The organism is Streptomyces sp. NPDC107517, assembly GCF_055582645.1.
Genome location: NZ_JBVJPM010000001.1, coordinates 741,454 through 799,124, shown reverse-complemented (window position 1 = coordinate 799,124; position 57,671 = coordinate 741,454). Strand labels below are relative to the sequence as shown.

47 protein-coding genes (2 of these 47 only partly in view) are annotated in these 57,671 nt (G+C 71.5%); 22 read left to right on the top strand and 25 right to left on the bottom strand.

The genetic code is table 11. The features are described 5' to 3' along the window. Window positions 1-1,967: the 3' portion of a Tex family protein gene (locus ACZ67T_RS03360; RefSeq protein ID WP_469981273.1), read on the top strand. 517 nt of this gene lie to the left of the window's left edge; 1,967 of the gene's 2,484 nt are visible here — the last part of the coding sequence; its start codon lies beyond the left edge, outside the window; its stop codon occupies window positions 1,965-1,967. Window positions 1,968-2,101: 134 nt separating this feature from the next. Here the strand turns inward: ACZ67T_RS03360 and ACZ67T_RS03355 are convergent, their stop codons facing one another. Beyond that, complete coding sequence (locus tag ACZ67T_RS03355; RefSeq protein ID WP_376533922.1) at window positions 2,102-3,745, bottom strand: ABC-F family ATP-binding cassette domain-containing protein; 1,644 nt, start codon at window positions 3,743-3,745, stop codon at window positions 2,102-2,104. 68 nt (window positions 3,746-3,813) lie between these two features. Continuing rightward, window positions 3,814-4,839, bottom strand: coding sequence for an oxidoreductase (locus ACZ67T_RS03350; RefSeq protein WP_469981272.1), 1,026 nt, complete (start codon window positions 4,837-4,839; stop codon window positions 3,814-3,816). A gap of 66 nt (window positions 4,840-4,905) precedes the next feature. Here ACZ67T_RS03350 and ACZ67T_RS03345 point away from each other — a divergent pair, with 66 nt between their 5' ends. Further along, window positions 4,906-5,865: an FAD-dependent oxidoreductase gene (locus ACZ67T_RS03345; RefSeq protein ID WP_469981271.1), complete on the top strand. Its 960-nt coding sequence runs from the start codon at window positions 4,906-4,908 to the stop codon at window positions 5,863-5,865. Window positions 5,866-5,889: 24 nt separating this feature from the next. Here ACZ67T_RS03345 and ACZ67T_RS03340 read toward each other — a convergent pair whose 3' ends face one another. The 3 genes from ACZ67T_RS03340 to ACZ67T_RS03330 all read right to left on the bottom strand — a co-directional run bounded on the left by ACZ67T_RS03340 (window position 5,890) and on the right by ACZ67T_RS03330 (window position 10,862). Next, on the bottom strand, window positions 5,890-7,503 hold the full coding sequence (locus ACZ67T_RS03340; RefSeq protein ID WP_469981383.1) for a BCCT family transporter: 1,614 nt from the start codon (window positions 7,501-7,503) through the stop codon (window positions 5,890-5,892). Between the two features lie 108 nt (window positions 7,504-7,611). Further along, window positions 7,612-8,898: a M14 family metallopeptidase gene (locus ACZ67T_RS03335; protein ID WP_469981270.1), complete on the bottom strand. Its 1,287-nt coding sequence runs from the start codon at window positions 8,896-8,898 to the stop codon at window positions 7,612-7,614. After that, complete coding sequence (locus tag ACZ67T_RS03330; RefSeq protein WP_469981269.1) at window positions 8,895-10,862, bottom strand: Xaa-Pro dipeptidyl-peptidase; 1,968 nt, start codon at window positions 10,860-10,862, stop codon at window positions 8,895-8,897. Before ACZ67T_RS03330 ends, ACZ67T_RS03335 begins: the two co-directional genes overlap by 4 nt. Window positions 10,863-11,054: 192 nt before the next feature. On the opposite strand from ACZ67T_RS03330, the gene ACZ67T_RS03325 reads away from it, so the two are divergent. Further along, entirely contained in the window at window positions 11,055-12,545 is a 1,491-nt protein-coding gene (locus ACZ67T_RS03325; RefSeq protein ID WP_469981268.1) for a M1 family metallopeptidase, read from the top strand. A 153-nt stretch (window positions 12,546-12,698) separates the two neighbouring features. On the opposite strand, the gene ACZ67T_RS03320 is transcribed toward ACZ67T_RS03325, so the two are convergent. From ACZ67T_RS03320 to ACZ67T_RS03310, 3 genes are all read right to left on the bottom strand, one after another. Next, the gene (locus ACZ67T_RS03320) at window positions 12,699-13,562 is read right to left on the bottom strand and encodes an oxygenase MpaB family protein (protein WP_469981267.1); all 864 of its coding nucleotides are present in this window, start codon (window positions 13,560-13,562) and stop codon (window positions 12,699-12,701) included. Window positions 13,563-13,629: 67 nt separating this feature from the next. Continuing rightward, window positions 13,630-13,950, bottom strand: coding sequence for a hypothetical protein (locus tag ACZ67T_RS03315; protein WP_469981266.1), 321 nt, complete (start codon window positions 13,948-13,950; stop codon window positions 13,630-13,632). A gap of 165 nt (window positions 13,951-14,115) precedes the next feature. After that, entirely contained in the window at window positions 14,116-15,588 is a 1,473-nt protein-coding gene (locus tag ACZ67T_RS03310) for an amino acid permease (RefSeq protein WP_469981265.1), read from the bottom strand. Between the two features lie 344 nt (window positions 15,589-15,932). Here ACZ67T_RS03310 and ACZ67T_RS03305 point away from each other — a divergent pair, with 344 nt between their 5' ends. Beyond that, window positions 15,933-16,673, top strand: coding sequence for a MerR family transcriptional regulator (locus ACZ67T_RS03305; RefSeq protein ID WP_469981264.1), 741 nt, complete (start codon window positions 15,933-15,935; stop codon window positions 16,671-16,673). A gap of 25 nt (window positions 16,674-16,698) precedes the next feature. Here ACZ67T_RS03305 and ACZ67T_RS03300 read toward each other — a convergent pair whose 3' ends face one another. The 6 genes from ACZ67T_RS03300 to ACZ67T_RS03275 all read right to left on the bottom strand — a co-directional run bounded on the left by ACZ67T_RS03300 (window position 16,699) and on the right by ACZ67T_RS03275 (window position 24,035). Then, window positions 16,699-18,879: a 3-hydroxyacyl-CoA dehydrogenase NAD-binding domain-containing protein gene (locus ACZ67T_RS03300; protein WP_469981263.1), complete on the bottom strand. Its 2,181-nt coding sequence runs from the start codon at window positions 18,877-18,879 to the stop codon at window positions 16,699-16,701. 38 nt (window positions 18,880-18,917) lie between these two features. Further along, on the bottom strand, window positions 18,918-20,132 hold the full coding sequence (locus ACZ67T_RS03295) for an acetyl-CoA C-acetyltransferase (protein ID WP_469981262.1): 1,215 nt from the start codon (window positions 20,130-20,132) through the stop codon (window positions 18,918-18,920). 66 nt (window positions 20,133-20,198) lie between these two features. Further along, on the bottom strand, window positions 20,199-21,341 hold the full coding sequence (locus tag ACZ67T_RS03290; protein ID WP_469981382.1) for an acyl-CoA dehydrogenase family protein: 1,143 nt from the start codon (window positions 21,339-21,341) through the stop codon (window positions 20,199-20,201). A gap of 20 nt (window positions 21,342-21,361) precedes the next feature. Beyond that, window positions 21,362-22,387 carry an LLM class F420-dependent oxidoreductase gene (locus tag ACZ67T_RS03285; protein ID WP_469981261.1) on the bottom strand — a complete coding sequence of 342 codons (1,026 nt, stop codon included), beginning with the start codon at window positions 22,385-22,387 and terminating at the stop codon, window positions 21,362-21,364. After that, window positions 22,387-23,523, bottom strand: coding sequence for a CaiB/BaiF CoA transferase family protein (locus ACZ67T_RS03280; RefSeq protein WP_469981260.1), 1,137 nt, complete (start codon window positions 23,521-23,523; stop codon window positions 22,387-22,389). Before ACZ67T_RS03280 ends, ACZ67T_RS03285 begins: the two co-directional genes overlap by 1 nt. Window positions 23,524-23,714: 191 nt before the next feature. Continuing rightward, entirely contained in the window at window positions 23,715-24,035 is a 321-nt protein-coding gene (locus ACZ67T_RS03275) for an MmcQ/YjbR family DNA-binding protein (RefSeq protein WP_469981381.1), read from the bottom strand. Between the two features lie 211 nt (window positions 24,036-24,246). On the opposite strand from ACZ67T_RS03275, the gene ACZ67T_RS03270 reads away from it, so the two are divergent. Beyond that, window positions 24,247-25,449, top strand: a complete 1,203-nt coding sequence (locus ACZ67T_RS03270; protein ID WP_469981259.1) for a saccharopine dehydrogenase family protein — start codon at window positions 24,247-24,249, stop codon at window positions 25,447-25,449. 32 nt (window positions 25,450-25,481) lie between these two features. On the opposite strand, the gene ACZ67T_RS03265 is transcribed toward ACZ67T_RS03270, so the two are convergent. Continuing rightward, complete coding sequence (locus ACZ67T_RS03265; protein ID WP_469981258.1) at window positions 25,482-26,186, bottom strand: endonuclease V; 705 nt, start codon at window positions 26,184-26,186, stop codon at window positions 25,482-25,484. A 55-nt stretch (window positions 26,187-26,241) separates the two neighbouring features. Between ACZ67T_RS03265 and ACZ67T_RS03260 the strand changes: the two genes are divergently transcribed. Next, the gene (locus tag ACZ67T_RS03260; RefSeq protein WP_469981257.1) at window positions 26,242-26,541 is read left to right on the top strand and encodes a YciI family protein; all 300 of its coding nucleotides are present in this window, start codon (window positions 26,242-26,244) and stop codon (window positions 26,539-26,541) included. 22 nt (window positions 26,542-26,563) lie between these two features. Here ACZ67T_RS03260 and ACZ67T_RS03255 read toward each other — a convergent pair whose 3' ends face one another. Continuing rightward, window positions 26,564-27,667: a WD40/YVTN/BNR-like repeat-containing protein gene (locus ACZ67T_RS03255; RefSeq protein WP_469981256.1), complete on the bottom strand. Its 1,104-nt coding sequence runs from the start codon at window positions 27,665-27,667 to the stop codon at window positions 26,564-26,566. Window positions 27,668-27,916: 249 nt separating this feature from the next. Between ACZ67T_RS03255 and ssgD the strand changes: the two genes are divergently transcribed. Continuing rightward, window positions 27,917-28,333, top strand: a complete 417-nt coding sequence (gene ssgD, locus ACZ67T_RS03250) for a spore wall synthesis regulator SsgD (RefSeq protein ID WP_469981255.1) — start codon at window positions 27,917-27,919, stop codon at window positions 28,331-28,333. Window positions 28,334-28,351: 18 nt separating this feature from the next. On the opposite strand, the gene ACZ67T_RS03245 is transcribed toward ssgD, so the two are convergent. Beyond that, on the bottom strand, window positions 28,352-29,197 hold the full coding sequence (locus ACZ67T_RS03245) for an isocitrate lyase/PEP mutase family protein (RefSeq protein ID WP_469981254.1): 846 nt from the start codon (window positions 29,195-29,197) through the stop codon (window positions 28,352-28,354). Window positions 29,198-29,286: 89 nt separating this feature from the next. Further along, a complete protein-coding gene (locus ACZ67T_RS03240; RefSeq protein ID WP_469981253.1) occupies window positions 29,287-30,033 on the bottom strand; it encodes a GOLPH3/VPS74 family protein in 747 nt (248 codons plus the stop codon). Window positions 30,034-30,338: 305 nt separating this feature from the next. Between ACZ67T_RS03240 and ACZ67T_RS03235 the strand changes: the two genes are divergently transcribed. From ACZ67T_RS03235 to ACZ67T_RS03225, 3 genes are all read left to right on the top strand, one after another. Next, window positions 30,339-31,973 carry an ABC-F family ATP-binding cassette domain-containing protein gene (locus ACZ67T_RS03235; protein WP_469981252.1) on the top strand — a complete coding sequence of 545 codons (1,635 nt, stop codon included), beginning with the start codon at window positions 30,339-30,341 and terminating at the stop codon, window positions 31,971-31,973. Between the two features lie 150 nt (window positions 31,974-32,123). Then, complete coding sequence (gene ddaH / locus ACZ67T_RS03230; RefSeq protein WP_469981251.1) at window positions 32,124-32,900, top strand: dimethylargininase; 777 nt, start codon at window positions 32,124-32,126, stop codon at window positions 32,898-32,900. Window positions 32,901-33,065: 165 nt separating this feature from the next. Continuing rightward, window positions 33,066-34,043, top strand: coding sequence for an acyl-ACP desaturase (locus tag ACZ67T_RS03225; RefSeq protein ID WP_469981250.1), 978 nt, complete (start codon window positions 33,066-33,068; stop codon window positions 34,041-34,043). Window positions 34,044-34,114: 71 nt separating this feature from the next. On the opposite strand, the gene ACZ67T_RS03220 is transcribed toward ACZ67T_RS03225, so the two are convergent. Together ACZ67T_RS03220 and ACZ67T_RS03215 are read right to left on the bottom strand one after the other, a co-directional pair. Beyond that, window positions 34,115-34,354 (bottom strand): WhiB family transcriptional regulator, encoded by a 240-nt coding sequence (locus ACZ67T_RS03220; protein WP_469981380.1) that lies wholly within the window; start codon window positions 34,352-34,354, stop codon window positions 34,115-34,117. Between the two features lie 184 nt (window positions 34,355-34,538). Further along, complete coding sequence (locus ACZ67T_RS03215; protein WP_469981249.1) at window positions 34,539-35,330, bottom strand: VOC family protein; 792 nt, start codon at window positions 35,328-35,330, stop codon at window positions 34,539-34,541. 348 nt (window positions 35,331-35,678) lie between these two features. Between ACZ67T_RS03215 and ACZ67T_RS03210 the strand changes: the two genes are divergently transcribed. After that, the gene (locus ACZ67T_RS03210; RefSeq protein WP_469981248.1) at window positions 35,679-36,905 is read left to right on the top strand and encodes a glycoside hydrolase family 64 protein; all 1,227 of its coding nucleotides are present in this window, start codon (window positions 35,679-35,681) and stop codon (window positions 36,903-36,905) included. 12 nt (window positions 36,906-36,917) lie between these two features. On the opposite strand, the gene ACZ67T_RS03205 is transcribed toward ACZ67T_RS03210, so the two are convergent. Further along, window positions 36,918-38,507 (bottom strand): GMC family oxidoreductase, encoded by a 1,590-nt coding sequence (locus ACZ67T_RS03205; protein ID WP_469981247.1) that lies wholly within the window; start codon window positions 38,505-38,507, stop codon window positions 36,918-36,920. A 185-nt stretch (window positions 38,508-38,692) separates the two neighbouring features. Next, window positions 38,693-39,667: a multicopper oxidase domain-containing protein gene (locus ACZ67T_RS03200; RefSeq protein WP_469981246.1), complete on the bottom strand. Its 975-nt coding sequence runs from the start codon at window positions 39,665-39,667 to the stop codon at window positions 38,693-38,695. Between the two features lie 293 nt (window positions 39,668-39,960). On the opposite strand from ACZ67T_RS03200, the gene ACZ67T_RS03195 reads away from it, so the two are divergent. Beyond that, window positions 39,961-42,390: a ThuA domain-containing protein gene (locus tag ACZ67T_RS03195; protein ID WP_469981379.1), complete on the top strand. Its 2,430-nt coding sequence runs from the start codon at window positions 39,961-39,963 to the stop codon at window positions 42,388-42,390. A gap of 5 nt (window positions 42,391-42,395) precedes the next feature. Continuing rightward, the gene (locus ACZ67T_RS03190) at window positions 42,396-44,597 is read left to right on the top strand and encodes an OmpL47-type beta-barrel domain-containing protein (protein WP_469981378.1); all 2,202 of its coding nucleotides are present in this window, start codon (window positions 42,396-42,398) and stop codon (window positions 44,595-44,597) included. A gap of 76 nt (window positions 44,598-44,673) precedes the next feature. Here the strand turns inward: ACZ67T_RS03190 and ligD are convergent, their stop codons facing one another. After that, entirely contained in the window at window positions 44,674-45,699 is a 1,026-nt protein-coding gene (gene ligD, locus ACZ67T_RS03185) for a non-homologous end-joining DNA ligase (RefSeq protein ID WP_469981245.1), read from the bottom strand. Window positions 45,700-45,779: 80 nt separating this feature from the next. Between ligD and ACZ67T_RS03180 the strand changes: the two genes are divergently transcribed. Both ACZ67T_RS03180 and ACZ67T_RS03175 read left to right on the top strand, forming a co-directional pair. Beyond that, window positions 45,780-46,841, top strand: a complete 1,062-nt coding sequence (locus ACZ67T_RS03180; RefSeq protein ID WP_469981377.1) for an ATP-dependent DNA ligase — start codon at window positions 45,780-45,782, stop codon at window positions 46,839-46,841. A 267-nt stretch (window positions 46,842-47,108) separates the two neighbouring features. Continuing rightward, on the top strand, window positions 47,109-48,071 hold the full coding sequence (locus ACZ67T_RS03175) for a DUF3048 domain-containing protein (RefSeq protein WP_469981244.1): 963 nt from the start codon (window positions 47,109-47,111) through the stop codon (window positions 48,069-48,071). A 29-nt stretch (window positions 48,072-48,100) separates the two neighbouring features. Here the strand turns inward: ACZ67T_RS03175 and ACZ67T_RS03170 are convergent, their stop codons facing one another. Further along, window positions 48,101-48,562: a MarR family winged helix-turn-helix transcriptional regulator gene (locus ACZ67T_RS03170; protein WP_469981243.1), complete on the bottom strand. Its 462-nt coding sequence runs from the start codon at window positions 48,560-48,562 to the stop codon at window positions 48,101-48,103. 198 nt (window positions 48,563-48,760) lie between these two features. On the opposite strand from ACZ67T_RS03170, the gene ACZ67T_RS03165 reads away from it, so the two are divergent. From ACZ67T_RS03165 to pcaDC, 7 genes are read left to right on the top strand one after another with little or no spacing between them, the layout of a single operon-like run. After that, window positions 48,761-49,543, top strand: a complete 783-nt coding sequence (locus ACZ67T_RS03165) for a CoA transferase subunit A (protein ID WP_469981242.1) — start codon at window positions 48,761-48,763, stop codon at window positions 49,541-49,543. Next, the gene (locus tag ACZ67T_RS03160; protein ID WP_469981241.1) at window positions 49,543-50,187 is read left to right on the top strand and encodes a CoA transferase subunit B; all 645 of its coding nucleotides are present in this window, start codon (window positions 49,543-49,545) and stop codon (window positions 50,185-50,187) included. Before ACZ67T_RS03165 ends, ACZ67T_RS03160 begins: the two co-directional genes overlap by 1 nt. Continuing rightward, entirely contained in the window at window positions 50,184-51,386 is a 1,203-nt protein-coding gene (locus tag ACZ67T_RS03155; protein WP_469981240.1) for a thiolase family protein, read from the top strand. The genes ACZ67T_RS03160 and ACZ67T_RS03155 overlap by 4 nt, the downstream gene beginning before the upstream one ends. An 18-nt stretch (window positions 51,387-51,404) precedes the next feature. Then, window positions 51,405-52,175 carry a protocatechuate 3,4-dioxygenase subunit beta gene (gene pcaH, locus ACZ67T_RS03150; RefSeq protein WP_469981239.1) on the top strand — a complete coding sequence of 257 codons (771 nt, stop codon included), beginning with the start codon at window positions 51,405-51,407 and terminating at the stop codon, window positions 52,173-52,175. Further along, the gene (gene pcaG / locus ACZ67T_RS03145) at window positions 52,172-52,750 is read left to right on the top strand and encodes a protocatechuate 3,4-dioxygenase subunit alpha (RefSeq protein ID WP_469981238.1); all 579 of its coding nucleotides are present in this window, start codon (window positions 52,172-52,174) and stop codon (window positions 52,748-52,750) included. Before pcaH ends, pcaG begins: the two co-directional genes overlap by 4 nt. Then, a complete protein-coding gene (gene pcaB, locus ACZ67T_RS03140) occupies window positions 52,747-54,093 on the top strand; it encodes a 3-carboxy-cis,cis-muconate cycloisomerase (protein ID WP_469981237.1) in 1,347 nt (448 codons plus the stop codon). Before pcaG ends, pcaB begins: the two co-directional genes overlap by 4 nt. Then, a complete protein-coding gene (gene pcaDC / locus ACZ67T_RS03135; protein WP_469981236.1) occupies window positions 54,090-55,244 on the top strand; it encodes a bifunctional 3-oxoadipate enol-lactonase/4-carboxymuconolactone decarboxylase PcaDC in 1,155 nt (384 codons plus the stop codon). The genes pcaB and pcaDC overlap by 4 nt, the downstream gene beginning before the upstream one ends. Window positions 55,245-55,347: 103 nt before the next feature. Here the strand turns inward: pcaDC and ACZ67T_RS03130 are convergent, their stop codons facing one another. Beyond that, window positions 55,348-57,671: the 3' portion of an ATP-binding protein gene (locus ACZ67T_RS03130; protein WP_469981235.1), read on the bottom strand. 349 nt of this gene lie beyond the right edge of the window; only the last 2,324 of its 2,673 coding nucleotides appear in the window; its start codon lies beyond the right edge, outside the window; its stop codon occupies window positions 55,348-55,350.

Sequence of the window (57,671 nt, the reverse complement as noted above, 5' to 3'; positions counted from 1 at the left end):
TCACCGAGCGTTTCTCCGAGGACGCCGACCTGATCGGCGAGCTGCGTGAGCGCATGTGGGGCCGGGGCCGGCTGGCCGCCAAGGTCCGCGAGGGCAAGGAGGAGGCGGGCGCCAAGTTCGCCGACTACTTCGACTTCTCGGAGCCGTTCACCGCGCTGCCCTCCCACCGGATCCTCGCGATGCTCCGCGGCGAGAAGGAGGACATCCTCGACCTGGTCCTGGAGCCGGAGGAGCCGGGCGACGTCGCCGGTGGCCCGTCCTCGTACGAGCCGATCGTCGCGGACCGGTTCGGAATCAGGAACCAGGGGCGGCCCGGGGACAAGTGGCTGGCCGACACGGTGCGCTGGGCCTGGCGGACCCGCATCCTGGTGCACCTCGGCCTCGATCTGCGGCTGCGGCTGCGCACGGCCGCGGAGGACGAGGCCGTGCAGGTCTTCGCGGCGAACCTGCGGGACCTGCTGCTGGCCGCCCCGGCGGGCACGCGCGCGACGCTGGGCCTCGACCCCGGCTTCCGTACGGGCGTGAAGGTCGCGGTCGTCGACGCGACGGGCAAGGTCGTGGCGACGGACGTCATCCACCCCCACGTGCCCGCGAACCGGTGGGACGAGGCGCTGGCCAAGCTGGCCCGCCTCGCGGCCCAGCACTCGGTCGACCTGATCGCGATCGGGAACGGCACGGCGTCGCGCGAGACCGACAAGCTCGCCGGTGATCTCATCACCAAGCACCCGGAGTTGAACGTCACCAAGGTGATGGTGTCGGAGGCGGGCGCGTCGGTGTACTCGGCGTCGGCCTTCGCCTCGCAGGAGCTGCCCGACATGGACGTGTCGCTGCGCGGCGCCGTGTCGATCGCCCGCCGCCTCCAGGACCCGCTGGCCGAGCTGGTGAAGATCGACCCGAAGTCGATCGGTGTCGGCCAGTACCAGCACGACCTGTCCGAGGTGAAGCTGTCGCGCTCCCTGGACGCGGTCGTCGAGGACTGTGTGAACGGCGTGGGCGTGGACGTGAACACGGCGTCCGCTCCCCTCCTCGCCCGCGTCTCCGGCATCAGCTCGGGCCTCGCGGAGAACATCGTGGCGCACCGCGACGCGAACGGCCCGTTCACGTCCCGCAAGGGCCTCAAGGACGTGGCCAGGCTGGGCCCCAAGGCGTACGAGCAGTGCGCGGGCTTCCTGCGGATCCGCGGGGGCGACGACCCGCTCGACGCGTCGTCCGTGCACCCGGAGGCGTACCCCGTGGTGCGGCGCATGGTGAAGACGACGGGTGGCGAGGTCGCGTCCCTGATCGGGAACGCGGCGGCGCTGCGCGCGCTGCGGCCGGCCGAGTTCGTGGACGACAAGTTCGGTCTGCCGACGGTCTCGGACATCCTGAAGGAGCTGGAGAAGCCGGGGCGTGACCCGCGTCCCGCCTTCAAGACGGCGACCTTCAAGGACGGTGTCGAGAAGATCTCCGACCTGGCCTCCGGGATGGTGCTCGAGGGCGTCGTGACGAATGTGGCGGCCTTCGGCGCGTTCGTGGACGTCGGTGTGCACCAGGACGGCCTCGTGCATGTGTCCGCGATGTCGAAGACGTTCGTGAAGGACCCGCGGGACGTCGTGAAGCCCGGCGACATCGTCAAGGTGAAGGTCCTCGACGTGGACATCCCGCGCAAGCGGATCTCGCTGACGCTGCGTCTCGACGCCGAGGCGGCGACGGGCACGCCGGGCGCCGGTGGCGGGGCGGGTGCCGGCGGCGGCCGCCGGGAGCGCGGCGCGCGCCCGCCGCAGCAGCGAGGGCAGCAGCGCCAGGGTCAGGGCGGCCAGGCACAGGGCGACCAGGGTCAGGGCGGCCAGGGCCGACGCCAGGGCCAGGGCCAGCGGCAGCAGTCCCAGGGGCAGCGGCGCGGTGGCATGTCCGCACCGGCGCCCGCGAACAGTGAGATGGCCGAGGCCCTGCGCCGCGCGGGCCTGCTCGACCCGAAGGGGCGCTGACACACCCGGGGCCGGTCACCACGCAGGTGACCGGCCCCGGGCGACACGCGGGCGGCCCAGGTGAACACGGCCCGCACACCTCGGCCCGGCGCCACGCGTCTGCCCACGCGGCACCCGTCAGCCCGCGGCGCACCTCAGACGGACAGCTCCGTCACCTTGCCGTCGGCGACCTCGAGACGCCGCTGCGTCCTGACGGCGTCCAGCATGCGGCGGTCATGGGTGACGAGCAGGAGCGTGCCCTCGTACGAGTCGAGCGCCGACTCCAGCTGCTCGATGGCGGGCAGGTCGAGGTGGTTGGTCGGCTCGTCCAGGACGAGCAGGTTGACGCCCCGTCCCTGGAGCAGCGCCAGCGCGGCCCTGGTGCGTTCGCCCGGCGACAGCGTGGCCGCCGACCGCAGGACGTGATCGGCCTTGAGGCCGAACTTCGCGAGCAGCGTGCGCACGTCGGCCGGCTCGGTGTCCGGCACGGCCGCGCAGAACGCGTCGAGCAGCGACTCCGAGCCGTGGAACAGGGCCCGCGCCTGGTCGACCTCGCCGACGACGACACCGGAGCCGAGCGTCGCGTGCCCCGCGTCCAGCGGCACCCGGCCGAGGAGCGCGCCGAGCAGCGTCGACTTCCCGGCGCCGTTCGCCCCCGTGATCGCGATGCGGTCGGCCCAGTCGATCTGCAGCGAGACCGGACCGAGCGTGAAGTCGCCGCGCCGCACCTCGGCGTCGCGCAGCGTGGCGACGACGGCGCCGGAGCGCGGCGCCGCCGCGATCTCCATGCGCAGCTCCCACTCCTTGCGCGGCTCGTCCACGACGTCGAGGCGCTCGATCATGCGCTGCGTCTGCCGGGCCTTGGCCGCCTGCTTCTCGCTGGCCTCGCTGCGGAACTTGCGGCCGATCTTGTCGTTGTCCGTGGCCTTGCGGCGGGCGTTCTTGACGCCCTTGTCCATCCAGCCGCGCTGCATCTGGGCGCGGCCTTCGAGCGCGGCCTTCTTGTCGGCGTACTCGTCGAACTCGTCGCGCGCGTGCCGGCGGGCGACCTCGCGCTCCTCCAGGTAGGCCTCGTATCCGCCGCCGTAGAGGTTGATCTCCTGCTGGGCGAGGTCGAGCTCAAGGACCTTGGTGACGGTGCGGGTCAGGAACTCCCGGTCGTGGCTGACGACGACCGTGCCCGCGCGCAGCCCGCGCACGAAGGACTCCAGGCGCTCCAGGCCGTCCAGGTCGAGGTCGTTGGTCGGCTCGTCGAGCAGGAACACGTCGTAGCGCGACAGCAGCAGCGAGGCGAGGCCCGCGCGGGCGGCCTGGCCGCCGGAGAGCGACGTCATCTCCTGGTCGAGCCCGACGCCGAGGCCGAGGGAGCCGGTGATCTCCTCGGCGCGCTCGTCGAGGTCGGCGCCGCCGAGGTCGAGCCAGCGCTCCAGGCTCACGGAGTACGCGTCGTCGGCCCCCGGGGCACCGTCGACGAGGGCCTGGGTGGCCTCGTCCATGGCGCGCTGCGCGGCGTCGACGCCGGTGCGCCGGGCGAGGAACTCGCGCACGGTCTCGCCGGGACGGCGCTCCGGCTCCTGGGGCAGGTGCCCCACGGTCGCGCCGGGCGGCGAGAGCCGCAGCTCGCCCTGCTCGGGGGTGTCGAGGCCGGCGAGGAGCTTGAGGAGCGTGGACTTCCCGGCGCCGTTGGCGCCGACGAGCCCGATCACGTCCCCGGGCGCGACCACGAGGTCGAGCCCGGAGAACAGGGACCGGTCGCCGTGCCCGGCGGCGAGGTTCTTGGCTACGAGAGTGGCAGTCATCAGACCGCCGATTTTAGCGATCGGACGGACCGCCCACGCCCGCCGCTCCCCGGCTGCGGAAGACCCCCTCACCGCGTCATCGGCGCCACCAGCACGCTGCCCGTGGTGCGGGCCACGACGAACGACTCGCCCCTGGTCGCCTTCGGGTCGAGGGCGATGCGGTGGCGGCCCGGTTCCAGTACGGCGTCGAAGACGTCCTGGGCGTGGCTGCGGTAGAGCCGGTCGAGGCGGTACGCGGTGAGGCGGACCCGGCAGGCGGAGGTGACCTCCAGGCCCGCCTCCCCGTCGACGGCGACGAGGCGGGTGAGGCGGCGCTGCGGGACCGCGCGGCGGTCCAGGGCGCTCTCCACCTGGGCGACGAGAAGCGGGACGATCGGGGCGAGCCCGTCCACGAACGCCGCCTCGGCGCCCGCCCGCTCGAACTGTTCGCGCACCGCGGCCCGGTCGGACTCGCTGACGGCACGGCCGAAGGCGACCGCGCCGTAGGTGCGCAGTTCGTCGGGCGGCACACCGGCCGCGTCCTGGGTGATCTCGGCCCCGATGCCGATGGTGCGCAGCGCGGCGGCGAGCTTGGCGAGGACGGCGACGCGGGCGCCGATGAGCAGGACGCGGCGGGCCGGGGCGGGCTCCGCGCCGCCGTCGAGCAGCGGCCGCAGAGCCTCGCGGTACGCGGCGCCGTGGAAGCGGAAGGGGCCAATGCCGCGGTAGCCGTTGAGCTCCAGGTCGGCTCGTTCCTCGGTCTGCCAGGCGAAGTCCCGCCAGATGACGTCGGGGCCGTCCGCCTCGATGACCGCGGTGACGGCCCCGCATTCGAGGCCCTCGCACTCGGGGCACCCGTAGATGACGTAGCGGCCGCCTGGGAGCGGCGCGTCCGCTTCGAGGAGCAGGCTGCGGACGTGGGCCGTGAAGATCGCCGGCGGGATGTCCGAGGCGAGCGGGGAGACGGCGTCGAGGTCGGAGAGCTGGAACAGCAGCGGCGAGCCGTTCACGATGAAGTCCAGGAACTCCCGGTGGACTTGGTAGTCCCCGTTCGTGAGAACCCCACCGGCGCGCATGGCCGGTGCCAGGCCGAAAGTCGCGTACTCGGCAGACATGCCCTGAGTATTCCCACCCGCGACCTGATGTGCGCACGGCACGACCCATTCCGCTACGGTCCGCTCGTGCACAGTGACGCGAGCAGGCATGTGATCGTGGTCGGCGGCGGGGTCATCGGCCTGACGACGGCCCTTGAACTCGTACGAACGGGGCGCCGCGTGCGGGTCTGGACGCGGGATCCCACCGCTCTGACGACGTCTGCGGTCGCGGGCGCGCTGTGGTGGCCGTACAGGATCGACCCGGTGGAACGGGTGAGTGACTGGTCGCTGCGGTCCCTGCGCGTGTACGAGGAACTGGCGGCGCGACCCGGTCCGACGGGCGTGCGCATGGCGGAGGGCGTGCAGGCCGACACCCTCCTCGAGGGCCTTGGACCCTGGGCGGACGGGGTGGCGGGGCTGCGTCCGGCGACCCCGGCGGAGTACGGGGGCGGCACGGGCCTGTGGGCACGGCTTCCACTGGTGGACATGCCGGTGCACCTGGAGTGGCTGAAGGAGCGCTTCCTGGCGGCGGGCGGGCGCGTGGAGACGCGGGAGGTCACGGACCTCGCGGAGGCGGGCGCGCGGGCGCCGGTCGTCGTGAACTGCACGGGCATCGGGGCCCGGGCGCTCGTACCGGACGATGCCGTACGCCCCCTGCGCGGCCAGCTCGTCCTCGTGGAGAACCCGGGTGTGGACACGTGGTTCACCGGCGGCGGCGACTCCCCCGACACCTCGACGTACTTCTTTCCGCAGCCCGGCCGGCTGATCCTGGGCGGCACGGCGCAGGAGGACGACTGGTCGCTCGAACCCGACCCCGCCGTGGCGGAGGCGATCGTGGAGCGGTGTGCGCGGGTGCGGCCCGAGATCGCGGGGGCACGGGTCATCGGGCACCGGGTGGGGCTGCGGCCCACGCGGCCCGAGGCGCGGGTCGAGCGTGAACGGGCGCCGTGGGGCGGAGTGTTGGTGCACAACTACGGGCACGGCGGGGCCGGCGTGACGGTCGCGTGGGGCTGCGCCCAGGAGGCGGCAGGGCTCGCCGTCTCCTGAACGGTTCGACCGGGCGACAACGGGTCAGCCGATCGGGTCGCCCGCACGCTCCGTGCCCTGGCCCGGCCCGATCCGGATCTCGAAGTCGCCGTCGTACTGTTCGTGGCCGGCGATGACCGCCGCCTCGACGGCCTCGTCGCCCCGGTCGCTGCGGACGATCAGCGGGTCGTGGCGCAGGTCCCGCATGAGGGCCACACACATCCCGATCATGACGATCGTGAACGGCGCGGCGACGAGGATCGTCAGGTTCTGCAGTCCCGTCAGCGCGTTGCCCGAGCCGTTGCCGATGAGGAGCATCACGGCGGCGACGGCTCCGGTGACGACGCCCCAGAAGATGACCACGAAGCGGCCGGGTTCGAGGGCGCCCTTCTGCGAGAGCGTGCCCATCACGATGGAGGCCGCGTCGGCGCCGGACACGAAGAAGATCCCGACGAGGATCATCACGAGCAGGCTCGTCGCGGTGGCGATGGGGAACTCGTCGAGCACGCCGAAGAGTTGGGCCTCGGGAGTGGTCGCGCCGCGGAGGGCCCCGTGCTCCTTCAGGTTCATCGCCGTGCCGCCGAAGACCGCGAACCAGATGAGGCTGACGGTGCTGGGGACGAGGATGACGCCGCCGACGAACTGGCGGATCGTGCGGCCCTTGCTGATACGGGCGATGAACATGCCGACGAACGGCGTCCAGGAGATCCACCACGCCCAGTAGAAGACCGTCCAGCTGCCCAGCCAGGCCGCGACGCCCTTGCCGCTGGACGCCTCGGTCCTGCCGACGAGCTGCGGCAGCTCACCGAGGTACGCGCCCAGCGAGGTGGGCAGCAGGTCGAGGACCAGGATCGTGGGCCCGGCGATGAACACGAACACGACCAGGATCAGCGCGAGGACCATGTTGATGTTGGACAGCCACTGGATGCCCTTCTCGACCCCGGACACGGCCGAGGCGACGAAGGCGACGGTGAGGACCGCGATGATGGTGACGAGGAGGCCCGTGCTCGCCTTGTCCATCCAGTTGAGCACCTCGAATCCGCTGCCGATCTGCAGGGCGCCGAGGCCGAGGGACGCGGCGGAGCCGAAGAGGGTGGCGAAGATCGCGATGATGTCGATGACGCGGCCCCAGGCGCCGTACGCGTGCCGCTCGCCGATCAGCGGTACGAAGACGGAGCTGATGGTCTGCCGGCGGTGGCGCCTGAACGTGCTGTAGGCGATGGCCAGTCCGACGACGGCGTAGATCGCCCAGGGATGCAGCGTCCAGTGGAACAGGGTCGTGGCCATGGAGGTCTCCATGGCCTGGGCCGAGTCGACGGGCAGGGTGCCCGGCGGGTGCGTGGTGTAGTGGGCGAGTGGTTCGCTGACTCCGTAGAACATCAGGCCGATACCCATGCCGGCGCTGAACATCATGGCGACCCAGGAGACGGTCCTGAACTCGGGAGTCTCGCCCTCGTCGCCCAGCGTGATCTTCCCGTACCGGCTGATCGCCAGCCAGAGCGCGAAGACGACGAAGCCGGACGCGGCCAGCATGAACGCCCAACCGCCGTTGTGGATCAGCCCTTTGAGGAGTCGTGTCGAGACGTCCTCGAGGGAGTCGGTGGCGACGGAGCCCCAGATGACGAACGCCACGGTGAGTGCGGCTGTCACGCCGAACACCACCCGGTCGGTCGCCGGACTCCGTCGCCCCGTCGCCTCCGCGGCAGGTTTGATTTCGGGATTATTCACCCCTCAGGACCTACCACAACCGGCGCGAACGCCCCGGTTTCAGCACGTGGTGTCGGGGTCCCCCTCGATGAGGTGGTACGGAGCACGCGCGTCGAGGAGCAGAGTCACGAGCGCCCGCTCGGACTGGCGCAGCGGCACGAACACCCCTCCCCCTGTCCGGTCCTTGCGCACGGTGATCCCGTGCAGCGCCAGCTTGTCCTCGACGGACGCGTACCGTGCCGCGTCGAGACGGTAGCCGCACGGCGGGTTCTGGATGATCTCCGCGGGCTCGGCCGGGTCGTTGTCCGCGCCGCCGACGTAGACGGGGCCGCGGTCGCGGTATCCGGCCACGCGGGCGGCGCCGGTGGCCGCCTCGATCCTGTCGCGATGCAGGTCGGTGAACGTGAACAGGCCGCCGAGCGCGGAGAGTTGGCTCTGCACCCGGCGCCGGTTGTTGAGCGCCGGATCGGCCTTCTCCGCGTCGGTCTGGGGGTCGACGCGGCTCTCGATCAGCAGTCCGACCGCGTGCTTCACGCCGGAGACATTGCGCAGGATGCGCTCCTGCCCGTCCCCCGCGGTCTGCTTCATGGGCTCCCCGGTCACCGGGTCGGTCCAGATGCCGTACGTGCCGGTGGAGTATCCGCCCGCGTTGGCGGCAGGACGGACGTACGCCGTGGAGAGGGTCTCGGCCTCGTCGTGGACCTGGCTGTCGGTGTTGAGGTTGCGCGGCCAGAGGTCGAAGAGGTCCTTGTCGTAGTACTTGGGTGTGGCCCCGTACTCGTGGAGGTCGTAGATCACGTCGGGCTTGCGGTCGCGGATGACGGCGGCCATGGCGCGCGCCTCGGCGGTGTCCAGGGCGATGTGGTCGCGGTTGATGTCGATGCCGTCGGAGTTGCCGCGGGTGTTCGCGGCGCGGCCGTCGGGGTTGGCGGTGGGGACGACGAGCAGGGTGGTGCGGGACAGGAAGGCCTTCGTCTTCTTGTCCTTGGCGTAGGCGAGGTCGCGGATCGTGGTGAGACACGCCTCGCGGCCGGACGGTTCGTTGCCGTGCTGGCTGCAGATGAGCAGCACGGTGTTCGCGGTCCGGTGCTCGCCGATGCGGACGAGCTGGACGGGCCTGCCCTGCTTGGTGGTGCCGACCGTGTCGACAAGGACGCGGTCACTGCCCTTGTCGACCGCCGCGAGGAAGTCCTGCTCTTCGGGCTGACTGGTCCAGCGGGCCCCGTCGCTCTGCTCGAATCCGGTCCGCGGCGGCGCGGAGGTGGCCTGGGCCGGGGCCGTGAGCAGGGGCGCGGCGAGGGCGGCGGCCGTCGCGGCCAGGGCGAGGGTACGGATACGGGGTGTCATCGAGTGCTGCCTCCCGGGACGGGGCGGAACGGGCGGGGGTCGGACAGGCGCTCGGGTGCCGACGTGCGCGGTGCGGCGGCGTGGGTGCCGGCCGTGGCGGACGCGAACGTGTGGGCTCCGCCGACGAGTGGGACGCGCGCGGACGTCCTGGCCAGGTCGAGGGTGAGCGTGGGCTTGGTCGACGGCGGATCGATGAGGTCCTTGTCGGTGCCCGCGACGATCAGCGCGAGGCGGTGGCCCGCCGGGACGACGTGGTCACTGGGGGCCAGGTCGAGGGTGATCGTGTAGGGCCTGCCCGGGGTGAGCGGCCTGCCCGTGCGGTCGGAGGCGTAGTTGCCGAGGTCGGCCCAGCCGCGGCTGAACACGGTCCGGTCGACGTCGGCGGTCTTGGCCTCGGTCCGCAGGAAGCAGGAGCTGTCGCCGGCCGTGCTCGCGCCCCAGCAGGTGCGGTCGGTGAGCGTGGTGATGCCCTCGCCGCCGTCGGCGTAGTCACGGATCGTGGCCGGGCCGAGGTCGACGAGTACGGCCGAGAGGTGGGCGGTCGTGGTCGACGGGGTGGCGGTGACGGTGACCTTCGACGAGCCGGACAGGCGCAGGTCCTTGCCGAGCGGCTCGGTGACGAACCCGGCCTTGTCGGGCGTCGACTTGTCGATCTGCGCTGCCCAGTCGGTCTCGCTGAGCTTCGGGTCGTCGGTGAACACCTCGGTGCCCGAGCCGTGCTTGAGGCCGAGCGTGCCGACGCCGGCCGCGCTGCCCTCGGCGGGGCTCAGGCGCACAGCGTCGGTGGTGCGGGGCGGCCAGACGCGGTCGGTGGTCCAGTGGTCGGGGGTGCGCTCGATGTCGGCCATCGGCTCGCGGTCCACGCCGTTGTCGTAGCCGAGGAGTTCATGGTCGAACCAGCGGTGGAGGGTGTCGACCCAGGCGCTGCGGCGGGAGTCGAAGGGGTCGACGTGGCCGGTCTGCGCGAGCCAGATCTTGCGGTCTACGCCCGCCTTCGCGAGGGCGTCCCACCACTGACCGAAGTGCTTGGCGCGGACGTTGAGGTCCTGCATGCCGTGCACGACGAAGACGCTGGCCTTGACCTTGCCGGCGTCGGGCACGTAGTTCCGCTCGTCCCACAGACCGGTCCAGTCGCCGGTCCTGGGCGCTTCGTCGACAAGTCGCTTCTGCACGGCGGCGCAGCGCGCGCGGGCCTCGGGGCTCTCGACGTAGTCGGACAGCCACTCGGGTCCGCTGTCGTACAGGGGCGCGCCCTGCTGGAAGTAGTAGTCGTACCAGGAGGAGATGCCGCCGATCGGGACGATCGTCTTCAGGCCCTCGACTCCGGTCGCCGCGACGCCGTTCGCGATGGTGGCGTCGTAGCTCTTGCCGATCATGCCGGTACTGCCGTTGGTCCAGCCGGCCTTGGCGCGTTCGGTGCCGGTGCGGCTGGTGTAGCCCTTGCCGCGGCCGTTCAGCCAGTCGACGACGGCCTTGCCGGACTGGATGTCGGAGCGGCCGCCGACGTCGACACAGCCGTCGGAGCGGTTGGTTCCCGCGAGGTCGACGGCGACGAAGGCGTAGCCGCGCGGCACGAAGTAGTTGTCGTAGTACAGCGGGAACTGGACGACGTTCCCGTGCTCGTCGTACGTCTTCAGCTGGCTCTCGTTGCCACGGCCGCAGCAGGAGTAGTACGGGCTCGCGTCCATGATCACGGGGACTTTGCGGCCCTGCTGTGCGGGTTCGCGCGGCCGGATGATGTCGACGGCGACGCGGTCGGTCTTTCCGTCTCCGTCCCCGTCGAGCCGGGTGTCGACCCAGACGGATTCGCGGATGGCCTTGTCGTACGAGTAGACGGGCTTCGACTCACGGGGCGCGGCGCTCTGGGCGGCCCCGGGAGAGACGAGGACGGCTAGGAGTGCGGCGGTGGCCGCTGTCGCGAGCGTCCTCCACAGGGGGCGCGTGCGTCTCTCAGGTATCGGCATGGGGCGGAAGCTACCCCGGTGAACTCCCTTGCAACAGAGGGCAGTAGGCGACGATGAAAGGCGCATGGGACGGATTGGCACATGTCGGCCGAATGGCGATCGTGTGACACGTGGGGCCATGGACATGACCGGGGCGGGAGGGGCTGAATAGGGTCGGCAACAACGTTCACGGCCCTACGACTTGGAGCTTTCGTGTACCGCAGACTCATCGCCCCGGGCGCACTGGCGGCCGCTCTCATGCTGGCGATCCCGGCATCGGCGGCGGACTTCACGCCTGGGGCACCGGGCATCGGCGACCCCTACTACCCGGACTACGGGAACGGCGGCTACGACGTCTCCCACTACGACCTGCGCCTCAAGTACCAGCCGAAGACGGACCTCCTGGAGGGCACGGCGACGATCCTCGCCACCTCCACGCAGGATCTCTCGCGCTTCGACCTCGACTTCGGCCTCAAGGTCAGCGAGGTGCTGGTCAACGGCAAGAAGGCCAAGTTCGCCACGTCGGGCGTGGAGGAGCTCGAGGTCACTCCGCCGGCCGGTCTGCCCAAGGGGTCGTCGTTCAGCGTCGTCGTCCGCTACGCCGGCAAGCCGTCCGAGGTGAAGCTGTACGGCTTCACGTCCTGGCAGCGCACCCCGGACGGCGGCATCGGCGCGAACGAGCCGGAGTCCGCGGCCTGGTGGTTCCCGTCGAACGACCACCCGCGCGACAAGGCGACGTACGACGTGTCGGTGGCCGTGCCGGACGGGACCCAGGCGATCTCCAACGGCGTGCTCCAGTCGCAGTCGTCGAAGCTCGGCTGGACGCGCTTCAACTGGCGCTCCAACAAGCCGCAGGCGACGTATCTGACCACCCTCGCGGTCGGCAAGTTCGACATCACGACCGACAGGACGGCGGACGGCCTGCCGGTCGTGAACGCGTACAGCAAGGACCTGGGCGACAACTACGGCGCGGCGCGCGCGAGCGTCGAGCGGACCACCGAGGTCGCCGAGTGGCTGGAGACGAAGTTCGGCAAGTACCCGTTCAACGCGCTCGGCGGGTACGTCCCGAACGTGCCGTCCAGCTTCGCCCTGGAGACGCAGACGCGGCCGTTCTACAGCCCGAAGCAGTTCGCGAACGGGTCGAACGTGTCGGTGATCGTGCACGAGCTGGCGCACCAGTGGTACGGCGACAGCGTCTCCGTCGACGGCTGGAAGGACATCTGGATCAACGAGGGCTTCGCCCGCTACAGCCAGTGGCTGTGGTCGGAGAAGGAGGGCGAGGGCACGGCGCAGGAGCTCGCGGACTACACGTATGCGCAGCACCCGGCGGACGACGCCTTCTGGCAGGTCGAGCCCGGTGACCCGGGCGCGGAGAACCAGTTCGACATCGCCGTGTACGACCGGGGGGCGCTGGCCATCCAGGCGCTGCGCAACGAGGTCGGCGAGAAGAAGTTCGCCGCGATCCTCAAGGGCTGGCCGCAGGAGCACGCGTACGGCAACGCGAAGGTCTCCGACTTCGTGAAGTTCGCCGAGAAGATCTCGGGCAAGCCGCTCGCGGCGCTCTTCGACACGTGGCTCTACCAGCCGTCGAAGCCTGGCACGGCCGCGGCGCAGCGGGACCGGGTCGCGCGGGCCGGGGTGGCACCGGCGAAGCCGAAGTCGTGGAAGCAGATCGCGGCGACGAACTCGGTGCACGACCACTGACGCCTGATCGCGCCGTGGCGCAGTGGCCCTTTCTCCGGCCGGTGGCCTTTCGGGGGCAGTGGCCTGTCGAGGTCACCACCCTTGAGGTCTGTGGCCGTCGGGGTCGGTGGCCTTTCGAGGTCGCAGCCCTCCGGGGTCAGCGGCCCGTCGAGGTCAGCGGGCGCGGGCCGCTTCGGCGGCTCGTGCCCGTCGCGCCATCGGCAGGTAGCGCAGGCGCTCCGGCAGGAGCGGCACCACCCGCCGGACGACCGCGCCGAACCGTCGCAGTCTGCGCTCCTGGACCGGGGTCCACGGCAGGCCGATAACCTCCCGCGCGTCGGGCGGCATCAGTCCGATCGTGAGGAAGCGGCGGAAGCGGGCGAGCGGGGGCAGGAGCAGCGGCCACAGTGCGCGCAGCGCGAGCCGGACCGGCAGCGGCCCGCGGTCGGGCGGCGGGACCGGTGCGTCGACGGCGACGAGTTCGCGTACGACGGCCGTCAGCTCGATCTCTTCGGCCAGAACCTTGCGGTAGTAGGGCCAGAACGCCTCGACGGTCTGCGGCATGTCGCGGTCGTGCAGGCCGAGGATCCGGCCGACCTGGAGCCACTCCGCGTAGAGCCGGCGTTCCTGCGCCTCGGTGAAGGGGCGGCGGCCGAGGTAGCGCTGGGCCTGCCGGTACACGGGGAAGCCGGTGGCGTGGACCCAGGCGTAGTACGCGGGAGTGAGCGCGTGGTAGCTGCGGCCCCGGGTGTCGGTGCCGCGGATGGTGCGGTGGAGCTGTCGCAGGCGGCGGCCCTCCTGTGCGGCGTCCTCACCGCCGTAGACCCACAGCATCACCGAGCGCAGGGAGCGCTCGCCGCGGCCCCAGGGGTCCGTGCGGAACACGGAGTGCTCGTCGACGCCCGCGCCGACGGCCGGGTGGGCGACCTGAAGGGTGAGCGCCGCGGGGAGGGCGAGCAGGGAGCGCACCTCACCGGCGACGTTCCACAGGATGCCGCCGGGCGGAGGCGGCTCGGGATCGAGGTCGTGCTGCTTCATACGGCTCCCCAGCGGTTACCGGGTGATACGTGATCCAGTATGCGGCCCCGGGTTCCGGTGGTGCGGCTCAGGGGTGTGCCATGCCGCCGCCCTGCGACTCACCGCCCAAGCGGGACGCCAGGTCGGACGCGAGCTCCGAGACACAGGTGCGCAGATCCGTCTCGGCGGCGGCGACCGGGCCGCGCGGCACGCCGGCGAGGTCCGCGCGGGGCCGCACGGGAGCGCACTGGCAGGGCTGAGGCAGTTGCTCGCTCCCCGGGGCGGCCGCCTCCCGGTCCCCGGCCCACCGCCGCGCCCGGCCGAGGACCCCCGCCGCGAACAGGGCAACGGATGTGCCGAGTTGACCCACCTTGAGGTGGAATTCCAGGGGCAGGGATACGAGGGCCATGCCATGGGCCTACCCGACCACCCGCCACTCGCAACGTGCGGCTCACTCCCCGTGGTCGTACACCGTCACCGCGATGCCCAACGGGCAGGTGGCGCCACCCCGGAGATACGTGATCTCCGGCATGACGCCACCGTGGGTGCTGCCGCTGACAGTGGGGGGCCGGCGTTATTCGCCGTCGGTCAGTTCGGCCAGTTCCCGGGTCGACTCACGCTGGATGCGGCGGCGGGCGGCGAACCAGCCGGCGACGAGCAGGACCGCGATGACCGGGATCAGCATCAGGGTCTTGCGGCCCGTGTCCGGGTCGTTCCACATGAGGCCGAGCACGAGCAGCAGGAAGACGATCGTGACGATCTCGGTGACCGGGGACCAGGGCAGGCGGAACGACGGCCTCTTGATCAGGCCCTGCTTGGCCCGCCGGACGAACGCCAGGTGGGCGACCATGATCATGACCCAGGTGCCGATGATGCCGATCGAGGAGACCTCGATGACGATCTCGAAGGCGTCGTGCGGGAGGAGGTAGTTGAGGCCGACGCCCAGGACGCCGACACCCGCGGTGAGCAGGATGCCGCCGTACGGCACCTGGCTGCGGTTCATACGGGCGGTGAACTTGGGCGCGGAGCCCGACATCGCCATCGAGCGCAGGATGCGGCCCGTGGAGTAGAGGCCCGAGTTCAGGCTGGACATGGCCGCGGTGAGCACGACCAGGTTCATGATGTCGCCGATGCCGCCGACGCCCAGCTTGCTGAACAGGGTGACGAACGGGCTCTCGTTCGACGAGTACACCGAGGACGGCAGCAGCAGCGCGAGCAGCACCACCGAGCCGCAGTAGAACAGGCCGACGCGCCACATGATCGAGTTCACCGCGCGCGGGACGACCTTCTGCGGGTCGGCGGTCTCGCCCGCCGCGACACCCACCAGTTCCAGGGCGGCGTACGCGAAGACGACACCCTGCATGACGAGGACGACCGACATCGTGCCGCCCGGCATGAATCCGCCGTGGTCCGTGATCATGCTCAGGCCCGGGGTCTGGCCGTCGATCGGGTGCTGGGTGGCGACCAGGAAGACGCCCACGAACAGGAAGGCGACGAGCGTGGCCACCTTGATGATCGCGAACCAGAACTCCATCTCGCCGAAGTACTTCACCGAGATCAGGTTCACGCCGAGCACGACCGCCAGCGCGATCAGCGCGAGCACCCACTGCGGAATCGTCGTGAAGGCACTCCAGTACTGGGTGTACAGGGCGATCGCGGTGATGTCCGCGATACCCGTCATCGACCAATTGAGGAAGTACATCCAGCCCGCGACGTAGGCGCCCTTCTCACCGAGGAACTCGCGCGCGTACGACACGAAAGAACCGGAGGACGGCCGGTAGACGACCATCTCGCCGAGGGCGCGCACGACCAGGTAAGCGAAGACTCCGCAGACGAGGTACGCGACGGCGAGTGCGGGGCCCGCCGAATGAAGGCGGCCGCCCGCTCCGAGGAACAGTCCGGTACCGATCGCGCCACCTATCGCGATCATGTTGACGTGGCGGGCCTTGAGGTCCTTGCTGTAGCCGGCGTCACCCGCGTCGGCGGGCGCCTGGGACGCATCTGTGCGGGATGCGTCCAGAGCCGTGTTGGCGGCTTCCTTGCTCACGTGGGGGGATCCCTCTGTGGTGCCCGGATTGCTCCGGGGTCCGGATGTGCTGCGGCCCGCGACATTCCTGACATGGCGCGGACCGACTGTGCACCTTCCCCCACGAGGCGGCGAACACGCGGTGGCGGAGATCACATAGCGGCACTTCTCACATGATGATCAACCCCTGTACAGCGGGTCCGACGGGGCGTATAAGCGCTCGCTCGCGCCCCAACAGCCCCTCGCCGCCCGCCCTTTCCGCCGTGCGGCGCTTTCACAACTTTGGTGTGTCAGCAATACTGTTGAACCTGGCCGGTGCGGAACCGGATCAAGGTGGACGCGGGACCCGAGAAGCGAGGCGCAGCATGACGACGGACACCGGGGAGCCGACGCTCACGGTCGACGAACTGGCCGCGCGCGCGGGCGTCACCGTCCGTACGATCCGCTTCTACAGCACGAAGGGCCTGCTCCCGCCGCCCGTGATCGGGCCACGCCGGGTCGGCCACTACGGCCCGGACCACCTCTCCCGGCTCGCGCTGATCGAGGAGCTCCAGCACCAGGGCATGACACTCTCCGCGATCGAGCGGTATCTGGAGCAGCTGCCCCCGGACCTGAGCGCGGACGACCTGGCGATCCACCGCGCACTGGTGGCGGCCTGGGCCCCGGACTCGGCGGAGGACGTCACACGGGCCGAGCTGGAGCGCCGGGCCGGGCGCACCCTGTCCGGACAGGATCTGGACCGGCTGGCCGCCATGGGCGTCGTCGCCGGCCCGAGGGACAGCGACACCTTCCGCGTGGACCCCGGTCTGCTGCGGCTCGGGGTGGAGCTGCTCGGGGTACCGATCGCGCACGAGACGATCCTCGCGGCGCGCACCGTACTCATGGAGCACACCCGGGACGCCGCCCAGGAGCTGACGCGGCTGTTCCGCGACGAGGTGTGGGGGCCCTACCGGGAGCGGGAGTCGAACCCCGAGGATCCCGCGCATGTGGCGGCGATGAAGTCCCTGTCGGCCCATATGCAGCCGATGGTGGTGCAGGCGCTGGTCACGGCGTTCCAGCGGTCGCTCAAGGAGCAGCTGCGGGAGGCGTTCCGCGCCGAGGGCTGACCCCCGGCGCGGAACGCCGTGACCGTCAGGCGTCGGTGAACGTCTCGCCCTTGTCGGCCTTCTCGACGAGCAGCGCGGTCGGCTGGAAACGCTCGCCGTAGCGCTCGGCGAGCTCGCGCGAGCGCGCCACGAAGCCGGGCAGACCGCCCTCGTAGCCGTTGATGTACTGCAGGACTCCGCCGGTCCAGCCCGGGAAGCCGATGCCGAAGACGGAGCCGATGTTGGCGTCCGCGACCGAGGTCAGGACACCCTCCTCCAGAAGGCGCACGGTGTCGAGCGCCTCGGAGAAGAGCATGCGCTCCTGCATGTCCTTGAACGGGATCTCGTGTCCGGGCTTGGTGAAGTGCTCGCGCAGGCCCGGCCACAGACCGGCGCGCTTGCCGTCCACGTACTCGTAGAAGCCGGCGCCGCCGCTGCGTCCGGGACGGTCGAACTCGTCGACCATGCGGTCGATGACGACGTCCGAGGGGTGGCCCGCCCAGGTGCCGCCCGCTTCCTCGACGGCCCGCTTGGTCTCGTTACGGATCTTGCGCGGCAGGGTGAGCGTCAGCTCGTCCATCAGGGACAGGACCTTGGCCGGGTAGCCCGCCTGGGCGGCGGCCTGCTCGACGGAGGCCGGCTCGATGCCCTCGCCCACCATCGCGACGCCCTCGTTGATGAAGTGCCCGATGACGCGCGAGGTGAAGAAGCCGCGCGAGTCGTTCACGACGATCGGCGTCTTGCTGATCTGGCGGACCAGGTCGAAGGCGCGGGCGAGCGCCTCGTCACCGCTGCGTTCGCCCTTGATGATCTCGACGAGCGGCATCTTGTCGACGGGCGAGAAGAAGTGCAGCCCGATGAAGTCCTCGGCCCGCTCGACACCCTCGGCCAGCAGGGTGATCGGCAGCGTCGAGGTGTTGGAGCACAGCAGCGCGTCGGGCTCGATGACGTGCTGGATCTCCTTGAACACCTTGTGCTTGAGCGCCGGGTCCTCGAAGACGGCCTCGATCACGGCGTCGCAGCCCGCGAGGTCCTGCGGTTCGGCGGTGGGCGTGATCCGCGCGAGGAGGGCGTCCGCCTTCTCCTGCGTGGTGCGGCCTCGGGAGACGGCCTTGGCGCAGAGCTTCTCGGAGTAGCTCTTGCCCCGGGCGGCGGCGTCGGCCGTCACGTCCTTGAGGACGACCTCGATGCCGGCGCGGGCGCACGAGTAGGCGATGCCCGCGCCCATCATGCCGGCGCCGAGGACGGCGACCTTGCGGACGGTGCGCTTCTCGATGCCCTTGGGCCGGTTCGCGCCGGAGTTGACGGCCTGGAGGTCGAAGAAGAACGCCTGGATCATGTTCTTCGCGGTCTGGCCGGTGACGAGCTCGGTGAAGTAGCGCGCCTCGATGGTCAGTGCCGTCTCGAAGTCGACCTGGGAGCCCTCGACGGCCGCGGCGAGGATGTTGCGCGGGGCCGGGTACGGGGCGCCGTTCAGCTGCTTCTTGAGGTTGGCCGGGAAGGCGGGCAGGTTCGCCGCGAACTTCGGGTTGGCCGGGGTGCCGCCCGGGATGCGGTAGCCGGGCTTGTCCCAGGGCTGCTGCGACTCGGGGTTGGCGTCGATGAAGGCGCGCGCCTGGGCGAGCATCTCCTCGGGGGTGGCCGCCACTTCGTGGACGAGGCCGTTCTCCAGGGCGCGCTTCGGGGTGTACTGGGTGCCCTGGAGGAGCACCTTCAGCAGGGCGTCGGCGATGCCCATGAGGCGTACGGTGCGGGTGACGCCGCCGCCCGCGGGGAGCAGGCCGAGCGTGACCTCCGGGAGGCCGATCTTGGAGCCCGGGGCGTCGAGGGCGATGCGGTGGTGGGAGGCGAGCGCGATCTCGTAACCGCCGCCCAGGGCCGCGCCGTTGATCGCCGCGACGACGGGCTTGCCGAGCGTCTCGATGCGGCGCAGGGAGTTCTTGATGCCGATGCCGGTCTCGAACGCCTGCTGGGCGGTCTCGGGGCCGACCTTCATCATGTCCTTCAGGTCACCGCCCGCGAAGAACGTCTTCTTGGCGGAGGTGTAGATGATGCCGCGGATCGAGTCCTTCTCGGCCTCGGCGCGGTCGGCGATCGCGGCGATCGAGTCCTTGAACGCCTGGTTCATGGTGTTCGCGGACTGGTTGGGGTCGTCGAGGACGAGCGTGACGATGCCGGTCTCGTCCTGTTCCCAGCGGATGGTGGAACCCGTCGAAAGGTCGGTCATTTCTGTTGCTCCGTAGATGCCAGTGCGGGAAAGGACGGTCAGAGACGCTCGACGACGGTGGCGATGCCCATGCCGCCGCCGACGCACAGCGTGGCGAGGCCGTAGCGCTTGTCCTGGCGCTCCAGCTCGTCGATGAGCGTGCCGAGGATCATCGCGCCGGTGGCGCCGAGCGGGTGGCCGAGCGCGATGGCGCCGCCGTTGACGTTGACCTTGTCGAGGGAGAGGCCCATGTCCTTGACGAAGCGCAGGACGACAGCGGCGAACGCCTCGTTGATCTCGACGAGGTCGATGTCGTCGATGGTCAGACCGGCCTTGGCGAGGGCCTTGCGGGACGCCGGCGCGGGGCCGGTGAGCATGATCGTCGGCTCGGAGCCGGAGACCGCCGCGGAGACGATCCGCGCGCGCGGGGTCAGGCCGTGGCGCTCGCCGACCTCCTTGGTGCCGATGGCGACGAGGGACGCGCCGTCGACGATGCCGGAGGAATTGCCCGCGTGGTGGACGTGGTCGATCTTCTCGACCCAGTGGTACTTCTGCAGCGCGACGGCGTCGAAACCGCCCAGGTCACCGATGTCGGCGAACGACGGCTTCAGCTTGGCGAGCGAGTCGGCGGTCGTGCCGGGGCGCAGGAACTCGTCGTGGTCGAGGACGGTGAGGCCGCTGCGGTCCGTGACGGGAACGACGGAGCGGGCGAAGCGGCCGTCCTTCACGGCGGCGGCCGCGCGCTCCTGCGAGAGCGCCGCGTACTCGTCGACGTCGCGCCGGGAGAAGCCCTCGATGGTGGCGATCAGGTCCGCGCCGATGCCCTGCGGCACGAAGCCCGTCTCGTAGTTGGTCATCGGGTCGGCGAACCAGGCGCCGCCGTCCGAGGCCATCGGGACGCGCGACATCGACTCGACGCCGCCGGCGAGGACGAGGTCCTCCCAGCCCGAACGGACCTTCATGGCCGCCAGGTTGACCGCTTCGAGGCCCGAGGCACAGAAGCGGTTCTCCTGCACACCGGCCACCGTGTCGGGCAGGCCGGCGGCGATGGCCGCGATCCGCGCGATGTCGGAGCCCTGGTCGCCGACCGGGCCGACGACGCCGAGCACGATGTCGTCGATGGCGGCGGGGTCGAGGTCCGGGAAGCGCCGCTGGACCTCGTGGATCAGTCCGACGACGAGGTCGATCGGCTTGGTGCCGTGCAGGGCGCCGTTCGCCTTGCCGCGTCCGCGCGGGGTGCGGATCGCGTCGTACACGTACGCTTCGGTGCTCACTCGCTTGCCTTTCAATGAGGGTGGGCCGGGCGATGAGGTGGGCCGGGCCGGGAGGTCGGTGGGGAGTCAGCCGAGCAGGGAGCGCCCGATGATCTCCTTCATGATCTCGGTCGTGCCGCCGTAGATCGTCTGGATGCGTCCGTCGGTGAAGGCCTTGGCGACGCGGTACTCCGTCATGTATCCGTAGCCGCCGTGGAGCTGGAGGCAGCGGTCCGCGACGCGCTTCTGGAGCTCGGTGGCCCACCACTTGGCCATCGAGGCATGCACCGCGTCGAGTTCGCCGTTCGAGTGGTCGACGATGCAGCGGTCCAGGAAGGTCCGGGTGACGGCGCACTCGGTGGCCATCTCGGCTATCTCGAACCGGATGTGCTGGAGCTTGGCGAGCGGGCGGCCGAAGGCCTCGCGCTCCTTGACGTACGTCGTGGTGATCTCCAGGAGGTGCTCCGCGGCGGCGATCCCGGCGACGGCGATGCCCATGCGCTCCTGCGCGAGGTTCGTCATCAGGTGGACGAAGGCGCCGTTGAGCTCGCCGAGGAGATTCTCCTTCGGGACGCGGACGTCGTTGAAGAAGAGCTCGGCCGTGTCCTGCGCCTTCTGGCCGATCTTGTCGAGGTTGCGGCCCCGCTCGAAGCCCTCCATGCCGCGCTCGACGACCAGGAGGGACAGCCCGTGGGCGCCGCCGTCGGGCGTCGTCTTCGCGACGACGATCACGAGGTCGGCGAGGATCCCGTTCGAGATGAACGTCTTGGAGCCGTTGAGCAGCCAGTGGTCGCCGCGGTCCTCAGCCGAGGTGCGGATGCCCTGGAGGTCGGATCCGGCGCCCGGCTCGGTCATCGCGATGGCCGTGATCAGGGAGCCGTCGCAGAAGCCGGGCAGCCAGCGGCGCTTCTGCTCGTCCGTGGCGAGCGACGTCAGATACGGCCCGATGATGTCGTTGTGGAGGCCGACCGCGAGGCCGGCGGCTCCCTCGCGGGTGAACTCCTCGGAGAGTACGGCGCTGTAGCGGAAGTCGGTGTTGCCGCCACCCCCGTACTCCTCGGGCACGGCGAGCCCGAGGAGGCCCTGCCGGCCGGCCGCGAGCCAGGCCCCGCGCGAGACGATGCCGTCCTTCTCCCACTGCTCGTAGTGCGGGGTGACCTCCTTGGCGAGGAAGGTGCGGACGGTCTCGCGGAACGCGTCGTGCTCCTCGGTGAAGATCTGCCGTTCCATTGCCATCGTGGTGCCCTCCCCTACAGCCAGTTCTTGACGGTCTCGACCAGCCGGGCGGGCTCGGGGCCGACCGGGATGACGTTCAGCATGGTGACGCCGGCGGCGCGGAAGGCCTCGACACGCTCACGCACATAGCTCTCGGGCCCGCACAGGCTCATGAGCTCGCAGAACTCGTCCGGGACGGCGGCCTCCGCCTCCTTCTTCTTCCCGGAGAGGTAGAGCTCCTGGATGAGCTTGGCCTCTTTCTCGTAGCCGTAGGCGACGGCGAGGTCGTTGTAGAAGTTCTTGCCGACCGCGCCCATGCCGCCCACGTAGAGGGCGATGTTGGGGCGGGCGAGGTCGCGGGCGGCTGCCGCGTCCTCGCCGATGGCGAGCAGTCCGCCGGCGACGACCTGGAGCGGCCCGAGCTCGGGGGCGCGCTTGGCGGCGCCCTCGGCGAGCGGGGTGCCCCACACCTCGTGGGCCTTCTCGGGAATGAAGAGCGTGGGCAGCCAGCCGTCGGCGATCTCGGCGGTCATCCGCACGTTCGCCGGGCCCAACGAGGCGACGTACAACGGAACTTCGGGGCGTATCGGCTTGGAGAGGATCTTCAGGGGCTTGCCGAGCCTGCCGCCCTTCTCCGGGGGCAGCGGCATGTCCGTGATGCCGTGGTGGTCGATGATCTCGCGGCGCAGGATGCGGCGGGTCAGCTCGATGGTCTCGCGGGTGCGGCCGAGCGGCTTGTCGTACGCCTTGCCGTGCCAGCCCTCGACGACCTGCGGGCCCGACGCGCCCAGGCCGATGACGGCGCGGCCGCCGGAGACGGCGTCGAGTCCGGCGGCGGTCTGGGCGATGAGGGCGGGGGTGCGCGAGTAGACGTTGAGGATCGCGGCGCCGATCTTCATGCGCTCGGTGCGGGCGGCGAGATAGCCCATGATCGTGGGCGAGTCGAAGCCGTAGGCCTCCGCGACCCAGACGGCGTCGAGGCCCGCCGACTCGAGCGCGGCGGCGTCGTCGGCCGCCTGCCGGGGGTCGGCTGCGTAGGCGAGGGGTGCGGACAGCTCCATCAGTTCTCTTCCTTCGTCAGGCTCGGTACGTCCCAGTCGCGGGCCACCCCGGCGGTGTCGGCGCCCGGCTGCGCGGGGCCGCTGCGGACGGCGGTGGGGGTCGCGGAGAAGCGGGGTGCGGGGGCGGGCTGGGTGATGCCGCCGTGGTCGGTGAAGGTGCCGCGCGCCGCCAGGTGGGGGTGGCCGGGCGCCTCGCGCAGGGACAGGACCGGCGCCACGCACGCGTCGGACCCCTCGAAGACGGCCGTCCACTCCTCACGGGTACGGGTCTTGAAGCGGGCGGCGACGGCGTCGCGCAGCTCGCCCCAGCGGGCGAGGTCCTTGCGGGCGCGGGCCGTGTCCCCGATGCCGAGGAGTGCGCTGAACTCGTCGTAGAACTGCTGCTCGAGGGCGCCGACCGCCATGTACTGGCCGTCGGAGGTCTCGTACGTCCCGTAGAACGGGCATCCGCCGTCGAGGAGGTTGCTGGCGCGCCGGTCCTGCCAGCTGCCGGCCGCCAGCATGCCGTGGATCATCGAGGCGAGGTGCGAGGCGCCGTCGACGATCGCGGCGTCCACGACCTGGCCCGCTCCGGTGTCGCGCGCGTGGTGGAGGGCGGCGAGGATGCCGACGACGAGGTAGAGCGAGCCGCCCGCGAAGTCCCCGACGAGGTTCGCGGGGACCGTCGGCGGTTCGTCCGGCTTGCCGAACATGCCGAGGGTGCCGGTGAGGGCGATGTACGCGATGTCGTGCCCGGCGCTCTGGGCGAGAGGGCCGTCCTGGCCCCAGCCGGTCATTCGTCCGTAGACGAGGCGCGGGTTGCGGGCGTGGCAGGCGTCGGGGCCGACGCCGAGGCGCTCGGCGACGCCTGGACGGTAGCCCTCGATGAGGACGTCCGCCTTGGCGACGAGGTCGAGGACGCGCCCCGGACCGTCGTCCGCCTTGAGGTCGATGAGGACGGAGCGCTTGTTGCGGTTGGTGATGTCGTACTCGGGGTCGATCGCGAGCCCGGCGCCCCCGGGGCGGTCCACGCGCACGACATCGGCGCCCAGGTCGGCGAGGAGCATCGCGGCGAACGGGCCCGGGCCGATGCCCGCCAGTTCGACCACGCGCACCCCGGCGAGCGGGCCGCTGTCTGTCATCCCTGCCACTGCCATCGAGCCCCCAGCGCTGTGACACAACTGATGTAACACCAGCGATGCTAAGAACGTGTTCCACTCAGCACAACCCCTGGCGAGCAAGCGCTTAGTAATTTACGACGCACTGCTCCGGTGGGGCCAGGAGGCGCGTACGGATTCGGAGGAACTCGACTCTGAGGGCATACGTCACATCCGGCCGGCGGCGCTGCTCATCGCGCGTCCAGTTCGGCGACGAGCTTCTTCGTGGCCACCGCCCGATAGCTCTCCTCCACCCAGTCGCAGAGCAGCTCCGCGCCCGGGGCGCCCCTCACGTCCAGGGGGATCCGCACCCAGCCCGCCCTGCCGAGGCCGTACCCGGCGGGCTCGGCGCCGGGGGTCGTGAGCGCATGCGCGTGGGCCTCCTCGTCCCCGAGCTTGACCGTGAGCCCCATCGGACAGCTGCCGTCGTCGACGCCGAGGAACACGAACACCTTCTTGTTCACCTTCGCGACCGTCTCGCCCCAGGGGAAGTCCTCCGTGGCACCCGGCATCCCGAGGGCGAACTCCCTTACCCGCGCCCACGTCTTGAGCGCCCGCTGCGACGGCTTCCTCGGCTCGGCCACGAAGACCTCCCGCTCCGGGCGGGGCACCTGAACCTCCGCTCGCCCCTCACGCTAGCCTCGGCCACCGACAACGGCGCGCGGCACAGGGCTGAGGGGTGTCATGACGAGGCAGGACAGCGGGCACGGCAAGGATCGGGACATGCGGGACAGGCCCGGCAGAGCCGACAGGGCGGACCGCGAGTACGACATCGTGCTCTTCGGGGCGACCGGGTTCGCCGGTGCGCTCACCGCCGAGTATCTGGCGGCCCACGCGCCCCAGGGGCTGCGGTGGGCCGTCGCGGGGCGTGACACGGGGAAGCTGGAGCGGCTGCGCGAGCGCCTCACCGCGATCGACCCCGCGTGCGCCGTGCTGCCGCTGGTCCGCGCGGACGTCGCCGACCCGGCGTCCCTGCGCGCCCTCGCGGCACGCACGCGCGTGGTGGCCACGACCGTCGGCCCGTACGTCACGTACGGCCAGGACCTGGTGGCGGCGTGCGCCGAGGAGGGCACCGACTACACGGACCTGTGCGGCGAGCCCGAGTTCGTCGACGTCACCTACGTCCGGCACGACGCCCGCGCGCGGGAGACCGGGGCGCGCCTCGTCCACGCGTGCGGCTTCGACTCGATCCCGCACGACCTGGGCGTGCTCTTCACGGTGGGTCAGCTCCCCGAGGACGTGCCGCTGCGCATCGACGGGTTCGTGCGGTCGAACGCGACGTTCTCGGGCGGCACGTTCGCGTCCGCGCTGACGCAGTTCTCGCGGGGCCGGCAGATGCTGGCCGCGCAGCAGGACCGGCGGCGTCACCAGCCACGCCTCGTCGGCCGCAGGGCGTACGCGCCGACGGGCGCGCCCCGCTACGCCAAGGAGGTCGACGCGTGGGCCCTGCCGCTCCCGACGATCGACCCGCAGATCGTGCAGCGGTCCGCGCGGGCCCTGGAGCGCTACGGTCCCGACTTCCGCTACCGGCACTACGCGGCGGTGCGGCACCTGCCCGTCGCGTTCGGCGGCGTCGCGGCCACGGGTGCGCTGTTCGCCGCCGCCCAACTGCCGCCCGCGCGCAGGTGGCTGTCCGATCGGCTCAAGCCGGGTGACGGCCCGGACGAGGCGCGGCGCGCGGCCAGCTGGTTCTCGGTGCGCTTCGTCGGCGAGGGCGGCGGCCGCCGCGTGTACACGGAGGTCTCGGGCGGGGACCCCGGCTACGACGAGACGGCGAAGATGCTCGGCGAGTCGGCCATGTGCCTGGCCCTGGACGACCTGCCCGAAACCTCGGGCCAGGTCACCACGGCCGTCGCGATGGGCGATGCCCTGACGACCCGCCTGCGGGACGCGGGGATCACGTTCCGGGTGGCGGCCACGCGGTAGGGGCAGGTGCGCTCCGGGGACGCGGCGCGTCGCTACGCGCGCGTGGCGCCCTCCTGGGCCTCCGCCAGCGCTCGCCTGCACAGGGCGTCCGCTCTGCGGGTCGTCTCGGGCTGGCGGTACTTCGGCGTGAGGCTCAGGGTGTGGGCGCACGCCGTGTCAAGGCTCGTGCGGTGGCCGACCGAGACGTAGACGGGCTTGACGCCGTCGCGGGTCCGCAGCGCCCGGCCGACCTCCTCGTCGCCGTCCAGCAGGGGCGCGGTGCTGCCGCGCGGCGGCGCCGGCTCCTCGTGCGTGAAGGTGAACGGGTTCTTCGCGACACCGATCGTGGGCAGCCCCGTCAGGACGCCGAGGTGGCTGGCGAGACCGAAGCGGCGCGGGTGGGCGAGGCCGTACCCGTCGCAGACGACAAGGCCGGGGCCGGAGTCGAGGCCCTCCAGGGCGGCGACGACGGTCGGGATCTCGCGGAAGGCCAGCAGGCCCGGCACGTACGGGAAGGAGATCCGGCCGACGGCCGTGGACTCCTCGACGACGTCGAGGGTCGCCGCGTCGAGCACGACGGCCGCCGCCGCGACGAGGTCGCGCTCGTCGTCGTACGCCACGTCGACACCGGTCACGAGTCCGGTGCCGGGCGGGGGCCCCGGCTCGTCGAGGACGACGCGGACGCGCAGTTCGTCCTGGACCGCGCGCGCGGCACGCTCGTCGGTGGGCCAGTCGGCGAGGATCTGTCGGTGGCTCATGATGGCGACCACCATAAGGCCGGGGCGCCGGTGGGCCGCGGGTAGCCTGGCGATCATGTTTGTACTCGAACTGACCTACACGGCCCCGGTCGAGCGTGTCGACCCGCTGCTCGAAGCGCACGTCGCCTGGCTCGACGAGCAGTACGAAGCCGGCGTCTTCATCGCTTCCGGCCGCAAGAACCCGCGCGACGGCGGGATCATCCTCGCCGTCGGGGACGACCGCACGCGGATCGAGAAGATCACGGCGGCCGACCCCTTCGTCACCGGCGACGTGTGCACGTACCGCGTCACGGAGTTCATCGCGACGAAGACGGCGCCCGAACTGTCCCGTTTCCGGCAGCAGTTGGCCGGCTAGTCGGCTCGGATCCCGGCCTCGGTCACCGTTCCAGCCGGGCGATGCGTCCCTTCTCGCCCGAGGCCCAGCACGCGCCGTCGTGCGTGCAGTCCGCCGTGTCGTACGAGCCCGTGTCGACGGTGCGCCAGGTGCGGCCCGCGTCGAGGGTGAGGTCGGTCCCCGTCGGGCCGACCGCGAGGGCGCTCGTCCGGCTGTGCGGGAGCCAGGTGACGCCCGAGCGGTAGGCGGGGACGGGCGCGGCGGACGGCGTCCAGGTGCGGCCGCCGTCGCGTGTGCCGGCCGAAGCCCGGTGGGAGGCCTGGTCCGCGCGGTAGTCGCCGCCGACCGCGATGCCGTGCGTACGGTCGCGGAACGCGAGGCCGAAGACGCCGCGCGCCGGGTCACCCGCCGGGACCGGGACGTCGGTCGCCCGCCAGGTCAGGCCACGGTCCGAAGAGTGCAGCACGCGGGCGCGTGCGGCCCCGCCCGTGGCCAGCCACACATCGCGCGGACCGGAACTGACCAGGCACTGGCCGCTCGCCGCGAACCCGGCCTCGCCCTCCTGCGCCGCGGGCATTCCGTCACTGGGCAGGACGTCCCAGGAGCGTCCTCCGTCACGCGTGGACAGGATCCGGAACCTGCCGTCCACGGGGTCGCTCATCGCGAGGCCGTGGCGCGCGTCGAAGAAGGTCAGGCAGTCGTAGAACGCCTTCGGGTCGGAGTTGCGGAAGGACTCGGTCCAGGTGGCCCCGCCGTCGTCCGTGCGGAACACCCGCGAGGCGTCGCCCTCACCGATGGCGAGGACGACCGCGCGCCGGCTGTCGAAGGCCTCGATGTCGCGGAACTCCAGCTCGCCCGCGCCCGGCGGCGACACGTTCCGCCAGTGGGCGCCGCCGTCCGAGGTGCGAAGGACCGTGCCCTTGGCCCCGGCCACCCATGCGGCGTCGCGGTTCACGGCGGCGAGCCCCCGGAACCGCGCGTCGGTACCGGACCCCTTCAAGGCCCAGTGCGGCTTCGCCCGCGCGTGCCCTCCGTCGGCCTGCGCACCGGCGGCCTGCGCCGGACCCGCCGGAGCGAACGCGAGGGCGAGTGCCGCCCCTGCCAGCCCCATGGACACCATGCGTCGCGACTTCCCCATGCCCCTCATGGCGGGCGAAGCTAGCCCACTCCCCCGGCCCCGTCCAGATAGCCCGCGCGCCGGAGCGACGGATACCGGTGACCGAGGTCACTCACCTTTCCTCGGCCGTTCGGTGCACGGATTCCCTCGTTCCGCCGTCTCTTCAAGTGGCGGGGAGTCCTACCCGCCGTCCCACCCGTCGTCCGACTTGCCGACCGACCCGCCGTCCGAGCCGTTGCCCGAACCGCCGTCCGTTCAGCCGTCACAAGGGAGCAGGCGTTGTCCACCGTCATCGAGCAAGCCGTAGAGGCCCGTCTCGTCGCCGCCGCGCCGCGGATGTCGACCATTCCCGCGACGTTGCGCTACGACATGCGGAACCCCTTCGCCGTGCGCATGTCGTTCCCCGCGCCGGCCACCCTCGAGGGCGTCGACGTGAGCTGGACGTTCGCCCGCGAGCTGCTCTCGGCCGGGGTGCGCGAGCCGGCCGGCGCGGGCGACGTCCGGGTACGGCCGTACGGCTACGACCGCACGGTCCTGGAGTTCCACGCCCGCGAGGGCACCGCGATCGTGCACGTCCGGACGGGCGAGGTGCGCCGCTTCCTCAGAAGTACGGCGGCGCTGGTGCCGGTGGGCGACGAGTATCTGCACATGGACCTCGACGGCGATCTCGCGGACCTCATGCGCGACGCGTTCTGACCAGCCGCTCGCCCGGGCTCAACTCCCCCCGCCGAGCAGGGCGTTGAGCTCTCCGTATTCGAGCCCGCCGGCCAGACTCTCGTACGTTCCCTCGGTGAGCAGTTCCCGGGCCGCCCTGCGGACGAGGGCGTGCGCGGCCTGCGCGATGCCCCCGCCGACGCTGATCCGGGCAACCCCGAGCGCGGCGAACTCGGCCACGGAGGGCGCCCCGGGCCACGCCATCACGCCGAGCGGCCCGTCGACGCCGGCGACGAGCGCCTTCACGGTCACGGGGTCGACGACCCCCGGGACGAAGATCCCGTCCGCTCCCGCCGCGAGGTAGGCTTCGGCCCGCTCCAGCGTCGCCGCGAGCCGCTCCTCCGGCTTCCCCACGCCCATCAGATACGTGTCGGTACGGGCATTCACGAACAGCGCCACGCCCTCCGCGTCCGCCGCCGCGCGGGCCACCGCGATCCGCTCCGCCTGCGCCTCCACGGGCCGCAGCGGGGCGCTCCCGCCGTGCCAGGCGTCCTCGATGTTGACGCCGACCGCTCCGGCGTCGAGGACGGCGCGCACGGTGACGGCGACGTCCTGGGCCTCGTCGGCATAGCCGCTCTCGATGTCCGCGGTCACCGGCACGTCCACGGCGGCGGCGATCCGCGCGACGGCGCTCAACGCTTCGTCCCTGCCGAGCCGGTCCCCGTCGGCCGCGCCGAGGTCCCAGGCCAGCCCGGCGCTGGTGGTGGCGACGGCGGCGGCTCCGGCGTCCACGACGATGCGGGCACTCGCGACGTCCCATGCATTGGGCAGGACGAGCGGGCGGCCGGCGACGTGCTGCGAACGGAAGGCCAGGGCCTGGTCATTGAGGTGCTTACGGTTCGTCATGCCGTACAGCCAACCACCCGGCTCCCGCGTACGGCTGGCAGAAATCCGACACGTACGTGTGACCCACGCTCAACCCTGCGCCCCCGTGTTCAGCCCCCGCCCGCCGAGGCCCGCGACGCCTCCGCCGCCCTGACGGCCGCGGCGAGCGCGGCGCGGATGTCGCCCAGGCTCTGCCGCAGTTCGGGGGAGACGCCGCCGGCGCGCGCGGCGAGGTGGTCGAGGCGGTCCTTGTGCGTGCGGCTGACCTTGCCGGGGATCAGCCGGCGCAGCTTGCCCGTGGCGGCGAGCACCGCGAGTACCGCGTCGTCCTCGTCCACCCGGCCGGCCGGCTCGGCGCCCTCCAGCGCGCCGAGCACCTCGGCCCGCAGCACCTCGACGTAACCGGCGCGCTCCAGGCCGTAGCGGGTCACGGGGAAGAGCCCGAAGACGCGCTTGCGCTCGGCCGACAGATAGCCCTCGGAGGCGAGTTGACGGCGCACGGTGTCGAGGGTGGCGCCGGAGCGGTAGCCGATCCAGGTACGCCATGAGCGCGGCCGCGACTCCTCTGCGAGTTCCATCAGTTCGTCGAGGACGGGGTCGCCGGTGCGCGCGTCGAAGACCGGGGTGACGACGCCGTCCACGTCGCTGATGATGCGGCGCCGGGCCAGTTCGACGAGTGCGGCCGCGCGGACCGCAAGCGCAAGGTCCGGGGCTCCGGAGATCCTGCCTTTCTCCGTGTCGAAGCCCAGCAGGCAGAGCCGGGCGGGCAGCGAGAGCGAGCCGTGGGGCACGAGGGCCTCCTCCTGGAGGGCGGGTGCGCGGAGGTTCAGGCGGGTGCGCGGGGCGCGGAGGTCCAATTTAATTCGTTGACGGCCCCCATCCGCCTTCGTACGGTGTTGAGCGTTCCCGTAGATCCTGATGTCGTCGATCGGAGCAGGACGTTGTTCCTCTGAGGTTCTGAGACACCGCGTCACGCGGCCGCACCCCACCGGTGCGCCACGTGTCCTGCGTGTGCGACCTCGGACGACCGAGCCGTCCTCCCGCCTGAATCCGGCACAGGACTGTCCCTCGCGCCCTGCGCGCTCTCGTCGCTTCCGGCTGTGGTCGTCCGCGGTGTCCCCATGCGCTGCCCACCGTTCCCACCGAGCGACCGCGAGGCCGTATGTCTACCTCTTCCACTTCCCTCACCTGCACCTCCCTCACCTTCGCCTGGCCCGACGGCACACGGGTCTTCGATGGCCTCCAGGCCGCCTTCGGCCCCGGCAGGACCGGGCTCATCGGCCTCAACGGCGCCGGGAAATCAACCCTGTTGAAGCTGATCGCCGGAGAACTCACCCCGACCGACGGAGCCGTGAAGGTGGCCGGCGAGATCGGCTATCTGCCGCAGAACGTCACTCTCGAAACCTCGCTGCGCGTCGACGAGGCCCTCGGCATCGCCGGTGCCCGCGCGGCCCTGCACGCCATCGAGGCGGGGGATGTACGCGACGAGCTGTTCGCCGCGGTCGGCGACGACTGGGACGTCGAGGAGCGGGCCGTCGCGGCTCTCGACGGGCTCGGGCTCGGCCGCATCGGTCTCGACCGCACCGTCGGCGAGCTCTCGGGAGGCGAGTCCGTGCTGATCCGCCTCGCCGCGCTGCTCCTGCGCCGCCCGGACGTGCTGCTGCTCGACGAGCCGACGAACAACCTCGACCTGCCCGCCCGCAGGCGCCTGTACGCGGCGGTGGAGGCGTGGCCGGGCGTCATGATCGTGGTCAGCCACGACCGCGAACTCCTGGAGCAGGTCGACCAGATCGCCGATCTGCGCGCGGGTGACCTCGTTCGGTACGGCGGGAACCTCTCCGCGTACGAGGAGGCGCTCGCGACCGAGCAGGAGGCGGCGGAGCGCATGCTGCGGGTCGCCGGTGCCGATCTGAAGAAGCAGCAGCGTGAACTGGTGGACGCCCAGGTCAAGTTGGCCCGGCGCAAGCGCTACGGACAGAAGATGTGGGACACCAAGCGCGAGCCGAAGGCGATCATGGCCCAGCGCAAGCGGCAGGCCCAGGTCTCGGCGGGCAAGCACCGCCAACTGCACGAGGGCCGGCTCGCCGAGGCGAAGGAGCGGCTCGACGAGGCGGTGGAGGCCGTGCGTGACGACGACGAGATCCGCGTCGATCTGCCGCACACGACGGTGCCGCCGGGCCGCCGCGTCTTCACGCTGCTCCAGCTGCGGATGGCCTACGGAGCGTGCGTGGAGGGCGAGTTCGAGGTGCGCGGGCCGGAGCGGATCGCGCTCGTGGGGCGCAACGGTTCGGGCAAGACCACGCTCCTGCGCACGATCGCCGGGGACCTCGATCCCGTTGCGGGTGAGGCATTGGCACACGTCCCGCTGCGCTTCCTGCCGCAGCGGCTGGATGTGCTCGACGAGGAGCTGACCGTCGCCGAGAACGTGGCGCGGTTCGCTCCCGGAGTCACGAACAACCGCGTCAGGGCGCGGCTCGCCCACTTCCTGTTCAAGGGGGCACGGGCCGATCAGGCGGCGGCGACCCTCTCGGGCGGCGAGCGGTTCAGGGCGACCCTCGCGGCACTGATGCTCGCCGAGCCGGCGCCCCAGCTGCTGATGCTCGACGAGCCGACGAACAACCTCGACCTGGCGAGCGTCCGGCAGCTGACCACGGCCCTGGAGTCCTACGAGGGCGCGCTGCTCGTCGCGAGCCACGACCTGCCGTTCCTGAAGTCCATCGGGGTCACGCGGACACTGCTCATGGAGGGAGGCCGGCTGCGGGACATCACGACGAAGGAGGGCGGGTACGGCGGATAGCCGCGAGTCGGGCGGGCGCAACGGCACACGAGCAGGGGATTCCGTCACCGGCGCCGGGCTGTGCATGATGTCCGCGCCGGACCGTCCAGGAGCCGGCCCCCGCCCGCCCGAGCCCGCCCCCGAGCAGTCCAGTCCCGAGGAGAGCCGCCCGTGCCCAGCCAGAAGGCCTTGATCCGCCGCCCGGGACCGCGCCTCGCCGACGGGCTCGTCACGCACGTCGAGCGCACGCCTGTCGATCCGGAACTGGCGCTCACCCAGTGGGAAGCCTACGTCGCGGCGCTCGGGGAGCACGGCTGGGAGACGGTCGAGGTCGGGGCCGCCGACGAGTGCCCCGACGCGGTCTTCGTCGAGGACGCGGTCGTCATGTACCGCAACGTCGCGCTGATCACCCGGCCCGGCGCCGCGTCCCGGCGCGCGGAGACGGCCGGCGTCGAGGAGGCCGTGGCCCGGCTCGGCTGCTCCGTGAACCGGGTGCGGGAACCCGGCACCCTCGACGGCGGCGACGTCCTCAAGGTCGGCGACACGATCTACGTGGGCCGCGGCGGGCGCACGAACGCGGACGGCGTGCGCCAGCTGCGGGCCGCCTTCGAGCCGCTCGGGGCACAGGTCGTCGCCGTACCGGTCAGCAAGGTGCTGCACCTGAAGTCGGCCGTGACGGCCCTGCCCGACGGCACGGTCGTCGGGCACGAGCCGATGGTGGACGCACCGTCCCTCTTCCCGCGCTTCCTGCCCGTCCCGGAAGAGGCCGGCGCGCATGTGGTGCTCCTGGGCGGCGGGAAGCTCCTGATGGCGGCGAGCACGCCGAGGACGGCGGAGCTGTACGCGGATCTCGGACTGGAGCCGGTTCCGGTGGACATCGGCGAGTTCGAGAAGCTCGAGGGCTGTGTGACGTGCCTCTCAGTCAGGCTCCGCGAGCTGCACTCCTGAGGCGCAATGAAGCCTTGGAGGCCACTGAGACCGGAGGGGCCGGTTCCGGGGGGCCCTTTACAGGGGGTTTAACCTACGGCAACGTAACCTACGACACCGTAGGTACAACCGCTCGTGCCTGCGATTCGACTCCTCGCACTACTCCCGTCCCCCCCTGGAGCCCTCGTGACCATCGCCTCTCCCCACCTCGGCAGCTCGTCCTCCACCTGGACGGACGCCCAGCTGCTGTACGCGCTGGAGGAAGTGGTCGAGAAGGAACTGAACCGGCACCTCAAGGTCGCCAAGGACTGGATGCCGCACGAGTACGTGCCGTGGGCCGACGCCCGTAACTTCCCCGGCTTCTTCGAGGACGGCGAGGCCTGGGCCAAGGACCAGTCCAAGGTCACCGAGATCGGTCGGGTCGCGCTCGTCGTCAACCTGCTGACCGAGGACAACCTCCCCAGCTACCACCACGAGATCGCCTCCCTCTTCGGCCGCGACGGCGCCTGGGGCACCTGGGTGCACCGCTGGACCGCCGAGGAGGGACGCCACGGCATCGTGATGCGTGACTACCTGCTGGCGTCGCGCGCCGTCGACCCGGACCAGCTCGAGCAGTTCCGCATGGCGCACATGGCCGAGGGCTTCGAGTCCGACAACCGGCACTCGATGCTGCACTCGGTCGCGTACGTCGCCTTCCAGGAGCTCGCGACCCGCGTCTCGCACCGCAACACCGGCCACCAGTCGGGCGACCCGGTCTGCGACCGCATGCTGGCGCGCATCGCCACCGACGAGAACCTGCACATGGTCTTCTACCGGAACCTGCTCGGCGCGGCCTTCGAGCTCGCCCCCGACCTCACGATGCAGGCCGTGCGCGACGTCGTCGTCAACTTCCGGATGCCCGGACACGGCATGCCCGGCTTCGAGCGCGCCGCCGCCCAGATGGCCATCGGCGAGATCTACAACATGCGCATCCACCACGACGACGTGATCCAGCCCGTCCTGCGCTTCCTGAAGGTCCTGGACATCGACGGGCTCGGCCCGGAGGGTCTCAAGGCCCAGGAGGAGCTCGGTCTGTACATGGGCGGCCTGGACAGCGAGGCCGCCAAGTTCGACGAGAAGCTCGCCGCCCGCAAGGCCCGCATGGCGGCCCGCGCCGCCGGCTGACCGCCCCCGTCACGCAAGCACGCCCCGGGCCACGCGCCCGGGGCGTGCCGCGTCATGGGCGTGCGGCCCGCTCAGCCGCGGCGCAGCCGGTGGCGTTCCTTCTCGGAGAGGCCTCCCCAGACGCCGAAGCGCTCGTCATTGGCGAGGGCGTACTCCAGGCAGGCGGAGCGCATCTCGCACCGGCCACAGATGCTCTTCGCCTCGCGTACCGAGCTGCCGGGCTCGGGAAAGAAGAAGTCGGCGCCCGTCTGGGCGCACAGCGCCTCGTCCTGCCAGGAGGGGACGGACACGGCCGCACCCTCCGGCTTCACGGCCTGCCGCGCGGAGGTGGAGGCCCCGGGAGGGCTCGTGACGGGGCGCAGCGTGTGGTTCGAGTACATGCCACTGATCGTGCCGCGCGGCGAAAAACAGACGATCAACGACTGATCAACGCGGCGCGCCGGGCGGATTCGGCCTGTGCCCTCCCGGCCCCTCCGGGACGTGCCCGGATCCGGCTCAGGTCTGGTCCGGGTCCCCCTTGATCACCGCGAAGCGGGCGCCCTGCGGGTCGGTGAGCTTGGCGATGCGGCCGACGCCCGGCAGGTTCGTGGGCGCGAAGCGCACCTTACCGCCGAGCTCCAGCGCCCGGGCGGCGATCGCGTCGACGTCCGGCACATGGAAGTACGGCGACCAGTGCGCCCCGATGTCGGACTCCGCCGGGTCGTCGCCCAGCGTGACCATGCCGCCGAACATGTCGTCCTCGCCCGTGCCCGCCGGGTTCACCGTCACATAGGTGCCGCCGGGGAACGGCACGTCGAACGTGCCCCAGCCGAGCACCGAGCCGTAGAAGTCCTTGGCCACCGCGACATCCGAGGTGTACAGCTCGATCCAGTTGAGCGAGCCGTCCTGTGTGGCGAGGCCCAGGCCCTTGTGCCGACCGGGCTGCCAGATGCCGAACGTCGCCCCGGCGGGATCGGCGATGATCGCCATGCGGCCCAGGTCCGTCACGTCCATGGGCCGGAAGGGCACGGATCCGCCGGCCTGCTCGGCGGCCTTCACCGTCGCGTCCACGTCCTGCGTCTGGAAATAGACGGTCCAGGACGGCGGCGCCTGGTCGGGCGTGACGGTCATGCCGCCGGCGACGACCTTGCCGTCCAGCAGGAACAGACCGTAACCACCGACCTCGGGGCCGCCCGACTGGAAGTGCCAGTCGAAGAGCCCGCTGTAGAAGGAAAAGGCGGAGTCGAGATGCGGGGTTCCGAGATCAAGCCAGTTCGGCGAGCCGTCGACGAAACGGGTGGTGAGCATGGTGCCCTCCTCGTTGAGGGTGCCCCCCTTGCAGGGGTCCCGTTGCCTCCTCACCGAGTCTGGCACCGCGCACTGACAATGGCCGCTCCACGCGCTGTCACCGCGCGCCGCCGCCACGCGCTGTCACCCCGCGCAGCCGCCGCTCCGGACCGGCGCCGAGTCGCCGATGAGCCGCCGACCGGCCTCGACCGTTCCACCGCGCAGCCGACGCCCGGCCTCACCGAGCCATCGCAAGCCATCACCAAGAGTTGAACGATTCACAGAAATGGGAGCGCTCCCCGTCACAAGTCTTGACCCGTCGCGCCGCACTCGCAACAGTGGGGCTCCCCCACATCTCAGGAGTCCTCCGTGATATCGCGCAGACTGTTCCTGACCGGCGCCGCCACGGCCGCCACCGCACTCACCTACCCGGCCTGGGGCAGCGCCCTCAGCCCGGACGCCACGGCAGCACCCGCCACCTGCGAACTCGCCCTGCAGAACAAGTCGTTGCCCGGCACCGTGCGTGCCTATGTCACGGGCCACGAGCAGGGCACCGACCGCTGGGTGCTGCTCAAGCCCGACGGCGGGGTCTACCACCCCGACTCGCCGTCAGCCCCACAGACCCCGCTGCCCGTCGACTGCGCCATCCCGCTGGGCGCGGCGGGTTCGGCCCCGAAGATCCTGACGCTCCCTCAGATGTACGGCGCCCGAGTCTACTTCGTGCGCGACGACACGCTCGACTTCTTCCTCAACCCGGGCCCCGCGCTCGTCGAGCCGGCCTTCGCGACCTCCACCGACGCGAACTACGGGAAGACCTGGTCGTTCTGTGAATTCACCTTCAACTCCGACCAGTTGTACGCGAACATCAGCTACGTCGACCTGGTGACGGCCCTGCCCATCGGCCTGACCCTGGAGGGCGATGCCACGCACACCGTCGCACCGCTCCCGGACGGCGCGGTGGACAGGATCGCCGCGGATCTCGCGGCCCAGACCGCCAGGGACGGGCAGCCCTGGGACAAGCTCGTCATCCGCGGTGGCGACGGCAAGGTCCTGCGCGTCATCTCGCCGCAGAACCTGATGGCCCCGTACTTCGACCGCCCCGACCAGATGCCGTTCCGGAACGTCTGGGACAGCTATGTCGACCAGGTCTGGGAGAAGTACCGCACGACGGACCTGAAGATCGACCTCCAGGGCGGCCGGGGCGTCTTCACGGGCCGGGTCAGCGGCGACACCCTCACCTTCAACGGCGGGCACACCTTCCCCAAGCCCGCCTCGAAGGACATCTTCACCTGCAACCACGGCCCGTTCACCAACAACCCCGGCGACCCCGACGACAAGAAGGGCCTCCTCGCCCGTCTCGCCGCCGGGTTCAACCGCAGCATCATGCTGACCCACCCCGAGCAGCCGAACGGCACCTCGACCGCCGACTACTACCAGGGCGACGTCACCAACCACTGGTCGCGGGTCGTGCACGCCAACTCGCCCATCGGGTACGCCTTCCCGTACGACGACGTGCGTCCCGACGGGCAGCCGGACGTGTCCGGCGCGGCGAACGACGGGAACCCGCGGCGCTTCACCGTCAGCGTCGGATCGTAGGTCCCGGACGGTTCATGCCCCGGCGTCCTCGCGGATGAGCTCTGCCGCCTTCTCCGCGAGGGCGACGGTCGGGGCATGGGTGTGGCCGCGGGTGATGCGCGGCATCACCGAGGCGTCGACGACGCGCAGGGCCTCCACGCCCCTGACCCGCAGCCGCGGGTCCGTCACCGAGCCCTCGTCGGCGCCCATCCGGCAGGTGCCGACCGGGTGGTAGAGCGTCTCGGCGCCCGCGCGGATCACCCCCGCGAGCTCCTCGTCGTCGACGGCCCCCGGGTACGGCGCGAGGGGCCCGTCGGTGTAGGCGGCGAACGGCTCGGCCGCGAAGAGCTCCTCGGCACGGCGCACTCCGGCGATCAGCGTGCGCAGGTCCTCGTCCCGGGACAGATAGCCCGGGTCGATCAGCGGCCGCGCCGAGGGGTCGGCCCCGCCCGGAGTGATGCTGCCCTTGCTCTCCGGCTGCAGAAGGACGACGCCGATCGTGATGCCGTGCTCGACGGGCGGGGTGAGCCCGTGGTTGACGAACGGCACGGGCGCGTAGATCAACTCGATGTCGGGCGAGGTCAGTTCGGGACGGGTCTTGATGAAGGCGACCGCCTCGCCGACGTTCGACGTGAGCGGTCCGCGGCCGGAGAGCAGGAAGCGGCCCACATTGGTCAGGGAGTCCGCGCCGGTGAGGGTGACGGGCCGGGGACAGCGCATCGTCACGGCGTAGGAGAGGTGGTCCTGGAGGTGACGGCCCACGTCGGGGGACGCGACGCGGACGTCGATCCCGGCCTCGGCGAGCTGCTCGGGGTCGCCCACGCCCGCCTGCTGGAGCAGTTGCGGCGAACCGATCGCGCCCGCGCTGAGGATGACCTCGCGGCGCGCCCGCAGGATGCCGGGGACGCCCTCGGCGACGACGCCGGCCACGCGGGTGCCGTCGAAGTCGAGGCGCGTGACCCGGGCGTCGGTGTGAATGTGCAGGTTGGGCCTGTTCCTGGCCGGCTTCAGATAGCCGTCGGCCGCGCTCCACCGGCGGCCGCGGTGCTGGTTGAGCGGGGTGAGCGCGAAGCCGCCGTGGTCCTCGTGGTTCAGCTCCGGCAGCTCGCGCAGCCCGTCGCCGCGGCAGGCGTCGAGGAAGGCGGACGTCGTCTCGTTCGGGTCGCGCGGCGGGGAGATCCACAAGGGGCCCTGGGTGCCGTGCGGGGAGTCGGCCCGCTGGGTGCCCGCCCAGCGTTCGGCGCGCTGGAAGTAGCGCGCGAACTGCTCGTACGACCACTCCTCGCCGGCCGCCTCGCCCCACGCGTCGTAGTCGTCGCGGTGGCCGCGCACCCACATCATGGCGTTCATCGAGGAGGAGCCGCCGAGTGTGTGGCCCCGCGGCCAATACAGCTCGCGGCCGTCGAGCCGGGACTGCTTCGACGTCGAGTAGTCCCAGTCGTACGGCGTCTTGAACAGCTTGGGGAACGCGGCCGGGATGCGGATCTCGGTCTTGCGGTCGCGCGGGCCCGACTCGACGAGCGCGACGCGCACGGCCGGATCCTCCGACAGCCGCGCGGCCAGCACGGAGCCGGCCGACCCTGCCCCGACGATGACGTAGTCGTACTCGCTGTCCTTGCTCAACTCGGCTCCCGGTGTGAGTGGTTGGGATGTCAGGCGTTGATCTCCGTCGTCCCGGGAGGTGTACACCCGTGGCGCACTCCCGGGAACGGTCTTCGCAACTTCGCCTCACGAATCCCTGCACCGGCACGAAGGCCCCGCCGTCCGGCACACCTCCTCCGGGAGCCGCTCCGCCGCGGCCGCCGGTGCTACATGGTGTGGTCCGCCGCGTGGTGCGGCTCGTAGCCCGGGATCGTGCCGTCCTCCTTCTTCACCAGGAAGAGCCCCACCATCCCCATGTCGGAGTGGCTCTGGACATGGCAGTGGTACATCCAGGCGCCCGCCCCGACCCCCTCGCCCGCGATGATCTGGAAGCCGAACGAGTCCGCGGGGCCGACGATCTTGTTGTCGACGACCCGGCTCGGGTCGTCCGGGCCGGTCAGCATGCCCGTGCGGTTGTCCGCCCAGCGATGACCGTGCATGTGGAAGGTGTGGTAGTACTCGCCGTGCGTGATCATGACGATCTCGACGCGATCGCCCACCGTGGCCTCGAAGTCGGGGCCTTCGTGCGCCGGCTTGTTGTTGATGGTCATGTCGTTGAAGACGACGGTGAACGTGGTGTCCGGGAGGACGTCGCCCTTGCGCCGGACGATCACCGGCCCGTACAGGCCCTTGCGGATGCCGCCGGTGCCGTGTTCCGTGCCGACGACGTGGTCGTGGTAGTGCCAGTACCCCGCACTGCCCGCGCGCCACGTGCCGTCCTTGCGCCGGCCCGGGGCGTGGGTGCGCCAGGTGTAGGTGCGCTTGCCGCCGGGCTCGACGTCGCTCTTGTTGAGCTTGGTGCCGTCGCTGGAGACCTCGTAGTCGAGGCCGTGGACGTGCAGGCTGGCCGCCACGTCCATCGTGTTCTCGAACTCGATGTGCAGGGTGTCGCCCTCGTTGAGCTCGATCAGAGGTCCGGGCACGGACGCCTTGCCCTTCTCGAACCCATAGCCCATCTGCCCGTCCGCGAGCTTCTCGGCGTACATCTTGATGCGCTTGACCTCACCCCCGGCCGGAGCCGTGCGCACCGGGCCGTCCGCGGGGGCGGCGTCCGTCGCCGCGATGAGCGACAACGATGTCGCGGTCGTCGCGACGGCGGCCCCGCCCATCATCACCCGCCGGTTGAAGCTGCGCCTGTCCATGCCGAACTCCCCACCCTCGTACGGGACTTGCGGACGTGCCACCAGTGCCTGCAGTGACGGCCAGAGAGACGGTAACCGGGTGATCTTCGTTTATCCACACTCAGGACAAAGTTCGCGCCAGTGCAGCCATACCTATTGGCGCGCCGCGAAAAGAGGTCTAGCTTCATCGGCGCCGTACCTGTGACCGACGAGGGGTGGGTGAACTCATGCGGTCCACGCCGCATCAAAAACCCTTGGACGTAAGAGGGTTGGACAGAGACAGACGCAGACGACGCCGTGCAGTCGCCGCGGTCCTGGCGTCCGGGGCGGTAGCCGCCGGACTCCTCACCGGACCCGCCGCCAGCGCGCGTCCGGGTCCCGAACCATCCGTGACAACGATGTCCCTGCCGTCGCCTCCCGGCGGCTCGAATGTGCGCGTCCTGGTGTACTACGGCTCCGCCGCGGGCGGCGACGAGTCACCGGTGGTGAACGCGGGAATCGCGGCCATCGAGAAGATCGGCCAGAGCGGCCCCGCGGCCCAGCGCTTCAAGATCACGGCGACGGACGACGCGTCCGTGTTCACCGACGCCACGAAGCTGGGCCGCTTCAACGCGGTCGTCTTCCTGACCGGCGGCGGCGATGTGCTCGACCCGGACCAGGAGGCCGGGCTCGAGTCGTTCATGGAGGCCGGCGGCGGGTTCGTCGGCATCCACGACGCGGCCCGTGCCGAGCCGTACTCGGACTGGTTCACCGGCCTGATCGGCGCGCGTCCGGCCGACGACAGCCCGGCGAACGTCCAGCGGGCCACCGTCGAGGTCGGTGACCGCCAGCATCCGGCCACCAAGGACCTTCCCGTGCAGTGGAAGCGGCCCGACCAGTGGCTGAACTGGGTGAAGAACCCGTCCGGCTCGGTGCACACCGTGGCCCGGGTCCGCGAGTCGACGTACCAGCCGGGCGCGAGCGCCAACGGCGCGGACCACCCGGTGTCCTGGTGCCGCGACTACGACGGCGGCCGCTCCTTCTACACGGGCATGGGCGGCACGGCCTCCAGCTACGACGAGGTGGACTTCCAGTCGCACCTGCGCGGCGCCCTGCTGTGGACGAGCCGCATCGTGCGCGCCGACTGCAAGGCCGCGATCGACTCCAACTACAAGGCCGAGCGACTCACCCAGCCCAACCAGGCGGGGCAGAACGACCAGATCGGCGAGCCGCACGGCCTGGTCACCGCGCCCGACGGCCGCGTCCTGTACATCGGCCGCGGCGGCGCCGACTCCTCGCAGCCGGTGATCACCGACTGGAACAACCCCGACGTCGGCAAGGGCAAGGGCGAGATCCACGTCTACGACCCGAAGACCAAGAAGGTCACCCAGGCCGGCGCGCTCACCGTCTTCGGCAACAAGGGCGGCGGGGACGAGCTCACCAAGGTCGAGGAAGGGCTGCTCGGCATCGAGCTCGACCCGAAGTTCGAGCAGAACGGCTGGGTGTACCTGCACTACACGCCGCACTCGGGGCTCGACCGCGACAAGCAGATGGCCGAGCGGCAGGTCTCCCGCTTCACGCTCGACCTGAACACCAACAAGCTGGACATGGGCAGCGAGAAAGTACTGCTCAAGTGGCCTGTGCAGGTGCACAGTTGCTGCCACGCGGGTGGCGGGATGGCCTGGGACTCCAAGGGCAACCTGTACATCGCGACCGGTGACAACAACTCCTCCGGCTTCAGCGACGGCTACTCGGGCAACAACCCGCAGCCGAACTACAAGGGCGTCTCCTTCGCGGACGCGCGCCGCACCGCCGGCAACACGAACAACCTCAACGGCAAGATCCTGCGCATCCACCCGGAGGCCGACGGCACGTACACGCTGCCGGAGGGCAACCTCTTCACGGGCAAGGAGACCGCGGAGGGCGGCGGCAAGACACGCGGCGAGATCTATGTGATGGGTGTCCGCAACCCGGCGCGCATCTCCGTCGACAAGAAGACCGACACGCTCTACGCGGGCTGGGTCGGCCCGGACGCCGGTGAGCCGTCGACGACCTGGGGTCCGGCGAAGTACGACACGTTCGCCGTGATCACCAAGGCGTCCAACCGCGGCTGGCCGTACTGCATGGGCAACAAGCAGCCCTACCGCGACCGCAATCTGCCGGACCCGACGAAGCCGCTCGGCTGGTACGACTGCGACCACCTGAAGAACGAGTCGCCGAACAACGACGGTCTCGTCAACCTCCCGCCGATGACCGCCAACAACATCTGGTACTCGCCGCAGGGCGGGGCGCCGGACTACCCGCGTGACGCAGGCGGCATCCCCTCGTACAAGAAGGAGGAGGCCAAGTACCTCCTGCCGTGGCTGAAGGGCGGCGGGCAGGCCGCGATGGACGGGCCCGTCTACCGCTACGACGCGTCGATCCCGAACGCGGACAAGTGGCCGAGCTACTGGGACGGCAAGTGGTTCGTCGGTGACTTCTACGACGCCACGCAGCCGCGGCACGCGGTGATCACCGACCCGAAGACGGCCGGTGACGGCGGCATCCCGGTGCACGCCGAGAACCTCAAGAAGATCGTGCCGGTCGGCAACGACGGCATCAAGAACCTCATGGACTGGAAGTTCGGCCCGGACGGCGCGCTCTACGTCCTCGACTACGGCCGCGGCTTCTTCACCTCGGATGCCAAGTCGGCCCTGTGGAAGGTGACGTACACGGGCGGCGAGGCGACCCCTGCGGCCGGTGACCTGGCCAGGAAGGCGCAGTGATGAGGATGCGCACCAAGAACCGGCGAAGACTGTGGACGGCACTGTTCGCTGCCCTGCTGATGGCGCTCGGACTCGGCTCCCCCGTCGCGTTCGGGCAGGACGCCCCGGTCGCCGCCGCCCAGCAGGTCCTGACCTGGACCGGCAGCGACGACATCACCAAGTACGCCTCGGCGCCGACGACGGCGGTGGCGGGCGCGACGACGATCGTCTTCGAGAACAGTGCGGCGACCGGCAACACCATGGGCATGCCGCACACGCTGACGTTCGACACGTCGGATCCCGAGTACAACAACGACGTGTCGGTGAACATCCTGGCCAACCCGAACGACAGTGAGGGCGGCAAGCACTCGGTCGAGGTCACCCTGACCCCGGGCCGCTACCGTTACCACTGCTCGATCCCCGGCCACGAGGGCATGCAGGGCATCCTCGTCGTGACCGAGGGCGGCGGCGAGGACACGGCAGCGCCGGAGACCTCGGCGAAGGTCGAGGGGCAGAAGAACGCCCAAGGGGAGTACGTCGGTTCGGCGTCGGTCAGTGTGACGGCGACGGACGCGGGCTCCGGTGTCGACAAGGTCGAGTACGCGACGGGTGCCGACGGCGCCTGGCAGCCGTACACGACCGCGGTGGTCGTCGACCAGGTCGGGGCGCACACGATCCGCTACCGGGCGTCCGACAAGGCGGGGAACGTGGCGGCGGAGAAGTCGGTCGACTTCACCGTGGTCGCGCCGCCCACGGACGACAAGACTCCGCCGGAGACCTCGGCGACGGTGAGCGGCGAGAAGAACGACAAGGGCGAGTACCTCTCGATGGCGACGGTCACGGTGACGGCCTCCGACACCGGCTCCGGAGTCAACTCCATCGAGTACGCGGTGGGTTCGGACGGCGCCTGGCAGCCGTACACCTCACCGGTGATGGTGCACGAGGTGGGCGCCCACACCGTGCGCTACCGCGCCGCGGACAAGGCGGGGAACGTGGCCGCCGAGAAGTCGGTCGACTTCACCGTCGTCGCACCGCCCGTGCAGGACAAGACGCCCCCCGAGGTGTCGGCGAAGGTCGACGGCGAGAAGAACTCCGACGGCGCGTACCTCAAGAGCGCCAAGGTGACCGTCTCCGCGACGGACGCCGACTCGGGTGTCGACAAGATCGAGTACTCGCTCGACGCGGGCCCCTACCTCGCCTACACGGCGCCGGTCGTGGTGGACCGGGCGGGCGCGCACACGGTCGCGTACCGGGCGAGCGACAAGGCCGGCAACATGTCGGCGGCGAAGTCGGAGGCCTTCACGGTCACCACGGGCGGCGGGGTCCCGGCGCCCGACTGCGCGGAGTACGACGAACGGTTGACGGTGATCGTCGGCACGGTCGACACGGGCATCCCGAACCGGGTCACCAACAACCGGTGCCGGATCAACGAGCTGATCGAGGACGAGCGGGAGTGGACCTCGCAGGCCCTCTTCCTCAAGCACGTCAAGACCGTCACCGACAAGCTCCTCAAGGAAGGCGTGATCGACCAGCGCGAGTACAACAAGATCAACCGCGCCGCCAAGCAGTCGGGGATCGGCAAGCCGGGACAGACCGAGGGCTACCGCAAGATCTTCGACGGCACGCAGGGCTCGCTCGACAAGTGGGAGCAGGTCGGCGGCGGCAAGTTCGGCCTGAACGCGGACGGCTCGATCACGTCGAGCACCACGGTTGAAGGCATGGGCATGCTGTGGTTCCCGCAGCGCAAGTACGGCGACTTCTCGCTGAAGCTCCAGTGGCGGGACGACGCGCCGGGCACGGGCAACGCCAACGGCGGTGTCTTCGTGCGCTTCCCGTGGGTCCACGACCACCCGGAGGAGTCGCGGCCGGAGTGGGTCGCCATCAAGTACGGGCACGAGGTGCAGGTCCTCGACCGTCCTGACGGCGACATGTACAAGACCGGTTCGATCTACGGCTTCGACCGCGTGGGTCTCGCGGGCGCGGGCGTCACGCAGAAGGGCACGTGGAACGACTACGAGATCCGTGTGGTCGGCCAGCACTTCTCGGTCCTGCGCAACGGCGTCCTGATCAACGAGTTCGACAACACGGGCGGTCAGGTCTTCGAGCCGCCGCGCGGGGACGACCCGGGCACGGACGGCCGGCGGTTCTCCTCCGGCTATGTCGGGCTCCAGGTCCACAGCACGTCGGACGTCATCTCGTACCGGGACATCCGCATCAAGGAGCTGTGACAGGTCAAGGTGCCGCAACACGGCATGGAGCCGTAACAGGCACTGTCCGCAAGGCAGTTGAGCGAGTCGAGCCGGGTCAGTCCTCGTGTCTGGCCCGGCTCGGCTGTACCCGCTTGGGCTCACCCGGCATCTTCGGGTACTCGGGCGGGTACGGCATGTCGCCGAGGCCGCGGTCCCGTTCGTCCCGGTCGGCGAGTTCGAGGAGCGCGTCGAGCCGGAAGGCGTGCTCGTCCATGTCCTCGTGAACGTCGCCGACTTCGGCGTAGCGGGCCGGCATGGAGCCGATGTCGAAGTCGGCCGGGCGCGCGTCGTCGACCTCGTCCCAGCGCAGCGGCGCGGAGACGGGGGCGTTCGGCCGTGGCCGTACCGAGTAGGCGGAGGCGATGGTGCGGTCGCGTGCGGTCTGGTTGAAGTCGACGAAGATGCGCTCGCCGCGCTCCTCCTTCCACCAGGCCGTGGTGGCGCGGTCGGGCATACGGCGCTCCAGCTCGCGGCCGCAGGCGATGGCAGCGCGGCGCACCTCGACGAACGTCCAGTGCGGGGCGATCGGCACGAAGACGTGCATGCCCCGGCCGCCGGACGTCTTGGGCCAGCCGCGCAGACCGCCGAAGTCATGGAGGACGGAGCGCAGCTCGTGGGCGGCGCGGACGGCGTCGGTGTAGTCGGTGCCGGGCTGCGGGTCGAGGTCGATGCGCAGCTCGTCGGGGTGATCGGGGTGCGCGCGGCGGACGGGCCAGGGGTGGAAGGTGAGGGTGCCGTACTGGGCCGCCCAGATGACGGCGGCGATCTCGGTGGGGCACATCTCGTCCGCGTGTCGCCCGCTGGGGAAGGTGATGGTGCCGGTGGGGATCCAGTCAGGCAGGTTCTTGGCGGCGCGCTTCTGGTAGAAGGACTCGCCGTCCAGGCCCTCGGGGTAGCGCTGGAGGGTGGTGGGGCGGTCGCGCAGGGCGCGCACGATGCCGGGGCCGACGGAGAGGAAGTAGCGGGCGAGGTCGAGCTTGGTGTAACCGGGCTCGGGGAACATGACCCGGTCGGGGCTGGACAGGCGTACCGTCCGCTCTCCCGCCTCCAGCTCCACGGCCGCACCGTTCGACTTGCCCATGCGGGCCACGCTAGGCGCATCGGCCTGCGTGCGCATACCGGGCGGGTGACGGCGTATCGCGACAGAATCGGCTCATGGTCATGGATCTGCCGGTGATGCCGCCCGTGAAGCCGATGCTCGCCAAGTCCGTCGCGAAGATCCCGCCGGGCATGAGTTACGAGGCGAAGTGGGACGGCTTCCGCGCGATCGTCTTCCGGGACGGCGCCGACCTGGAGATCGGCAGCCGCACGGGCAAGCCCCTGACCCGCTACTTCCCCGAGCTGGTCGCCGCTCTCCTCGACCGGCTGCCCGAGCGCTGTGTCCTGGACGGCGAGATCGTGATCGCCAGGGACGGCCGGCTCGACTTCGACGCGCTCACCGAACGCATCCACCCGGCCGCATCGCGGGTGAAGACGCTGGCGGAGCGGACCCCGGCGTCCTTCGTGGCGTTCGACGTACTGGCCCTCGGCGACGAGTCGCTGATGGACACGCCCATGGTGGACCGCCGGTCCCGCCTGGCCGAGGCGCTGTCCGGCGCGACGCCGCCCCTCCATCTGGCCCCGTCGACGACCGACGCGGAGCTGGCGCAGACGTGGTTCGAGCAGTACGAGGGCGCGGGCCTCGACGGGGTGATCGCCAAGCCGTTCGACCTGCGCTACCGCGAGAACGAACGCCTGATGTTCAAGATCAAGCATGAGCGGACCGCGGACTGTGTCGTGGCCGGCTACCGCTTCCACAAGAGTGGCCCGGTCGTCGGCTCCCTGCTGCTCGGCCTGTACGACGACGAGGACGTTCTCCAGCACGTGGGCGTGTGCGCGGCGTTCACGATGAAACGGCGTACGGAGCTGATCGCGGAGCTGGAGCCGCTGCGCCTGGAGTCGGCGCAGGACCATCCGTGGGCCGCGTGGACCGAGGAGTCGGCGCACGAGAAGGCCCGGCTGCCCGGGGCGACGAGCCGCTGGACCGGCAAGAAGGACCTGTCGTGGGTGCCCCTCGAGCCAAGGCTCGTCGCCGAGGTGGCGTACGAGCACATGGAGAACGGCGCGCGCTTTCGCCACACGGCCCGCTTCCGCCGCTGGCGCCCGGACCGGACGCCCGAGAGCTGCACGTACGCGCAGCTGGACGAGCCGGTCCGGTACGACCTGGCGGATGTCCTGCGCTAGGGCCTTTCGGCCGGATCAGGCCGGACCAGGGAGCGGGTCCTGGTCCCGTGCGTCGCCGGGCGGAGGAAGAAGCTCACGCGGCGGGGGTCCGCCCTACTCAGGCGAAGCCGAGAGCTTGGGGCAGTACGTGCCGGGCCCCGCGAGCCCGGCTTGATCCAGACGAGAGACCCTGGGGCCCGAGCGTCGGCGCACGCGGGATCCGTCACGATTTTCGAGCGTGGTCGGCCGGAACCGATCGGTCCCCCGCCGGGCGGGTATCACCCCTGCGTGGACATACGACCGGTGCGGGTGACGCGCGTGCGGCGGGCCGCGGTCGTCGCGGCGGTCCTGGCCGCCACGGCCGCCGGGTGCACGGTCGGCGACGGACACCCGCCGGACGGCGGCTCCGCGAGCCCCACCGCCGGGGGAAGCCGTGGACCCGTTCTCGCCGTGAAGATCGACAACGTGGGTCCCGCCCGCCCGCAGACCGGCATCGGCCGGGCCGACATCATCTACGCGGAGCAGGTCGAGAGCGGTCTGAGCCGGCTGATGGCCGTGTACGCGACCCGGCTGCCGCCCGTGGTCGGCCCGGTGCGCAGCGCCCGCGAGACCGATCTCGAACTGCTGCGGCAGTTCGACCGCCCCACGCTCGCCTTCTCCGGCGCCCAGTCGAAACTGCTGCCGCTGATCGCCGAGTCCCCGCTCGACGCGCTCCCGCCCGGCAAGGCCCCGGCGGCGGCCTACTTCCGCGGCGGCGACAGGCCCGCGCCGCACAACCTCTACCTCCGGCCCGGCAAGCTGGGCGTGACGCCGCAGGCGGGTGCGCTGGCGGCGGCCGGGGTCACGTTCGGGGCGCGCCCGGCGGGCGGGGAGGCGAAGAACGCCCTCACCGTGCGCTTCCCGGCGGCGCGCTTCACCTTCAACTGGTCTGCTGCGAGCCGCAGTTGGCAGGTGTCGATGGACGGCACCCGGGCACGCACCACGGACGGCGGGACGCTGAACGCCTCGACCGTCGTCGTCCAGTACGTCGATGTCCGCAGCTCGCGGTTCCACGACCGGTCGGGGAACACATCACCGTTCTCCGACACCGTGGGTTCGGGCAAAGCGACGGTACTGCGGGACGGGCGGGCCTATGACGTCCGGTGGGAGCGGCGCTCGGCGGCCGACGGCGCCCGGTTCACGACGGCGGACGGCGGGAAGCGCATGGCATTCGCGCCCGGTCAGGTGTGGATCCTCTTCGCCGAGCGGTGAGCGCCCCGGCTCGCACCGGGACACCGCCGTCAGGCCTTCGCGAGCGGCTCCGTCGGATGGCGAAGCCCTTCCGCCGCGTCCGAGACGCGCTGGATCAGGTCGAAGAAGACGGCCTGCTCGTCGGCGGACAGCGGAGCGAGGAAGATCTGATTCATCCGGGCGGTGCGCACGGTCAGTTTGCGGTGGACGCGCGTCCCGTCGTCGGTGAGGCGCAGCAGGGAGCGGCGGCCGTCCTGCGGGTCGCGCACCTTGTCGATCAGTCCACGGCGGCCGAGCCGGCTGATGACCTCGGCGATGGTCGAGCGGTCGAGGCCGACGCGCTCGCCCACGGTGCGCTGGTCGAGGCCGGGCTCGGCGACGAGCGCGTTCAGGACGGCGAACTGCGGTGAGGTGATCTCCTCGGAGACCATCGTGTTCCACAGCAGGTAGTGCGCCTGCTGGAGGCGCCGGGCCAGGTGCCCCGGGTGGGTGGTCAGATCCACCGCGGCCATCGCGGACCTCCGGTCTTTTTCGGATGTGTACTGACCAATACTCGACCATGGGGCAGCCCATGTCGAGTCGGCTCCCCAGCCCCGCACCGTCGTCACAGTGGGCTATTGACGGTACGGGCCCGCGGTGGCACCGTAAGCCCCAGTCACACAAATGCTCAGTGTGCTGAGCATTTCAGGTTCGCGGAGAGGCTGGCTCGGATGGACAAGGTGGTGGCGACGGCCGCGGAAGCGGTCGCCGACGTGGGGGACGGGGCGTCCCTCGCAGTCGGCGGGTTCGGCCTGGTCGGCGTCCCGAACGTGCTCATCGGCGCGCTCCACGAGCGCGGCACCACGGGCTTGAGCGTGGTCTCCAACAACTGCGGGGCGATGGACTCCGGCCTGGCCGTGCTGCTCGCGGCCGGGCGGATCGCCCGGGTCACCGGGTCGTACATCGGCGCCAACAAGGAGTTCGCCCGCCAGTACCTGTCCGGCGAGGTCGAGGTCGAGATGATCCCGCAGGGCACGCTCGCCGAGCGGCTGCGCGCGGGCGGCGCCGGCATCCCCGCGTTCTACACCCCCGCCGGCGTCGGCACCCAGATCGCCGAGGGCGGACTCCCCTGGCGCTACGACGGCCAGGGCGGCGTCGCGCTGGCGTCCCCGCCCAAGGAGGTCCGCACCTTCGACGGCACGGACTACGTCCTCGAACACGGCATCCGTACCGACTTCGCCCTCGTGCGCGCCGCCAAGGGCGACCGGCACGGGAACCTCGTGTTCAACAGGTCCACCCGCAACTTCAACCCCCTCGCCGCGATGGCCGGACGCGTCACCGTCGCCGAGGTGGAGGAACTCGTCGAACCCGGCGACATCGACCCCGACGCCGTGCACGTGCCCGGCATCTTCGTCCAGCGCGTCGTCGCGCTGACGCCCGCGCAGGCCACGGACAAGCAGATCGAACGGCGCACCGTCTCCGCGCCTCCGGCACGAGGAACGGTGAGCAGCTGATGGCCTGGACCCGCGAAGAGATGGCCGCGCGCGCCGCCCGCGAGCTGCGCGACGGCCAGTACGTCAACCTCGGCATCGGCCTGCCGACGCTCATCCCGAACCACCTGCCGCCCGGCGTCGAGGTCGTCCTCGAATCCGAGAACGGCATCCTGGGCGTCGGCCCCTACCCGGCCGACGACGAGGTCGACCCCGATCTCATCAACGCCGGCAAGGAGACCGTCACGGTCCTGCCCGGCGCCTCGTACTTCGACTCGGCGCTCTCCTTCGGCATGATCCGCGGCGGCCACATCGACGTCGCCGTCCTCGGCGCGATGCAGGTCTCCGCCCGCGGCGACCTCGCCAACTGGGCCGTCCCCGGCAAGATGATCACCGGGATCGGCGGGGCCATGGACCTCGTCCACGGCGCCCGCACCGTGCTGGTCACCATGACCCACACCGCCAAGGACGGCACACCCAAGATCGTCGAGGACTGCACTCTGCCGCTGACCGGCAAGGCGTGCGTCAACCGCGTCATCACCGACCTCTGCGTCCTCGACGTCACCGCCGACGGGCTCGAACTCGTCGAGCTGGCCCCAGGCGTCACCGCCGACGACGTCACCGCGAGGACCGCCGCCAAGGTCCGCATCCCGGAGGAAGCCCGATGAAGGACGTCTACATCGTCGACGCCGTCCGCACGCCGGTCGGCAGGTACAACGGCTCCCTCGCCGCCGTCCGCCCGGACGACCTCGGCGCGCATGTCATCCGTGAACTGCTCGTGCGCACACCGGAGTTGGATCCGGCGCTGATCGGCGACGTGTACTTCGGCAACGCCAACGGCGCGGGCGAGGAGAACCGCAACGTCGGCCGCATGGCGGGGCTGCTCGCCGGGCTGCCCACCTCCGTGCCCGGCGTCACCGTCAACCGGCTGTGCGCCTCCGGCCTCGAAGCCGTCATCCAGGCCGCGCGGGCCATCGCGCTCGGCGACGTCTCCATCGCCCTGGCCGGCGGCGTCGAGTCGATGACCCGCGCTCCCTACGTGCTCCCCAAGAGCGACCGGCCGTTCCCCGCGGGCAACGCGGAGCTGTACTCCACGACCCTGGGCTGGCGCATGGTCAACCCGCGGATGGAACCGCAGTGGACCGTGCCGCTCGGCGAGTCGGCCGAGCTGATCGCCGACAAGCACGGGATCACACGTGAGCAGCAGGACGCGTACGCGCTCGCCTCGCACGAGAAGGCGTCCGCCGCGCAGAAGAACGGCCTGTTCGACGCCGAGATCGTGCCGGTGGCCGTCCCCCAGCGCAAGGGCGACCCGCTCGTCGTCACGCGTGACGAGTGTGTGCGCGAGAGCGCGTCGCTGGAGGCCATGGCCAAGCTCAAGCCGTCGTTCCGGACCGAGAACGGGAGGGTGACGGCGGGCAACGCCTCGCCGCTCAACGACGGCGCCGCCGCGCTGCTCCTCGTCGACGACGAGGGTCTGAAGGCCACCGGCCGCGAGCCGCTCGCCCGGGTGACGGCCTCCGGGGTCGCCGCGATCGACCCGCACTACTTCGGGCTCGGCCCCGTCGAGGCGGTCCACCGCGCGCTCGCCAGGGCAGGCAAGGGGTTCGGCGACCTGACCACCCTCGAACTGAACGAGGCGTTCGCCGCTCAGGTCCTCGGCTGCGTGGCCGAATGGCCCGAGTTCGACCCCGCAATCCTCAACCCGCGCGGCGGCGCCATCGCGATCGGCCACCCGCTCGGCGCGTCCGGCGCACGGCTCGCCGGATCCGTCGCGCACCAGCTCAAGGCCGCCGGTTCCGGCACCGGCGTCGCCACCCTCTGCATCGGCGTCGGACAGGGCCTCGCCCTCGTCCTCGAACGCTGAAGGACTCAGGAACCCACCATGGCACTCACCCAGTCGGACATCGACGTCGAGGTCGCGGACCTCCAGAGCGCGTACGACAAGGCGCGCGCGGGCGGCGCGCCCGCCCAGCACCACCCGGCGCGCGGCTACGCGCCGTACCGCAGCTCGCTCCTGCGCCACCCGAAGCAGCCGCTCGTCGCCGTGAACGGCGGCGACCCGGAGACCGTCGAGCTGTCCGGGCCCGTCTTCGGCGCCACGGACATCACCGACATCGACCAGGACCTGACGCGCCGGCACGCGGGCGAGCCGCTCGGCGAGCGCATCACCGTCTCCGGACGGCTGCTCGACAGCGACGGCCGCCCCGTGCGCGGCCAGCTCGTGGAGATCTGGCAGGCCAACGCGTCGGGCCGGTACGCGCATCTGCGCGACCAGCACCCGGCTCCGCTCGACCCCAACTTCACCGGTGTGGGCCGGACCCTGACCGATGACCAGGGACGGTACTCCTTCACCACCGTCAAGCCGGGCGCGTACCCGTGGCGCAACCACACCAACGCGTGGCGCCCCGCGCACATCCACTTCTCCCTGTTCGGGGACGCCTTCACACAGCGGCTCGTGACGCAGATGTACTTCCCGAACGACCCGCTGTTCCGCTACGACCCGATCCTGCGGTCGGTCACGGACGAGTCGGCCCGCAACCGCCTGGTCGCGGCGTACAACCACGACCTGTCGCAGCCCGAGTTCTCGCTCGGCTACGAGTGGGACATCGTCCTCGACGGTCCCTCCGCCACCTGGATCGAGGAAGGCCGATGACCTCCGTGCCCGAGAAGCTGCTCCCCACGCCGTCGCACACCGTCGGCCCGTTCTACGGCTACGCCCTGCCGTTCCCCGAGGGCGAGCAGGTCGCGCCGAAGGGGCATCCCGACACGATCGCCCTGCACGGCTGCGTGTTCGACGGCCACGGCGACCCGGTGCCGGACGCCATCCTCGAGTTCTGGCAGGCAGGACCCGACGGCTCGCTCGCCGGGGCGCCGGGCTCGCTGCGCCGCGACCCCACGACCGGCGGCCATCTCGGCCGCAACGGCACCGACTTCACCGGATTCGGCCGGGTCGCCACGGACGCCGACGGGCACTACGCCCTCTTCACACTGCCGCCGGGCAACGCGGGACTGCCGTACATCAGCGTGTGCGTGTTCGCGCGCGGTCTGCTGCACCACCTGTTCACCCGCGCCTACCTCTCCGACGGCGCGGACCCGCTGCTGGACGCCCTGCCCGCCGAGCGGCGCGCGACGCTGCTCGCGCAGCCGCAGAAGGACGCGCACCGCACGTACCGTTTCGACATCCGCCTTCAGGGCGAAGGCGAAACGGTCTTCCTGGAGTTCCAGTGACACACGTCGGTCCCGACGCCGATCCCGACGCCGGGCTGCTCTCCCCCGGCCGGGCGGGCTCCCCCGCCGAGTCGGCCACCTCGGACGCGGCGGTCCTGCGCGCCCTGCTCGACGCGGAGGCGGCGCTCACCCGGGCGCAGGCCGCCCTGGGTCTGGCACCGGTGGCCGCGGCGGACGCGGTGACGCGCGCCGCCGCGGACGACGGGCGCTTCGACCCCCGCGACCTCGCGCTGCGCGCCCGCTCCGGGGGCAACCCGGTGATCCCGCTGGTCGCCGACCTGACGGCCGCGGTGGCCGGCGAGCACGCCCCGTACGTCCACCGGGGCGCCACCAGCCAGGACATCCTGGACACGGCGCTCATGCTGGTCGCGGCCCGGACGCTGGACGGGCTGCTCGGCGACCTGGCACGCACGGAGAGCGCCCTCGGGCGGCTCGCCGCCGCGCACCGGGACACCGTCATGCCGGGCCGTACGCTCACGCAGCACGCCGTGCCGACGACGTTCGGCCTGAAGGCGGCGGGCTGGCGCTCGCTCGTCCTCGACGCACGCGACCGGCTGACCGCCGTGCGGGCCTCGCTTCCGGTCCAACTGGGCGGTGCGGCCGGCACGTTGGCAGCCTTTGGCGTGTTCGGTGCCACGAACCCCGGTGACCTGACCGAGGCGTACGCGACCGAACTCGGGCTGGTCGCGCCCGTCTTGCCCTGGCACACCCTGCGCACCCCGGTCGCCGACCTCGCGGGCGCGCTCGCCTTCACGGCCGGGGCCCTCGCCAAGCCGGCGGCGGACGTGCTCACGCTGTCCCGCACGGAGATCGGCGAGCTGTCGGAGGGGGCGGGCGGCGGTTCCTCCGCGATGCCGCACAAGGCGAACCCGGTCAGGGCCACGCTCGTCGCGGCGGCCGCCCGTCGCGCACCCGCGCTCGCCGCGACGCTGTACGCGTCGATGGCGGCCGAGGACGAGCGCCCCGCCGGTGCCTGGCACGCGGAGTGGGAGCCGCTGCGCGACCTCCTGAGGCTCGTGGGCGGCGCGGCGCGCGACGCGGCCGAGCTCGCCGAGGGGCTTCAGGTCCACGCGGACGTGATGCGTGAACACCTCTTCGCCACCCATGGGTTGATCGTCTCGGAGCGCCTGGCGGCCGAGCTGGCGCCGCTGCTCGGGCGCGCCCGCGCGAAGTCCCTGCTCACCGAGGCGGCGCGGCGCACCCGCGCCGAGGACAGGCCCCTGGCCGAGATCCTCACCGACGAGCCCGATCTCAAGGGCGTCGACCTGGCCGACCTCACCGACCCCGCCCGATACACCGGCTCCGCCGGAGCCCTCACCGACCGTGCCCTGGAGCGACGTTGAGCACTGCACCCCCCGACCGCGGCACCCTCCTTCACCACCGCGCCGAAGGCCCCGCCACCGCTCCCCCGCTCCTCCTGGGCCCTTCGCTCGGCACCTCCACCGCCCTGTGGGACGCGGTCGCACCCGAACTGTCCGTCACCCACCGGGTGGTGCGCTGGGACCTGCCGGGACACGGAAAGTCCCCGGCAGGTCTGATCGGCCCGGGTGCGACCGTCGCCGATCTGGCCGGGCTCGTCCTGGACCTCGCCGACTCCCTCGGCATCGAGCGCTTCGCCTACGCGGGGGTGTCGCTCGGCGGCGCGGTGGGCCTGCACCTCGCGGTCCACCACCCGGAGCGGGTGACCAGCCTCGCGGTGATCTGCTCGTCGGCGCACTTCGGCGGCTCGAAGCCCTGGGAGGAACGGGCCGCGCTGGTCCGCAGCGAAGGGCTCGGCCCGGTGGCCGAGACCGCCGACCGGCGCTGGTTCACGCCCGGATTCACCGTGCCCGCCCTCGTCGAGGACCACCGCACCGCCGACGCAGAGGCGTACGCGGCCTGTTGCGACGCGCTCGCCGCGTTCGACATCCGCGGGGAGCTCGCCTCGATCACGGCTCCCACCCTGCTGATCGCGGGCCGCGAGGACCCGGCGACCCCGCCCGCACATCTGCGGGAGATCGCCGATGCGGTGGCGGGTTCGTCGCTCGTCGAGATCGCGGGGGCCTCGCACCTCGCCCCCGCCCAGTGCCCCGCACCCGTGATCACGGCGCTGCGCGCCCAGCTCGGCGGGGGTGCCGGACGCGGTATGGAGGTGCGCAGGCAGGTGCTCGGCGACGCGCACGTCGACCGCGCGCAGGCCCGGCAGAGCCCGTTCACGGCCCGCTTCCAGGACTTCATCTCGCGCTACGCGTGGGGCGAGATCTGGACCGACCCGACGCTGTCGCGCCGCGAACGCTCCATGATCACGATGACGGCGCTGGTGGCCCACGGCCACTACGACGAGCTGGCCATGCATGTGCGCGCCGCGCTGCGCAACGGCCTGACGCCCGACGAGATCGGCGCCGTACTGCTGCAGTCCGCCGTGTACTGCGGTGTCCCCGCGGCCAATTCGGCGTTCGCGGTGGCGCAGCGGGTCCTCGCCGAGGAGAGCGGAGAGGACCTGTCCGGCGCCTGACCCTCTACGCGCCGACTGCCCGTCACCTCCTGGACAGCGGTGACGGGCAGTCGGCGTACCGGCAGTCAGCGGCGGTCGGGGTACCGGCGCACCGCCGCCCGCGTCAGCGCAGGCCGCGTCCCGTGTCGAGTACCTCGCGGGCGCGGGCGGCCAGGCCGTCGGCGCCGCACGACTTGGCCAGGGTGAGGCCTCGGGTGAGCTCCGCCACCGAGCGGGCCGCGATGCCGTACTCGACGCGGGCCACCGCGTGTTCGTACGCGCAGGGCGACGCTTCGAGGTACGTGACCGACTTCGCGTAGAGCGTCAGGGAGCGCTGGCCGGTCTCCAGGGCGGCTTCGCAGCGCAAGGCCTCCCCGATCGCCGTGTCCGTGCCGAAGCGCTCGGCCTGGAGCCGGGCGTCGGCGGCCAGTTCCCCGGAGCGCTTCGGGTCCTCGGTGGCGAGCGCGCGGGCCAGGTCGCAGGCCCAGGGCGCCATGATCGTGTTGTGTCCGCCGCGGGCGGTGGCCGCCTTGGCCGCCGCCTCCAGCTCGCTGACGCCCTCCTCGGTGCGGCCCGCGGCGAGCAGCAGGCGGCCGCGGACGGAGTGCGCGTCGGGCAGGACGATCGTGGAGGGATAGGGCGGGCCGAAGGAGTAGCGGTCCGCGATCTCCATCGCCTCGCCGATCCGGCCGCGGGCCACGAGCGTGTCGATGAGCATGCACGCGGCGTCCCAGTGCATGGGCAGGCCGCGGCCGACGCGGTCGGCCAGGCGCAGGCTCTCGCGCAGGACGGCCTCGGCGTCGTTGAGGCGGCCGCGCCTGCGGTGGACGTAACCGACGAAGGCGTGCGCGAGCGCCAGATGGCCGCCGCTCCAGCCCGCGGTCTCGTAGGCGCGTACGGCCTCGGTGAACAGGCTCTCCGCGCGGTCGAGCCGGTCGGCGAAGAGATAGGCGCTGCCGAGCATGGCGAGGAGTTCGAAGCCCCACTCGGGGTCGGTCCAGCCGAGGCCCGGTGCGAGGCGTTCGTTGACGAGGGAGCGGTCGCAGAGTTCGACCACCTCCTCCGCGTTCTCGCCGCGCGTCATCGCGTCGAAGGCGCGCAGGACGAGCAGGACCCGCTCGGGGTTGTCCCGGCCGGTGAGGGAGCCCGCGAGCGCGGCGAGATTGCGGGAGCGGCCCGGGGAGTCCTCCTCGCCCGCGTGGATGCCCTCCCACATGTAGCGCATGGCCTGGAGGCGGAGGCGGGCCGGACCCGGGTCGAGCCGCGTGGCCTCGGCGTCGATCTCGCGCAGCGCCTCTTCCAGCTGGTTGTTGTGGACGAGCGCCTGGGACAGCCGGCACACGGCGTCCACGCGCGCGTCCCCGTCGAGGCCCGGCTCGGTGTCGAGGGCCTGGCGCAGATAGCCGATGGTGACGGCGGGTGAGGTGAGGAGGGTGGCACAGCCCAGCTCGTAGAGCAGTCCGGACCGTACGTCGGGCAGCGGCGGTTCCTGGAGGGCGCGCTCCAGACAACGGCGGGCGGCTTCCGGGGCGCCGACCGCGAGGTGTTCGCCGGCCGCCGCGCGCAGCTGCTCGACGAGTTCGGGGTCGTCGTCCGGGTGGACCTGGAGCAGATGCCGGGAGGCGGCCGCGGCGCCGTGGCCCGAGGCGGTGACGGCCCAGGCCGCCTGCCCGTGCATGGCGGTGCGGGTGGCCGCCGGGATGGAGCGGTACACGGCACTGGCGATCAGCGGGTGCACGAACTCCAGCCCTCCGCCGCCGCTTTCGTACGTCGTGTCGGTGAGGATGCGGGCGTCTTGCAGCCGCTCGGCGCAGCGGCCGGCCTCGCCCGGGGTCATCCCCGCGAGCCGCGCCGCGAGCTCGGGGGCGATCCGGGTGCCGAGGATGGCGGCGGCCCAGGCGAAGCGCGTCGCGTCGGTGCCCAGGCCTTCGAGGCGGTCGACGAGTCCGCGGCCGCGCGCCGACTTGTTCAGCGCGCGCAGCTCTCCGGCCGAGCCCTCCACGGGTTCGAGATCGCTGTCCTGGACCTTGGCCAGGAGCTCGACCGTCTCGTACGGGTTGCCGCCGGTGACGGCCCACACCTCGCGGCAGAAGGGGGCGTCGGCGTGCTCGCCGAGGGTGGCGCGGGTGAGCCCGGCGGTGGCGTCCGGGGTGAGGGCGTACAGGGTGGTGCGGGGCCGGGCGGCGTCGCCGACGGCCTCCAGGTGTCCGGTGGAGGCGGCGGTCGCCTCGCCGTCGCGATGGGCGACGACCACGAGGACGGGGAGGTCGTCGAGGCGTTCGGCGAACGCGGCGAGCCAGTGGAGGGTCTCCTCGTCGGCCCAGTGCGCGTCGTCGACGAGCAGGACGAGCGGCCAGTGCAGCCGGGCGAGCCGGGACACCGCGGCAACGAGTCCGTCGCGCACACCCTGCGGGTCGGCCTGGCGGCCGCCCGGTTCGGCTATGCCGA

Coding starts and splice junctions, on each gene's coding strand:
- ACZ67T_RS03255 (WP_469981256.1), bottom strand. CDS start 27,667: ATGAGGGGCATGGGGAAGTCGCGACGCATGGTGTCCATGGGGCTGGCA.
- ACZ67T_RS03300 (WP_469981263.1), bottom strand. CDS start 18,879: ATGACCGACCTTTCGACGGGTTCCACCATCCGCTGGGAACAGGACGAG.
- ACZ67T_RS03235 (WP_469981252.1), top strand. CDS start 30,339: ATGTCTACCTCTTCCACTTCCCTCACCTGCACCTCCCTCACCTTCGCC.
- ACZ67T_RS03165 (WP_469981242.1), top strand. CDS start 48,761: ATGGACAAGGTGGTGGCGACGGCCGCGGAAGCGGTCGCCGACGTGGGG.
- ACZ67T_RS03180 (WP_469981377.1), top strand. CDS start 45,780: ATGGATCTGCCGGTGATGCCGCCCGTGAAGCCGATGCTCGCCAAGTCC.
- ligD (WP_469981245.1), bottom strand. CDS start 45,699: ATGGGCAAGTCGAACGGTGCGGCCGTGGAGCTGGAGGCGGGAGAGCGG.
- ACZ67T_RS03260 (WP_469981257.1), top strand. CDS start 26,242: ATGTTTGTACTCGAACTGACCTACACGGCCCCGGTCGAGCGTGTCGAC.
- ACZ67T_RS03275 (WP_469981381.1), bottom strand. CDS start 24,035: ATGCCGGGTGCCACGGAGGACTTCCCCTGGGGCGAGACGGTCGCGAAG.
- ACZ67T_RS03270 (WP_469981259.1), top strand. CDS start 24,247: ATGCGGGACAGGCCCGGCAGAGCCGACAGGGCGGACCGCGAGTACGAC.
- ACZ67T_RS03160 (WP_469981241.1), top strand. CDS start 49,543: ATGGCCTGGACCCGCGAAGAGATGGCCGCGCGCGCCGCCCGCGAGCTG.
- ACZ67T_RS03355 (WP_376533922.1), bottom strand. CDS start 3,745: ATGACTGCCACTCTCGTAGCCAAGAACCTCGCCGCCGGGCACGGCGAC.
- ACZ67T_RS03200 (WP_469981246.1), bottom strand. CDS start 39,667: ATGGACAGGCGCAGCTTCAACCGGCGGGTGATGATGGGCGGGGCCGCC.
- ACZ67T_RS03285 (WP_469981261.1), bottom strand. CDS start 22,387: ATGGAGCTGTCCGCACCCCTCGCCTACGCAGCCGACCCCCGGCAGGCG.
- ACZ67T_RS03315 (WP_469981266.1), bottom strand. CDS start 13,950: ATGGCCCTCGTATCCCTGCCCCTGGAATTCCACCTCAAGGTGGGTCAA.
- ACZ67T_RS03330 (WP_469981269.1), bottom strand. CDS start 10,862: ATGCCGATACCTGAGAGACGCACGCGCCCCCTGTGGAGGACGCTCGCG.
- pcaG (WP_469981238.1), top strand. CDS start 52,172: ATGACCTCCGTGCCCGAGAAGCTGCTCCCCACGCCGTCGCACACCGTC.
- ACZ67T_RS03305 (WP_469981264.1), top strand. CDS start 15,933: ATGACGACGGACACCGGGGAGCCGACGCTCACGGTCGACGAACTGGCC.
- pcaH (WP_469981239.1), top strand. CDS start 51,405: ATGGCACTCACCCAGTCGGACATCGACGTCGAGGTCGCGGACCTCCAG.
- ACZ67T_RS03280 (WP_469981260.1), bottom strand. CDS start 23,523: ATGGCAGTGGCAGGGATGACAGACAGCGGCCCGCTCGCCGGGGTGCGC.
- ACZ67T_RS03170 (WP_469981243.1), bottom strand. CDS start 48,562: ATGGCCGCGGTGGATCTGACCACCCACCCGGGGCACCTGGCCCGGCGC.
- ACZ67T_RS03350 (WP_469981272.1), bottom strand. CDS start 4,839: ATGTCTGCCGAGTACGCGACTTTCGGCCTGGCACCGGCCATGCGCGCC.
- ACZ67T_RS03265 (WP_469981258.1), bottom strand. CDS start 26,186: ATGAGCCACCGACAGATCCTCGCCGACTGGCCCACCGACGAGCGTGCC.
- ACZ67T_RS03155 (WP_469981240.1), top strand. CDS start 50,184: ATGAAGGACGTCTACATCGTCGACGCCGTCCGCACGCCGGTCGGCAGG.
- ACZ67T_RS03215 (WP_469981249.1), bottom strand. CDS start 35,330: ATGCTCACCACCCGTTTCGTCGACGGCTCGCCGAACTGGCTTGATCTC.
- ACZ67T_RS03335 (WP_469981270.1), bottom strand. CDS start 8,898: ATGACACCCCGTATCCGTACCCTCGCCCTGGCCGCGACGGCCGCCGCC.
- ACZ67T_RS03190 (WP_469981378.1), top strand. CDS start 42,396: ATGCGCACCAAGAACCGGCGAAGACTGTGGACGGCACTGTTCGCTGCC.
- ACZ67T_RS03290 (WP_469981382.1), bottom strand. CDS start 21,341: ATGGAACGGCAGATCTTCACCGAGGAGCACGACGCGTTCCGCGAGACC.
- ACZ67T_RS03245 (WP_469981254.1), bottom strand. CDS start 29,197: ATGACGAACCGTAAGCACCTCAATGACCAGGCCCTGGCCTTCCGTTCG.
- ACZ67T_RS03320 (WP_469981267.1), bottom strand. CDS start 13,562: ATGAAGCAGCACGACCTCGATCCCGAGCCGCCTCCGCCCGGCGGCATC.